Annotated in this window: 48 protein-coding genes (2 of these 48 running past the window's edge); 18 read left to right on the top strand and 30 right to left on the bottom strand. The window is 53.4% G+C overall.

What is annotated here, in order from left to right:
* The 7 genes from ACL02P_RS20460 to ACL02P_RS20430 form a co-directional block, all read right to left on the bottom strand.
* Positions 1-1,091, bottom strand: partial view of an MGH1-like glycoside hydrolase domain-containing protein gene (locus ACL02P_RS20460; RefSeq protein ID WP_412837992.1) — the 5' portion only. The gene continues 625 nt to the left of window position 1, outside the view; only the first 1,091 of its 1,716 coding nucleotides appear in the window; the start codon lies at positions 1,089-1,091; the stop codon falls past the left edge of the window.
* Between the two features lie 14 nt (positions 1,092-1,105).
* Positions 1,106-1,996 carry a glycoside hydrolase family 43 protein gene (locus ACL02P_RS20455; protein WP_412837991.1) on the bottom strand — a complete coding sequence of 297 codons (891 nt, stop codon included), beginning with the start codon at positions 1,994-1,996 and terminating at the stop codon, positions 1,106-1,108.
* Between the two features lie 46 nt (positions 1,997-2,042).
* Positions 2,043-2,882 (bottom strand): carbohydrate ABC transporter permease, encoded by an 840-nt coding sequence (locus ACL02P_RS20450; protein WP_036644429.1) that lies wholly within the window; start codon positions 2,880-2,882, stop codon positions 2,043-2,045.
* 5 nt (positions 2,883-2,887) lie between these two features.
* Positions 2,888-3,838, bottom strand: a complete 951-nt coding sequence (locus ACL02P_RS20445; RefSeq protein WP_412837990.1) for a carbohydrate ABC transporter permease — start codon at positions 3,836-3,838, stop codon at positions 2,888-2,890.
* Between the two features lie 83 nt (positions 3,839-3,921).
* Positions 3,922-5,277: an ABC transporter substrate-binding protein gene (locus tag ACL02P_RS20440; RefSeq protein ID WP_412837989.1), complete on the bottom strand. Its 1,356-nt coding sequence runs from the start codon at positions 5,275-5,277 to the stop codon at positions 3,922-3,924.
* Between the two features lie 103 nt (positions 5,278-5,380).
* Positions 5,381-6,967 carry a response regulator transcription factor gene (locus ACL02P_RS20435; protein ID WP_412837988.1) on the bottom strand — a complete coding sequence of 529 codons (1,587 nt, stop codon included), beginning with the start codon at positions 6,965-6,967 and terminating at the stop codon, positions 5,381-5,383.
* Complete coding sequence (locus ACL02P_RS20430; RefSeq protein WP_339301241.1) at positions 6,960-8,759, bottom strand: sensor histidine kinase; 1,800 nt, start codon at positions 8,757-8,759, stop codon at positions 6,960-6,962. Before ACL02P_RS20430 ends, ACL02P_RS20435 begins: the two co-directional genes overlap by 8 nt.
* A gap of 315 nt (positions 8,760-9,074) precedes the next feature.
* Between ACL02P_RS20430 and ACL02P_RS20425 the strand changes: the two genes are divergently transcribed.
* Positions 9,075-9,299 (top strand): PspC domain-containing protein, encoded by a 225-nt coding sequence (locus ACL02P_RS20425; protein ID WP_412837987.1) that lies wholly within the window; start codon positions 9,075-9,077, stop codon positions 9,297-9,299.
* A 46-nt stretch (positions 9,300-9,345) separates the two neighbouring features.
* Complete coding sequence (locus ACL02P_RS20420) at positions 9,346-10,020, top strand: PspA/IM30 family protein (RefSeq protein ID WP_009223954.1); 675 nt, start codon at positions 9,346-9,348, stop codon at positions 10,018-10,020.
* Positions 10,021-10,124: 104 nt separating this feature from the next.
* Here ACL02P_RS20420 and ACL02P_RS20415 read toward each other — a convergent pair whose 3' ends face one another.
* The 10 genes from ACL02P_RS20415 to ACL02P_RS20370 all read right to left on the bottom strand — a co-directional run bounded on the left by ACL02P_RS20415 (position 10,125) and on the right by ACL02P_RS20370 (position 19,010).
* Positions 10,125-11,063, bottom strand: coding sequence for an SPFH domain-containing protein (locus tag ACL02P_RS20415; protein WP_260070485.1), 939 nt, complete (start codon positions 11,061-11,063; stop codon positions 10,125-10,127).
* Entirely contained in the window at positions 11,063-11,497 is a 435-nt protein-coding gene (locus tag ACL02P_RS20410) for an NfeD family protein (RefSeq protein WP_028539829.1), read from the bottom strand. The genes ACL02P_RS20415 and ACL02P_RS20410 overlap by 1 nt, the downstream gene beginning before the upstream one ends.
* Positions 11,498-11,646: 149 nt before the next feature.
* Positions 11,647-12,351 carry a hypothetical protein gene (locus tag ACL02P_RS20405; RefSeq protein WP_260070487.1) on the bottom strand — a complete coding sequence of 235 codons (705 nt, stop codon included), beginning with the start codon at positions 12,349-12,351 and terminating at the stop codon, positions 11,647-11,649.
* Positions 12,348-12,893: a hypothetical protein gene (locus ACL02P_RS20400; RefSeq protein ID WP_009223950.1), complete on the bottom strand. Its 546-nt coding sequence runs from the start codon at positions 12,891-12,893 to the stop codon at positions 12,348-12,350. The genes ACL02P_RS20405 and ACL02P_RS20400 overlap by 4 nt, the downstream gene beginning before the upstream one ends.
* The gene (gene pilM / locus ACL02P_RS20395; protein WP_412837986.1) at positions 12,890-13,849 is read right to left on the bottom strand and encodes a type IV pilus biogenesis protein PilM; all 960 of its coding nucleotides are present in this window, start codon (positions 13,847-13,849) and stop codon (positions 12,890-12,892) included. The genes ACL02P_RS20400 and pilM overlap by 4 nt, the downstream gene beginning before the upstream one ends.
* Positions 13,816-14,493 carry a prepilin peptidase gene (locus ACL02P_RS20390; RefSeq protein ID WP_051417100.1) on the bottom strand — a complete coding sequence of 226 codons (678 nt, stop codon included), beginning with the start codon at positions 14,491-14,493 and terminating at the stop codon, positions 13,816-13,818. The genes pilM and ACL02P_RS20390 overlap by 34 nt, the downstream gene beginning before the upstream one ends.
* A 17-nt stretch (positions 14,494-14,510) precedes the next feature.
* A complete protein-coding gene (locus tag ACL02P_RS20385; protein WP_009223947.1) occupies positions 14,511-14,960 on the bottom strand; it encodes a prepilin-type N-terminal cleavage/methylation domain-containing protein in 450 nt (149 codons plus the stop codon).
* A 51-nt stretch (positions 14,961-15,011) separates the two neighbouring features.
* Positions 15,012-16,220, bottom strand: a complete 1,209-nt coding sequence (locus ACL02P_RS20380) for a type II secretion system F family protein (RefSeq protein WP_036644415.1) — start codon at positions 16,218-16,220, stop codon at positions 15,012-15,014.
* A 52-nt stretch (positions 16,221-16,272) separates the two neighbouring features.
* A complete protein-coding gene (locus tag ACL02P_RS20375; RefSeq protein WP_412837985.1) occupies positions 16,273-17,334 on the bottom strand; it encodes a type IV pilus twitching motility protein PilT in 1,062 nt (353 codons plus the stop codon).
* Positions 17,331-19,010, bottom strand: coding sequence for a GspE/PulE family protein (locus tag ACL02P_RS20370; RefSeq protein WP_028539824.1), 1,680 nt, complete (start codon positions 19,008-19,010; stop codon positions 17,331-17,333). The genes ACL02P_RS20375 and ACL02P_RS20370 overlap by 4 nt, the downstream gene beginning before the upstream one ends.
* Before the next feature lie 247 nt (positions 19,011-19,257).
* On the opposite strand from ACL02P_RS20370, the gene ACL02P_RS20365 reads away from it, so the two are divergent.
* Genes ACL02P_RS20365 through ACL02P_RS20355 form a run of 3 tightly spaced genes read left to right on the top strand, consistent with a single transcriptional unit; the run spans position 19,258 to position 21,502 of the window.
* Positions 19,258-19,740, top strand: coding sequence for a type II secretion system protein (locus tag ACL02P_RS20365; RefSeq protein WP_028539823.1), 483 nt, complete (start codon positions 19,258-19,260; stop codon positions 19,738-19,740).
* Positions 19,737-20,222, top strand: coding sequence for a prepilin-type N-terminal cleavage/methylation domain-containing protein (locus ACL02P_RS20360; RefSeq protein WP_028539822.1), 486 nt, complete (start codon positions 19,737-19,739; stop codon positions 20,220-20,222). The genes ACL02P_RS20365 and ACL02P_RS20360 overlap by 4 nt, the downstream gene beginning before the upstream one ends.
* Before the next feature lie 11 nt (positions 20,223-20,233).
* Complete coding sequence (locus ACL02P_RS20355; protein ID WP_339301231.1) at positions 20,234-21,502, top strand: hypothetical protein; 1,269 nt, start codon at positions 20,234-20,236, stop codon at positions 21,500-21,502.
* A gap of 240 nt (positions 21,503-21,742) precedes the next feature.
* Here ACL02P_RS20355 and ACL02P_RS20350 read toward each other — a convergent pair whose 3' ends face one another.
* A complete protein-coding gene (locus ACL02P_RS20350; protein WP_009223940.1) occupies positions 21,743-23,134 on the bottom strand; it encodes an L-cystine transporter in 1,392 nt (463 codons plus the stop codon).
* Between the two features lie 480 nt (positions 23,135-23,614).
* Here ACL02P_RS20350 and ACL02P_RS20345 point away from each other — a divergent pair, with 480 nt between their 5' ends.
* Positions 23,615-25,369: an alpha-amylase family glycosyl hydrolase gene (locus ACL02P_RS20345; protein WP_412837984.1), complete on the top strand. Its 1,755-nt coding sequence runs from the start codon at positions 23,615-23,617 to the stop codon at positions 25,367-25,369.
* Between the two features lie 254 nt (positions 25,370-25,623).
* On the opposite strand, the gene ACL02P_RS20340 is transcribed toward ACL02P_RS20345, so the two are convergent.
* The 5 genes from ACL02P_RS20340 to ACL02P_RS20320 all read right to left on the bottom strand — a co-directional run bounded on the left by ACL02P_RS20340 (position 25,624) and on the right by ACL02P_RS20320 (position 31,354).
* Positions 25,624-27,267 (bottom strand): methyl-accepting chemotaxis protein, encoded by a 1,644-nt coding sequence (locus tag ACL02P_RS20340; RefSeq protein ID WP_412837983.1) that lies wholly within the window; start codon positions 27,265-27,267, stop codon positions 25,624-25,626.
* A gap of 29 nt (positions 27,268-27,296) precedes the next feature.
* The gene (locus ACL02P_RS20335) at positions 27,297-27,698 is read right to left on the bottom strand and encodes a hypothetical protein (protein ID WP_412837982.1); all 402 of its coding nucleotides are present in this window, start codon (positions 27,696-27,698) and stop codon (positions 27,297-27,299) included.
* Positions 27,699-27,787: 89 nt separating this feature from the next.
* Positions 27,788-28,633, bottom strand: a complete 846-nt coding sequence (locus tag ACL02P_RS20330; protein ID WP_333557712.1) for a sugar ABC transporter permease — start codon at positions 28,631-28,633, stop codon at positions 27,788-27,790.
* A complete protein-coding gene (locus tag ACL02P_RS20325; protein ID WP_412837981.1) occupies positions 28,630-29,934 on the bottom strand; it encodes a carbohydrate ABC transporter permease in 1,305 nt (434 codons plus the stop codon). Before ACL02P_RS20325 ends, ACL02P_RS20330 begins: the two co-directional genes overlap by 4 nt.
* 97 nt (positions 29,935-30,031) lie before the next feature.
* Complete coding sequence (locus ACL02P_RS20320) at positions 30,032-31,354, bottom strand: maltose ABC transporter substrate-binding protein (RefSeq protein WP_412837980.1); 1,323 nt, start codon at positions 31,352-31,354, stop codon at positions 30,032-30,034.
* A 600-nt stretch (positions 31,355-31,954) separates the two neighbouring features.
* Between ACL02P_RS20320 and ACL02P_RS20315 the strand changes: the two genes are divergently transcribed.
* The 12 genes from ACL02P_RS20315 to ACL02P_RS20260 all read left to right on the top strand — a co-directional run bounded on the left by ACL02P_RS20315 (position 31,955) and on the right by ACL02P_RS20260 (position 45,525).
* Positions 31,955-33,700, top strand: coding sequence for an alpha-glycosidase (locus ACL02P_RS20315; protein WP_412837979.1), 1,746 nt, complete (start codon positions 31,955-31,957; stop codon positions 33,698-33,700).
* Positions 33,701-33,944: 244 nt separating this feature from the next.
* On the top strand, positions 33,945-34,880 hold the full coding sequence (locus tag ACL02P_RS20310) for an isoaspartyl peptidase/L-asparaginase family protein (RefSeq protein WP_316011352.1): 936 nt from the start codon (positions 33,945-33,947) through the stop codon (positions 34,878-34,880).
* Positions 34,881-34,905: 25 nt separating this feature from the next.
* On the top strand, positions 34,906-35,553 hold the full coding sequence (locus ACL02P_RS20305) for a GntR family transcriptional regulator (protein WP_412837978.1): 648 nt from the start codon (positions 34,906-34,908) through the stop codon (positions 35,551-35,553).
* 32 nt (positions 35,554-35,585) lie between these two features.
* Positions 35,586-36,356 carry an ABC transporter ATP-binding protein gene (locus tag ACL02P_RS20300; RefSeq protein WP_316011350.1) on the top strand — a complete coding sequence of 257 codons (771 nt, stop codon included), beginning with the start codon at positions 35,586-35,588 and terminating at the stop codon, positions 36,354-36,356.
* Positions 36,349-37,053, top strand: coding sequence for an ABC transporter ATP-binding protein (locus ACL02P_RS20295; protein ID WP_316011349.1), 705 nt, complete (start codon positions 36,349-36,351; stop codon positions 37,051-37,053). The genes ACL02P_RS20300 and ACL02P_RS20295 overlap by 8 nt, the downstream gene beginning before the upstream one ends.
* A 4-nt stretch (positions 37,054-37,057) precedes the next feature.
* The gene (locus tag ACL02P_RS20290; protein WP_316011348.1) at positions 37,058-37,960 is read left to right on the top strand and encodes a branched-chain amino acid ABC transporter permease; all 903 of its coding nucleotides are present in this window, start codon (positions 37,058-37,060) and stop codon (positions 37,958-37,960) included.
* 2 nt (positions 37,961-37,962) lie between these two features.
* Positions 37,963-38,991, top strand: a complete 1,029-nt coding sequence (locus ACL02P_RS20285; protein ID WP_316011347.1) for a branched-chain amino acid ABC transporter permease — start codon at positions 37,963-37,965, stop codon at positions 38,989-38,991.
* 104 nt (positions 38,992-39,095) lie between these two features.
* Positions 39,096-40,310, top strand: a complete 1,215-nt coding sequence (locus tag ACL02P_RS20280) for an ABC transporter substrate-binding protein (RefSeq protein ID WP_316011346.1) — start codon at positions 39,096-39,098, stop codon at positions 40,308-40,310.
* 22 nt (positions 40,311-40,332) lie between these two features.
* The gene (locus ACL02P_RS20275) at positions 40,333-41,082 is read left to right on the top strand and encodes a creatininase family protein (protein WP_412837977.1); all 750 of its coding nucleotides are present in this window, start codon (positions 40,333-40,335) and stop codon (positions 41,080-41,082) included.
* A gap of 242 nt (positions 41,083-41,324) precedes the next feature.
* Positions 41,325-42,362: a LacI family DNA-binding transcriptional regulator gene (locus ACL02P_RS20270; RefSeq protein ID WP_016313725.1), complete on the top strand. Its 1,038-nt coding sequence runs from the start codon at positions 41,325-41,327 to the stop codon at positions 42,360-42,362.
* Positions 42,363-42,479: 117 nt separating this feature from the next.
* A complete protein-coding gene (pgmB, locus tag ACL02P_RS20265) occupies positions 42,480-43,145 on the top strand; it encodes a beta-phosphoglucomutase (protein WP_412837976.1) in 666 nt (221 codons plus the stop codon).
* 73 nt (positions 43,146-43,218) lie between these two features.
* Positions 43,219-45,525, top strand: coding sequence for a glycoside hydrolase family 65 protein (locus ACL02P_RS20260; RefSeq protein WP_412837975.1), 2,307 nt, complete (start codon positions 43,219-43,221; stop codon positions 45,523-45,525).
* A gap of 388 nt (positions 45,526-45,913) precedes the next feature.
* Here the strand turns inward: ACL02P_RS20260 and pulA are convergent, their stop codons facing one another.
* From pulA to ACL02P_RS20225, 7 genes are all read right to left on the bottom strand, one after another.
* Entirely contained in the window at positions 45,914-47,941 is a 2,028-nt protein-coding gene (gene pulA / locus ACL02P_RS20255; RefSeq protein ID WP_412837974.1) for a type I pullulanase, read from the bottom strand.
* A 454-nt stretch (positions 47,942-48,395) separates the two neighbouring features.
* A complete protein-coding gene (locus ACL02P_RS20250) occupies positions 48,396-49,220 on the bottom strand; it encodes a carbohydrate ABC transporter permease (RefSeq protein WP_009223929.1) in 825 nt (274 codons plus the stop codon).
* 12 nt (positions 49,221-49,232) lie between these two features.
* Entirely contained in the window at positions 49,233-50,102 is an 870-nt protein-coding gene (locus tag ACL02P_RS20245; RefSeq protein ID WP_323078845.1) for a sugar ABC transporter permease, read from the bottom strand.
* A gap of 64 nt (positions 50,103-50,166) precedes the next feature.
* Positions 50,167-51,450, bottom strand: a complete 1,284-nt coding sequence (locus tag ACL02P_RS20240) for an extracellular solute-binding protein (RefSeq protein ID WP_412837973.1) — start codon at positions 51,448-51,450, stop codon at positions 50,167-50,169.
* Between the two features lie 12 nt (positions 51,451-51,462).
* The gene (locus ACL02P_RS20235; protein ID WP_260070506.1) at positions 51,463-53,190 is read right to left on the bottom strand and encodes a glycoside hydrolase family 13 protein; all 1,728 of its coding nucleotides are present in this window, start codon (positions 53,188-53,190) and stop codon (positions 51,463-51,465) included.
* Positions 53,191-53,224: 34 nt separating this feature from the next.
* Complete coding sequence (locus ACL02P_RS20230; RefSeq protein WP_260070507.1) at positions 53,225-54,217, bottom strand: LacI family DNA-binding transcriptional regulator; 993 nt, start codon at positions 54,215-54,217, stop codon at positions 53,225-53,227.
* 155 nt (positions 54,218-54,372) lie between these two features.
* On the bottom strand, positions 54,373-57,671 hold the 3' portion of the coding sequence (locus ACL02P_RS20225) for an OmpL47-type beta-barrel domain-containing protein (protein ID WP_412837972.1). Its footprint extends 169 nt past the window's final position; 3,299 of the gene's 3,468 nt are visible here — the last part of the coding sequence; its start codon lies beyond the right edge, outside the window; its stop codon occupies positions 54,373-54,375.

Below are 57,671 nucleotides of genomic sequence, written 5' to 3'. Positions count from 1 at the left end.
AAGCTAAGGAAGTTTGTCGTCCCCGCCCAGGTGTTGTAGGCCGACGACGGATCAAACCGCGGGTCGTCCATGGCAATCGAAGTGAAGGGATACTTGGCAAAAAACTTCCGCGTATTCAGCAAATATCGTCGCAGCGACGAAGCGAAAAATACCCCGTCCCCCACCTCGCAAGCCAATACGCGCAGCAGCACGTCAGACTGGATGCGGACGAACTGTCCGCTCGCGTCCACGTCGTAGAAGAACCCGTCTTCCGCATCATAGCAATGCTTCATCAGGCTGGACAGGCTCGCCTCCGCTTTAGCTGCCCACTCCGGTCCTGCTGCCGCCCCCAGCTCCGCGGCGATGGCCGCCAAATAACGCCGCTGACAGTAGACGTTAGCCGTCAGATCCGGCGCCAAAAACGGCAGCACCGGCGAGTCCGGATCGTACCGGCGCGGGTCGCCCAGATGCGACGTATCCGGCACATGCCAGAAGCGCGGAGATAGATCATGCCCCGTATCGAACGTGCAAAACGCCTCCACGCAGCCCGTCCCCCGCGTATCACGGAACGCGGCCAGCCAGGCGTCGTGCCGCTCCATGGCGCGGTACATCTTGTCCAGGAACTCCCGGTCCGCCCGGCCGTTCAGGCGGTAGTGGTTCCATACCGAGCGGGCCAGCGGCGTGACCATCTGGATTTGCCGGTATGCCGGTCCCGTGCCGGTCACCTTGTAGGGCATGAGGCCATCGGAGCGTTGGTAATCGGCAAACAAGGTGAAGGTCGCCTGCGCCACCGACGGCACAAAGCGGCTGAGCAGCTCGGTATTGATCGTCCCGGTGCTCTCCAGCCAAGTGCCGAGGTACACGCCGCCTTCATGCAGCACCGGCACGCCGCTCACCGACGGCACGATGCAATCGAGCAGCTTGCGCACGCCGGCGTAATAGACCCGCTCCAGCGGGCTCCCTTCGTTCGCCGCGAATTTGACGCCCGAAGCGGCAAACTCCTCCAGCACGGCTTGATCCGTGCTCTTACGCAAACCCTCTCCGCCTACAGCTGACACAACCTCCATCTTGCGCAACCGCTCCAACACGCCCATCTCTCCCATTTCCCCCATCTGTCCCACCTCACCTATCTCTGCTCTTCTTTCGGATGCGCGTATAATCGCCCGTCCTGCTCCGTCACCGGGATGAAGATCGGACGTTCATTGGGGCTGTCGTTTGGCGTATGAATCGCCAGTCGCAGCTCGCCCGCGAACGTGCGGAACACCATCCCGTGGCCGCCGTCCCGTTTATACAACGGCTCTGCGTCCTGCACCCACGGGCCGGTAATGTCTCCACCAGCTTGGCGAGCGCAGCCGATCGTGTAGCCGCCGTCGCTAAAGCTGGACCAGAGCAGCAGCAGCTCGCCGTTATCAGCGCGGTACAGGAAGGGGCCGTCTGTGACGTAATTGGCCCCGCCGCGAATCCCTTCGGCCCATGGTGCCTCCGAAGCCCGGAACAATAGCACAGGCTCAGACACCGCCCGGTCCAGCTCGCGGCTTAGACGCACCGCGCAAATCTTCCCGTCCTGCACCTGTACCCATTCATGGCAGAACACCATCCAGGGCTCGCCCTGCGGGTCGACGTAAAATGTCCCGTCCAAGCACTCCCAATCGCGCGGCGTCAACGGCCCGTCCCCAAGCGGCTGGAACGGGCCCAGCGGGCTGTCCGCCACCAGCGTTTGCGTGCCCCGGCATCGGCCGTCTGCCTTGAAGGTGGCGAACATGTAGTAGCGCCCCTGCCACTCATGCACCTCCGGCGCCCAGTAGTTGAAGTCCGACCAGAAATCCGGCTCCGGGCGGAACGCCGGGTAAGGACCTTCCCATGCCGCCAAATCCGTGCTCACGTAAACGTCAAACCCGCGCGGTTTGCCCTTCCAGCACGTCTCTCCGATCGTGCCGTACATATAATATTTGCCTTCCGCCGGCATCGGCAGGAGGAACGGATCCCGAATATGGATGTCCGATAACGCCAAGGTCATAACCAATCCCTCCTAGAAGTCGTGTACAGTTCACCGTCCTGTCAGCTTACTTCAGCCCCGTCGTCGAGATTCCTTCGACGATATAACGCTGGAAGATCAGGAAGATCACGATGACCGGCGCAACCGCCACCGTCGACATCGCCATCAACGAGCCCCAGTTCGACGTGCTGGTGGAGTCAATTAACGAGCGCAAACCGATCATTACCGTAAACAGCTTAGGACTGTTCAGGTAAATCATTTGCCCAAAGAAGTCGTCCCACGTCCAGTAGAACGTAAAGATCGACGTTGTAATCACCGCCGGTACGCACAGCGGCATAATGATCCGCAAGTATATCTGCCAAGGTCCACAGCCGTCGATCCGGGCGCTTTCGTCCAATTCCATCGGTAACCCGCGAATAAACTGCACCATCAGCAGCACGAAAAACGCATCCAATGCAAAAAACTTCGGCACAACGAGCGGAAGAAACGTATTCACCCATCCAAACGTGTGGAACAGAATATATTGCGGAATGAGCGTCACTTGAAACGGCAGCATCAGCGTCATCAGCATCATGCTGAACCAGAATTTCTGACCCGCAAAATTCAAACGCGCAAAGGCAAAGGCCGCCAGCGAGCAGGAGATTACGTTGCCAATCACCGCCAGCGCCGCAATAATAAAGGAATTGATCAGGAAATGCCCAAATGAATACCCCTGAATCCCCCGCCAGCCGTTAACGTAATTGGAGAACGTGAAGGAATCCGGCCACAATCCCATGTCCGAGAAGATTTCCGCGTTTGGCTTGAACGAGCTGCTGATCATCCACAACACCGGATAAATCATGATCGTCCCGATCACGATCACCACCACGTGTCTCCACAGTTTGCTTAAGCTTAGCCTCAACACCATCTCTCTCAGCCCCTTTCGTCCTTGCCGTCGCCGTAATAAACCCAATACTTGGAGGAAGCGAACACGATCGCCGTAAAAATACCGATAATCACCAGCATCACCCAAGCCATAGCCGAGGCGTAACCCATATTAAAGTAAGAGAACCCCTTCAAATACAGGTACAGCGAGTAGAACATCGTCGAGTCGATCGGACCGCCATGACCGTCCCCGATAATGTACCCGGAGGTAAACACCTGGAACGAGCTGATCATGTTCATCACCAGGTTAAACAGGATAACCGGCGACAACAGCGGCAGCGTAATCCGCAGAAACTGACGCGTCCGGCTGATGCCGTCCACCGCCGCAGCCTCGTAGATTTCCCCCGGGATCTGCTTCAGTCCCGCCAGGAAAATCACCATCGACGAGCCAAATTGCCAAACCGACAGCGCGACGATGGAATAAATAATGTAGCTCGGATTGGCCACCCAATCGTGGGCATCAATATGAAAAATCCCGAGGAACCGGTTAAACAACCCGTCACCGGAGAAGATTTTTTTCCAAACCACCGCAATCGCCACGCTCCCCCCTAACAACGAAGGGATGTAATAGACGGTCCGATATAGGCCAAGCAGCCGTAACCCTTTATTCAAAATAATCGCGACCGCCAGTGCGAACACCAACCGCAGAGGAACGGAGAGGAACACGTATTGAAATGTCAGCTTCAACGAATGCGTAAACGTGGCATCTCCCGTAAACATCTCCGTAAAATTCTGAAGCCCAATCCAAGCGGGCGCTTTCAACATGTTATAGTTCGTAAAGGACAAATACAGCGAAGCCAGAATCGGCCCAATCGCCATGCAAAAAAATCCAATCAACCAGGGCAGCAGAAACAAATAACCCGTCAAGTTCCGTTTCAGGGATCGACGTCGTTTTGGCTTTACCATCGTTTGGGTTGCCACACCTGTCACCGAATCCATAAGTAAACACCTCCGTAACCATCATTCCTTGGGTTCAGAAAAAGGGGAACCCAACGGATCCCCTCTTTCGTGTGACAGGCCGGTTAATTTGTCGTTGCACTTAAGTTTGCCTGTAAGATTTTTTGTCCCTGTGCATAAAAATCTTCTGCTGCCTTCGCGATGTCCATCCGTCCGAATGCCACGTTCTGGCTGGCTTTCAGCAGCTCTTGCTTAAACTCGTTGGAGCCCGGAACGTTGTACAACAGGTCGACATCATCCACCGCCACGATATCCAGGTAATCGTACACCACTTTATCCGTTTCGGAAGCCTCCGCCTTCAGTACGGCCCGCATCTCCGAGGAGACTGGTACGCCGCGGTTGTTGCCAAGGATTTTGGCTGCGTCCGGATCGTTCACCCAGAAGTCCATCAGCATCGCTACTTCCTTCGGATGCTTGGTATTGGCATAACCCACGATGTTTTGGCTTGATTGGACGGAGATCATGCTGCCGTTTGGTCCCATCGGAACCGGGATGAGCGTCAGCTTATCCTGGGACATTTTTTGGAAATCAGCAAACTGGTTCGTCGGAATAAACTGCATCGCCACTTGGCCTTTCGTCACCAGGGACATGCTTGTATCGTCCGGATCGGCCGAAATTTGCAGCTCCGGCGTAACGATGCTGCCGGCTTTGCGCATGCCTTCCCAGAGCGTGAACCACTCGGCGACGTCCGCCGCCTCGAAGCCCAGCTTCTTCTCCGGCTCATTGTAGATCATCTTGTCCCGCTGAGTCAGGTATACCCCAAACTGGTCCATCTCGCCGGAATAATCGTAAGAGCCGTAAATGTCTTTGCCGGTAGCCGCAATCTGTTCATTGATCTTGACAAAATCATCCCAAGTCCATTCCTTCGTCGGCAGAGGCAGTCCAGCTTTCTCAAACAGCGCCGTATTCGCGAGAATCGCTGTCGAGTTCGCCCCAATCGAGATCCCCCGCAGCTTACCATCAAACGTATTCACGTTGATGAGCTGCGGCGAAATTTTGCTGGTATCGACTTCATTGCCGACGTACGGAGTGATATCCAGCAGTACATCCCGGGTGGCATATTCCAAGATATTGCTCCCTAACGTAAACAGGTCCGGGGCCGTCCCCGATGCCAGCTGCGTATTCAGCTTATCGAAATATCCGTCAAAAGGAGAGAACTCTGGGATCACCTTGACGTTCGGGTGTTTCTCCTCGAACTTCTTCAGCATGGCCGTGGTAATGTCAGCCCGGGTTTGGTCCCCCCACCACATGACGCGAAGCTCAACTTGCTCCTCGCTGGCGGCGCCTCCTGCCTCCGACGGCTGGTTCGTATTCCCCGTAGTTACACTCCCGGCATTGTTGTTACCGGAGCCGCACGCCGAGACCAAGATGGCCGTAACAAGAAGCAAACTGGCCAACAACATCGCCTTCGTCTTCTTCATCTCTTCCTTCCCCCTTCATGAGAATGGTCTTGCTGATTAAATGGTAGCGCATACAAAAAAGGAGAAGAATCCAATTTCTTTGGGCGTTGGACTTTTACTTTTTTTAGATGTTCTTATCCTTCTGCCGGTACTCGGACGGACTGATGCCAAATACCTTCTTGAATTTCGTGCTGAAGTAGCTGGCATTGGAGAAGCCCGTCAGCTCCGCGATATCGCTTAAGGACAGCGGGGTTTCGTCAAGCAGCTGCACCGCTTTGTTCATGCGTACATCGGTCAGGTATTGGAGAAAGGATTTGCCGGTTTTTGTTTTAAACAGATCGGACAAATAGGACAGGTTATAGTGGTACTGCTCGGCGATTTGCGACAGGTTCAGATCGTTCATGTAATTCAGCTCGATCATTTCCTTCATCGCTTCCACGATGGAGGGCTCCTCCCTCGTGCTGTCCCCCTTCTTCAGCGAAAACAGCGGCTCCGCCAGCCCATACAGGAACCCGCAGGCTTTGGATACGGTGCCGAGCCCCCATACTCGCTCCGGATCCAACCAGATCTCGTCCTTCTCCCGCAGCGCAAGCCCCATGGCATCCGCTGCCGCTTCGATGGCCAAGCAGCATTGGAAAATCAGCTTGATAAACTGCGGGTGCGAGAACGCCAGCGCGGCGGCGAGCTCCTCCTCCACCAGCTTCTCAAACGCTGCCTTGCGGCCGTCGGCCAAATGCCGCTGCAGCAGCTTCAGCTTGTCCTGGGCCGCCAGCTGTGCCGGATCCGCCGGGCCCCGCGTAGGCTCCGCTCCGGCTTGCTGCGTGTATCGGCTCATATACCAGGCCAGCACGGAGGAAAGGTACCCCTCCCGCCATGCCTCCAGACCTTGCACGGGTTCGCCGGCCATCACCAGCGCCTTCTGTTTCAAATAGCTGCGGACAATATCAGCCACTTGGCTGGAGAAGCTTTGCACAGCGGCCGTGTCGCCCGGCACGATGGCAAACAGCAAGTCAGGATGCTTCGCTTCCCGAAAGACCGGGATACCGGGAGCAGAACCGGTTGTACCCGCCAGCTCGCGGCAAAGCAGCTCAAACGGCAGACGCAGGCCGGATTCCTCCGGCGCTTCTTCCGGTGCCGGCGGTAACCCGATCGCCACAAAACGCACCGGTTGCTCCGCCAGTTCATTTAAGCCAAACAACCGAACCCGTTCCGGCCACAGGTGGCTGCTGCCTGGATAAGCTCGGATCACGCTCTGAATAAATTGCTCCTTCATTTCCTCCAGGTAGCGGGACAGCTTCCATTCCGCCAGCTTCCGCTCCGCCTGCGCCGAGCGCTCCCGGTCCAGCTCAGAAGCGACCCTGCCCAAGGCTCCGGCCAGTTCGCTCCGCGTCACCGGCTTGAGCAGCAAGTCACTGGCGCGATTTTTGATCGCCGCATGGGCGTACTGAAAATCGTCATATCCCGTCAGCACGATCAGACGAATATCCGGATATTGCCGGGAACAGCTTTCGAGCAGCTCCACCCCGTCCATGATCGGCATGCGCATATCGGTAATGATAATGTCGCAGTCCCCGGTCTGAAGCCACTCCAGCGCCTCCTGACCATTCCCCGCTTCCCCGGCGATCTGGAGGCCCAGCTGCTGCCAATCGATTTTTAGCCTTAGTCCTTGACGAATCTCCCGTTCATCATCAACCAGCAGCACGTTATACATCCGCATTTCCCTCCCCTATCGGCAAACTCAGTGTGATCGTCGTCCCTTCCCCGGGCGCCGATTGAATCGAAAACGCAAAGCCAGCTCCATAATAAAGCGCACACCGGGCCAAAATATTCCGCAAGCCGATCTGTCTCCCGCCGGTGCTTAATACCTGCTCCAGTTGGGAATGCTGGTACTCCTCGTTCAGCTGCCGCACCAAGTCCGGCTCCATGCCAACTCCGTTGTCGGCCACCTGCAAGAGCAGCCGTTGATCCTCCTCCCAAATCCGGATGCGCACAACGGCAACGTCGTTTTTGACCTGACTGTATTTCACGGCATTTTCCACAAGCGGCTGCAAAATAAACTTCACGATATACACCGGACGGTCCGGCACCGCGTTCTCCAGCGTCAAATCCAGCTGTTCCGCAAACCGATGGTGCAGAATCGCAGCGAAAGATTCGGTATACGTCACTTCGTCACGCAACGGGATCAGATCGCTTTTGGCATTCAGCGAGAAGCGCAGCATTTTGCCTAGCGATTCGATAACGTCAACTGCATCATCCGTTCGCCTCTGGATCACCAGACTGCTGAGTAACTCCAACGTGTTAAACAAAAAATGCGGATTAATCTGCATCAGCAGCGCCCGATATTCCGCCTGTTGCCGGCGCAGCTTCAATTCAAACTCGCTTTTCAAATGGGCGCGCAGCCGTACAATCATGTTACGGAACGTGGCCGTCACGAACCCGACCTCATGGTTCACCTGCTGCCGCTCAGGAATACGCTGCTCCGCCTGGGCGAACTCCCCGCGCTGGACAAGCCGCATCGCTGCCACCAAGCCGCCCAGCGGTTTGGTAATGCTGTAGGAAATCCAGACGGCCGCAAGGACAGCGAACACCAACAGTGTCCCGGTCGCCACCAAAATCCCTGATTTCAGATTGATCAGGTTGGCCAGCAGTTCATTTTCCGAGACCGCCCCAACGAGCATCCAATCGTTAAATTGCAGTTTTTTGTAGACATAGATCATGTCCTCGCCCTGAGGTTTGGCATAAAATACGCCTTCCCGCGGCCCCCGCTCCCGGATCTCCCCCAGCTTGTTCAGGACCGGTTCGCTGAAATCTGACAACGGCTGGCCTAACAGCGGTTCACCTTCGCCGCTAAGCAAAAAAATCGTACCATGGGTTCCGAGATGCACCTGGCTGAGCGGGTCCTTGAAGTATTCAGCGCGAACGTTCACCTTCATGATGGCGGTAGCTTGGGAAACGCTGAACGTCCCGATCGGGATCAGGAAGCTGATGACCTCATGCTCCTTCAAACGTACCGGTTCAAACGGATCCACCGCCGCCGGGGCCCAATGCTGCTCAGACTCGTAAAAATTTCGATACCAGTCCGTCTCCAAAAACGACGGGTCCTGCAAGATCCGGTTGTCCAGACCGACATACAGCCCGTCTTTGCGATAAATCGAGGCGGTGGCGATGATGGAATAGTTGTTCACCGTCCGCGTCAAAAATTTGCTGAGCTGGATATTTTTCAGCATCTTCTGCCCTTCGGACTGCGTGGGATCGGAGACGAATTCGCTCCAGTCGTTCGTGATGTCACTGTTATAGATCACTGAGGAGAAATCGTAGATTTGGCCAATCGTGGAGTTGATGAGTGCGGTGTAGGCCGTCATTTTTTCCAATGCCGCCGTTTCGCTGTCAGAGCGCAAGATCGCGCTGGACTTGTTATAGCTGATCAGGAACATGACGCAGAAGGAAATGACCAATAAGACGACAAATACGGCAATCAGCCGATTGCGTAGCGAAAAAAACATCGGCGCCCCTCCCTTATGCACAACACTATAACGAAAACGTCCATTTCCCGCAATAAGCGCTTACATAGGCGTGACGTCAAGCTTTTTTTCATTTCACTTGCCAGAATCCCTCCCGCGCCCAAGCCCCTGCCCCGACTTCCAGACGAGGAACCGGCCCGACCAAGGTCCAGTTCACAAACCGTCCCCAGCCCGTTATGCCCTGCCGCCATTCCCGGTAGAATGAAGACATGAACAACGGATAACACATTCGTTCAATCGAGACTCAGTCCCCATGATCCTATTGACTTAAAAATAAATGAAAGCGAGTGGTTGACCATGAAAAAACTGTATCGTTCGGCAACGGATAAGCAACTGAGCGGCCTGTGCGGCGGGCTCGCCCAATGGCTTGGGGTTGACTCCACGGTCGTGCGGCTGATCGCCGTCGTGGCGGTATTCTTCAGCTTTGGCACCGTCGTAGCCCTGTACCTGATCGCAAGCCTCATCGTTCCCAAGGAACCGATCGGCAGCTACAGCTACGATGATCCGTTTTCCCCGTTTTGATCTGTGAAAGTTCCCAAACTCTATTAACCCTAAAGGAGAGATTCCAATGAGCAGCGTATTTGATCGTATCGCCAATCTGGCCAAGGCTTCCATTCATGAAGTGTTAAACAAACTGGAGGATCCGGTCCTGATGACCGGCCAATACTTACGCAACCTGGAGGACGACATCGCCGCCGCTGAGAAACTGTTGAAGGAGCAGCAAATGACCGCGACCGTTCAGGAGCGAAAAAGCGCAGATATCGCGCATCTGGCCAAGCAAAGTGAAATTCGGGCTTTGACCGCTCTGGAGCAAGGCGATGAAGTGACGGCGCGCCATGCGGCTGCGGAGAAAATCCGTTACGAGGAGCAAGCGCAGCTGTACGCCAAAGAAGCGCAGGAGGCCCGTGACCGCGTCGCTGAGCTGGAGATTCGCATCGCGGAAGGCAAAGCGGAGTTTGCCCGCTTGAAGGAGAAACGTAACGAGCTGGCAGCCCGTGCCCGCAAGGTACAAGTCAAAGCCGAGACCGAACGGCCGAACTTTAGCCGCGGCATCGAAAGCGGCGCAGCCGCGCGGGGCTTCGAGCGCATGGAGGAGAAGATCCTGAGCTGGGAAGCTCAGCAAGAAGTCTCCGCCAGCTACGGGAGAACGGCCGGTGTCGCGGATGCAGGCACAACCCAGTCCGCCGCCGTCAACGAAGAGCTGGAACGTCTGAAGGCGCAATTGTCGAACCGGCATTCCTGAGCCGTTCATATATAGAGGAACCGCCCGAGAGAGCGCCGATCGAGTTAAGCATGAAAAAGAGCCCGGCAAGAACAATCTCTTGCCGGACTTCTTCATTTGAAAGCTTATGATTTGCCGTCCTTGCCAGCTTTGAACACTTCGCCGATCGCGCCGAGGCTTCCCAGCGTTTCGATCGCATTCGATGGGAGAAATACCTTGTTGGCCGGTCCCTTGGCCACTTCCTTCAACGCTTCGAAGGACTGGTACGCCAGGACGGCTTCGGTTAAAGCAGCGTCGCGCAGCATTTCGATCCGCGTCTTTTCGGCGGCGGCAATCGACTCGATCGCTTTTGCTTGACCCAGCGCCTCCAGCTCCTGGGCTTGGCGGAAGCCTTCGGCTTCGCGAATACGCGCTTCCTTGTCGCCTTCCGCTTTCAGGATCTTACTTTGCTTGTCACCTTCCGCACGCAAGATCATATCCTGCTTGGCGGCTTCGGCCTCAAGCACGATGGCCCGTTTGTTCCGCTCGGCCTTCATTTGTTTGTCCATCGCTTCTTGGATATCCACCGGCGGCCGGATGTCGAGGACTTCTACCCGTTCGATCCGCACGCCCCACTTCTCGGTCGCTTCATCAAGCGCCGTCCGGATATCGGTTGAAATCTTCTCCCGACCGGACAACGTTTCGTCCAGTTCCATTTTACCGATGATCTGACGCAGCGTAGCTGTTGTAATGTTACGCACCCCGTACACAAAATCAGAAATGCCGTACGTTGCTTGTTCCGGATTTACAACCTGATAGAAAATAATCGTGTCGATCTGCACCTGTACGTTATCTTTGGTGATGACGGTTTGCGGCGGCACATTCGTCTGTTGAATCCGCAAATCGTGATACGTCCGCACCTGGTCGATGATCGGGATCAGGACGTTCAGACCCGGCGTCAGCAAACGGTTAAATTTACCGAGCCGTTCAACGACACCCACTCGTTGCTGCGGTACGATTTTGACTGTCAGTGAGACAAATACGACAACAACGACAACAATGACCGCAATAATTGCCCATTGCATTAAGTAATTTCCTCCCATCTTTCTACTTCGATAATTGTACTGCTTCGCGCCAGCACCCGAACCTTCTCATCCCTGCCGATCGGGACGGAGGCCTTCGCGCTCCACGAATCTCCCCCAACCTTCACGATGCCGTATTGACCGGGTTCAATCGATTCCACAACGACGCCTTGCTTCCCTACCAGTTCGGTACCGATATCCTTAAACCCTTTTGCTGTGCGAAATTTTCTGGAAAGCGGCTTCGTAAACACCGTCAGGACTACGGCGACCAGACAGCCCAAAGCGACCTGCCAGAAGTAAGCTTCGGGGGCCACCAAAGCTACAACTACCGCAACCAGCGAACCGATGCAGAGCCATAGCAGGTAAAAAGTCATCGTCATCATCTCAAGTACCAATAAGATTCCGGCGACGATGAGCCAAATCGCCCACATTTCCATCCCCCTGTTGCACCACCTTTCAGCATTATAGTTATTTATACGGGAAACATACCAAAAAGTATCAAGGAATCGCTGGAAATAGAAAAAAAAGCACCCCAGCACACCGCCGGAATGCTTAATTCAAACGTAAAGAGTTCTGATTTCCTGAGTTACCGGTACAATGCCAACAGCCGGAACGCCGCCGTTTTGCTCTCCACCTCTTCTTCTCTTCCATATTCAAAGGAGTCGACGATATAGAGCCGGTCGGCTTTCTGCAGAGCCGCGGCGAAGTTTTTGACTTCCGCCAAGCTCCCCCGGAGCTGAAGCTGCAGCGACATCACGGTGAACCCCGCCGTACTGAGTTCCGCTTCATTTAACAATCCGGAAGCCCCCAATGCAGAAGGAACGCCGTCTGTCGACGATGAACCTGCGGGCAGACTGTTCAAAATGGACACACTTCCGTCCAGAGACAAGGAATTGTCTACGGCCGCAGCATCAGCGGAAACCGCAAAGGACCCGCCGCTTTCCGGCCCTTCGAAGACAACCTCCCGAATCTGTACGCCGGAGGACTTGGCCGCTCGTTCCAGGTCTAGCAAAATCCCTTCCCGGTCGGGCTCCTCCGGTACCGCTGCCTCCCGCTTGGCCGTATCGGCCAAAGCGTCCGATGCTGCTGTATCTGCCCGTTTGGCCTCAACAATCGCCTGTGTTTTTTGCAGAAATAATTGTTTGGCTTCGTGGTCGGACGCCAGGTTCGCCGATTTCTCCATCTCCGGCCGGTATCCGAAGAAATAAAACGATCCCGCCGCTAGCAGCACTAGCGCAGCAACCAGCATCCAGCGGGCTCCGGCCGATCCGGAGCGATGTTCCGTATTCATTCGCCGTCACCTGCCTGTTCCGCCGTTCCCGTTCCCGGCTTCAGCTCAAATGTGCCGATATACCCCCGCCCCGGCAGCTCTTTCACCGATTGAATCAGCTCGCCGCTTAGTTCCGGCTGTTTACGCAGCGCGGTGGAATAGGCACTAGCTTCACTTAAGCTGGCGAATCGGCACGTCCAAGTGAGTACGGTCTCGTGAAAGCGTACCGTTTCCAACGTGCCCCCAGCGGGAAGCGGGGCTTCCAGGCTGGTGATGAGCGCCTTCACATCCGGCCGCTGTCCGCTTAGCTTCTCGATCAACTCGATGCCCGCTGCTCCGATTCCCGCAGTCCCCAAGCTTTGCAGTTCGCTTTGCAGCTCCGCCTGCTGCCGTTCCGTTTCGGCGATTCTCGTAGTTAATTCAGCAGCCGTCTCGTGAACGCCCCAAAAGGCATACCCAAAGTAAGCGCAAAGCCCAAGCCCGGCGAGCAGCAACAAGAGCGGGAGAAGGACTCCAGAGGAAGCCGGACGCGGCTTGGGAGGGAGCAAATTGATATCGATCATCGGCCTTCCGCTCCCTTCATGGCGAGGCCAAGGGCAATCGCATAGCTGCCTTGGTCGGCGATTTCCTGTCCAGCAAAATACGGGGACAAGTCCACTTCGGACACGCTCACCTGATCAAAAGCCGCCGACAGCTGGCGCACGATCTCCGGCTTGTCCGGCGCGGCGCCGGCAATCACGATGCCTTGCACGCGTTCATGCCCTTCATGTAGCGTATACTCATAGAAATTCATGATCCGGGTCACCGAGGAGACGATCTCCCCATACCGCCACGTATTCAGCTTGTCCCCGGACATCGGCTCCAAGGGAAACGTGCGCACGAAATCAGGCAACCCCTGGTGGTAGGTATAGACCTCCGCTTCTTTGGCTTTGAAATTAATCGCCATCACATTGCCGGATTCCCCTAGCAGGCGCTGCTGCCGAAGGATGCGCGACAGCGCAATGGCCGCCAAATCGACCGCTTCCAGACGAAGTCCAGCTTGTTCCAGTGAAGACACCATCTCTTGAATGATCGGACGCGGCACGGCGGCCACAAACGTGAGCAGCGCCTCCCCCTCCTCGCGCTCCTCGATCCAATGGTAGTCAATCACCGGATCCTCAAACGGCAGGCGAATGCTGCCTTCGATCTCCAGTTCGGTCACGCGGCGTTGCTGCCTTTTGCTCACCTTCGGGACCTGGAGCAAGCGGATAAACGATTGGGAGGTGGGCGCCGCTAGACGAACTTTCTTCCCGGCTAGTCCCCGGCGGTTCGCCCAGCGCTTCACCATCTCGGTGAAGCCGGACACGTCGGGAACCCCGTCCTCGTTCAGTTCGGCATCCACCGGCAGCAAGCCGCCCCGTTCTACGATGCCACGTTTGGCGTCAAATTTGACGAAACGGATTCCATCCTCATCGATCGTAATCCCAATGTGGGCCGACCGCCGGTTTAGTAAAAAGGAATGACGTTTTGCAGATACCAATGGATGATCTCCTTTCCATACATGTAAACCACCAGGGTGCCGATTGCCAAAAAGGGACCAAACGCCAGCGTCTGGCCGCGTCTTCTGCGGCCCCACGCCAGCTGCAGCAGTCCGGCGGCCGCGCCGGCTGCGCTGGCCAGAAACAAGGCCAGGAGCACGCCGGGAAAGCCGACGACCCAGCCAAAGACGGTCAGCAGCTTCACGTCGCCCATCCCCATCCCTTTCCCGGAGGTGAGGAGGGCGATCAGCAGCAGCAGACCGCCGCCGCCAAGCGCGCCCAGCGCTTGGCTCCACAACGGCACGCCGCCCGCCAGCGGGGCGGCGACGAGCAGCACGGCGCCGAAGCCTAGGACGGCGCCGTTGGGGATAATATGCGCGGTCAGGTCAGTGACCGCGCACAGCACGGCCAGCGCGCTCAGCAGCAGGCCGAGCGCCCATGCGCCCGATGCACCGAATTGCAGGTGCATCAGCGCGAACAGCGCCGCCGTCCCAAGGGCGGCGGCCGCTTCGCCCGCTGCCGGGCCTGCGGCTTGGCTGCTGCTTGCGCGCAGCAGCCCGCGCTTCGCCACCAGCCGGCGCCCGTACCACGCCAGGACCGGCCCCAGGGCCAGCCCACCGGCAACATTCAGCGCCGTCAGGATCATATTCGCGTCCATCCGCTTCAGTCTGTAGAAGAAGCAAGCTTCTTACCTGCTTTTAATTCAGAGGTTTTAAAACTGACGCTATCACTGCCGATGATCAACGTGACTACAGCATTCTCCGTATTCCAATTGTCCAGATTTACGGAAGTATTGTCGCCTAATGCCGCCCCGGTTTTGGGATCTGTAATTCCGCTCTGGATGTATTTTTCACTAACCAAGTCGGACAGCTTATGCGTCCCTGTAACTTCCCCGTTGTTTTTCGTAATCGATCTCAATCTCGCCGCTTCATACAGCTGGTTTGCCGTTGCTGTTCTGGCATTCTCCTTCGTATCGTTCAACAACCCGGAAATCAAAGGCACCGCGATTGCAGCGATCACCCCGATAATGACGATAACGGCCAGCAACTCGACGAGCGTAATCCCCTTCTCTTCCTTGCGCAATCGTTGAATCCGTTGGATAAGTGCTGTCATAATAATTAACCTCCTAAAATAATTTGCTTCACTTCGTGAGCTCAACCCAATTCAGCTGATACTTTGATAAATACTAAGCATCGGGATCATTACCGAAGCAATGATAAAGCCAACCACGCCAGCCAGCAGCAAAATCATCGCCGGCTCGATCAGCTGCTTCAGCTTGTCCACCGTGTTCTCAACGTCCCGTTCATAAAAATCGGCCACCTTGCCCAGCATCGCATCGATCGAACCGGTCTCCTCGCCAACCCGAATCATCTGGGTGACCAGCGGCGGAAACACCCACGACTGGCGCAGCGGCTCTGACAGCGGCCGTCCTTGGCGCAGCGATGCCTGGCATTCCTGCAGCGTCGCTCCGATCACCCTGTTGCCGACGGCCTTCTCTACGATCGCCAAGGCTTGAAGCACCGGCACCGCGCTGGCAAACAACGAAGACAACGTCCGCGTCATCTGGGCGATCGCGCTTTTCCGATTGAGCATCCCGAACACGGGGACTTTGAGCTTGATATAATCCCAAGCATACGCCCCTCGCTCCCACTTCAAGAGCAGGTAGACCACAGCAACCGCCGCCAAAGCGGCCAGCAGCCATACGATCCAATGCTGTTCCACACTGCGGCTGAGGGTAAGCGTAAACCTCGTAATCGCGGGCAAATCACCGCCTAATTCAGCGAACATCGCTTGAAAGCGGGGAATCATAAATTTCAACAGGAAGATAATCACAAACACGGCCATCACGCTGACGATCAGCGGATAGGTCATCGCGGACTTCACTTTCTCCCGCGTGACATGCGCTTTTTCAAAATACACCGCAAGCCGCTCCAGCGTCTCTTCCATGCTGCCTGCCTCTTCCCCTGCGCGAACCATATGTACAAAGATCGACGGAAAAATCCGCGGGTACGCCGCGACCGCCCCGGAGAGCGTATTGCCCTTACGGAGCTCGGCGGTTACTTCAGCCAGCGTCTTCTTCAGCGGTTTGCTTTCCGATTGCTCCGCTAAGATCGCGGTCGCCTCCACGATCGAGATTCCCGCCTTAATCATCGTGGCAAACTGCCGGCAAAACACGACGAACTGCTCGTTCTTCACCGGGCTGCCCAGGTAAAACTCTTTATTCCACACCGTCTCGCGCTGCTCACGCAGACCCGTTACTACGATTTGCTGCCTCTTGAGTTCGGCAAGCGCGGTTGGCCGATCCGGGGCTTGCAGAGCCCCTTTGCATCGCTTCCCCACCACATCCTTGCCCTGATATACGTACTGGGGCATCTTCCATCTGTCCTTCCGCTTCACACATCTGCTGTTTACTTAACCTCGTGAATTAATGAGGGCTTTCCGCTAGGTATGGCCGGGCTGCAGCCTCATCAATGGCCCCTTGCCGCAGCAGCTCACGCAGACTCATCTCCAGCGTGTGCATCCCAAGCTGGGAGCTTGTCTGCATCACGCTTCGAATTTGGTGCACCTTCTCCGTCCGGATCAGGTTGCCGACCGCCGGCGGATTGAGCAGCAATTCCGTCGCGCACACCCGCCCTTTCCCGCTGCGGGACGGAAGCAGCCGCTGCGATAGGATTGCCAGCAACACCGAAGCCAGCTGAATCCGGATCTGCCCCTGCTGGGCCGGTGGAAAAGCATCAATGATCCGATCGATCGTTTGCGGAGCGTCCGCCGTATGTAAGGTGGCAAAGACGAGATGACCGGTTTCGGCCGCCGTGATGGCCGTCCGAATCGTCTCCGGATCGCGCATCTCGCCAACCAAGATGATATCCGGATCTTGACGAAGCGCAGCCCGCAGTCCGTTATCAAAAGACAACGTATCCAGCCCCACCTCCCGCTGATTAATGATCGACTTGTCGTGGCGGTGCAAGTATTCGATCGGATCCTCCAGCGTTACGATATGCTTGCGCTGGGTATGATTAATATGGTCAATCAACGAAGCCAACGTCGTTGATTTGCCGCTTCCCGTCGGGCCGGTAACCAGAAACAACCCTTGCGGCTTCTGCGCCAGCTTCAACAGCACCGGCGGCAAATTTAACGTTTCGAAGGGCGGGATCGAAGGCGAAATGACCCTGGCCGCGATGCTGATCGAGCCCCGCTGCCGGAAGGCATTGATGCGAAACCGGGAGAGGCCCGGCACGCCGTAAGAGAAATCCAGCTCCCCGAACTCCGTGAATTTCTTATACTGCGCCGGGCTCATCAGCTCTTGCACGATCTGCTCCAGCATGGACGGCGAGAGCAGCTCTCCGTCCAGGGCGCGAAGCGCTCCATCGATGCGCAGCACCGGAGGCGAATTCACCGTCACGTGCAAATCGGAGGCGCCGGCATCAAACGCCTGCTTCAACAGTCCGTTAAACGTCCCGTCCGTCACGATCGGTCCTTGATTCATCGCTCTCCCTCTTCCACTTCACGGATGATTTCCTGCAAGGTGGTTTGTCCCTCCAGCGCTTTCTGGATCCCGTCGGCAAACAACGGCGTCATCCCTTGCTCCTTCGCCATCCGGCGCAGCTCATGAATTGAGCGGCCTTCCACAATCGCCGTGCGCAGGTCGTCGCTGATCAGCAGCGCTTCATGCACCGCCATCCGGCCACGGTAGCCGGTTTTGCCGCAGGTGCCGCAGCCGTTGCCGCGGTACAGCTTGTCCGTTTGAATGCCGAGACGCTCCAGATAAATCATTTCCTGCCGATCTGGCGTATAGGCCGTTTTGCAGTCCGGGCAGATGCAGCGCACCAGCCTCTGGGCCACGATCCCGATCAGCGACGAGGCGATCAAGTACGGCTCGATCCCCATGTCACGCAGCCGGACGACCGTACTCACCGCATCATTGGTATGTAAAGTCGAAAATACGAGATGCCCGGTTAAAGAAGCACGAATTGCAATCTCCGCCGTTTCCAGATCGCGGATTTCCCCCACCATGATAATGTTGGGATCCTGACGCAGGATGGAGCGCAACCCCCTGGCAAACGTCAATCCGGCAGCCGGATGAACCTGCATTTGGTTCACGCCGTCCAGCGTGTACTCCACCGGATCTTCGACCGTAATGATATTCGTTTCTTCCCGGTTCAAGTGCTGCAGGGCCGAATACAAGGTCGTCGTCTTCCCGCTCCCCGTTGGCCCGGTCAGCAGAACCATGCCGTGCTGCTTCTCAATCATGCGCCGGAACAGGCTTAACGTCTGCTCCGTCATGCCCAGCTTGTCCAAGCCCTTCACGCCTTCGGCAAGGTCGAGCAGCCGCATGACGATTTTTTCTCCATGGACGGTTGGCAGCGACGACAAACGGATATCGATCGTTTGGCCATCCACCAGCATTTTGATCCGGCCATCCTGCGGTAACCGCCGTTCAGCGATGTTCAGGTTGCCGAGAATCTTCAGCCTGGCGATGATGACGCCTTGCATCGACTTCGGAATCGTCCGCTCATTGCGCAGCTGTCCATCAATCCGATAACGGATCGCCAGTTGGGTCTCCATCGGATCGACGTGAATGTCGCTGGCGCCAAGGCGCACCGCCTGCTCAATCATTTGCTGCACCAGCCGGACGACAGGCGAATCCTCACCCTGAATCACCGCATCTTCAACTTCAATTTGAGCGGTGCCGGCCCCAAGATCCTTGATCATTTCATTCATGGAGTCCTGCAGGCCATACAACCGGGCAATGCCCCGCTGCAGCTCGCCCCGCGAAATAATCGCCGGTTCGATCGTAAAGCCGGTGCTCATTCTGAGGTCGTCGATGATAAACAGATCCAAAGGATCGGCCATTGCAACCATGAGTTTACGTCCGTCTACGCGGATCGGAAGCACTTGATACCGTCTGGCCATTTGCTCCGGAATGACCTGGCTTAATTTCGTATCAATTTGAAACCTGGATAGTGTGACATGAGGAATACCCAGCTGAAATTCCAACACCTCGATGAGCTGGTGCTCCGTCAAGACGCCTTGTGCTAACAACACGTCACCAAGCTTTTTTCTGGTGCGCTGCTGTTCCTCCAAAGCGGCTTGCAGCTGCTGCTCCGTGATGATTCCGGATTCCAGCAGAAGTTCACCCAACCTTTTCTTGATCGTGTACATGGTTCACCTCATCCCTGTTGGAGTTTTCATGCGATTTAATTAATAGTTCTATTGTCCTATTTAGAGTAAACAAAAATAGTTCCAGAAAAATAAATCGTAGTAATTTAATACCGATTATATACCTTTCACTAAAACGATGCTATCATTTTTGTAGTAAAATATACCTAGATTACATAGGTCGACAGAACTCTCTATCGATTAACAACACTCTGCATATGTATCCCGTTTTGAAAGCGAGGGGACGGTCATGGAACCTGCCTATAGACAAAAAAAATCACCTCTTCTCCGGGCATTTGCGCGGGAAGACGGTCTGACCTTACTTGAGGTAGCCCTGGCGTTAGTGATTCTCTCCGTCGTCTGCTTAGCTTTGTTATCTTATTTCTCGAACAGTGCATCGCAGAGCAGACTTACGAATCAGCGTTTATCCGCAACCCATCTGGCGAACGCCCGACTGCACGAGGTGCAAGCGATGGGGTTTTCGCAGCTGCAGACTTGGGCCAGCCGATCCCCGGGAACGCTGCCGAATATCACTCGCGGAATCTATTTGCTAGAAACCGAGGTGAGCAGCCATCATTCGGACTATCCTTCCCATCCTGACATTCTGTACATCACCGTAACAGCCTATTGGCAGCCTGACCCATCCCAGGGCGCAGGCGAATATAGACACAAAGTCTCGATAACCGGGGCTGTGAAGAAAAACTACGCAATCGCCGGAGGGGGCTCGTCATGAAGCATCGATTGCGGCTGATTCACCGGGAAGACGGAATTACGCTGGTGGAGCTGCTGGCCGCCTTGGCTTTATCCGGATTGCTGGTCGTCCTGGTGTCTACCGTGCTGACCACATCGCTGTTCGCTTTTGGACGGGTTAACCATGAAACCCAGCTTCGGAACGAAGCGATCACGCTCAGTTCAGCCCTTCAGACCAAGCTGAGAAATGCCGTGTCCATTTCGGGCTCGGGCACCTTTACGCAATTTCAAGCGGAAGTGGTCACCGATGCGCTGACGGAAACGACCCAGACGCTCCGCTTTCAGCTTGTCGGGGGACAGCTTCTCCTCAACGGCGAACGTTTCAGCGACGAGAGGTTGGATTTAACCGGCACCACTTTTTCCAAAGGCCCTAACGATCTGTGGGTGAACCTTCAAGTGGCGCTAAAGAATGAGCCCGAGGTCGAGCCAATCTATCTGTTCGTTTCCATCAAACTGATTTCGTGAGGTGCGTGTGGATGACAAAACGAGGACTAGCCACAATCCGCCAAGAGCAAGGTTATGCTTTAATCTCTGTGCTGCTCTTAGTTGCCATGCTGCTCGTGATCGGCACGCTGGTCGTGCAGTCGGTAACGAATTCTCAAGGGATGGTGAACGTCTCCGAAGATATCGTCTCCGCCCAAGCCGACGGCGAAACGAAGCTGCTGATCAAGCTTTCCGATTTGCGGGCGGCCGTGATGGCGCTGAGCGATAGGGACAAAGTGACGTTGGAAGACGTGCAAGCCGCTGCCGCCCCCTATGTAGAGGCTGAGACAGTCACCTTGGACACCGAAAACCAGCGGTACGTTGCCGTTGTCAGAGCCGATGGGGTATCGGACAAAATCACGCAAACCTTCCGGCGAAAGGTGGAGATTACGCTCGCCTTCACTCCTACCGACCCTTCTCCGGGAACCGGAACGGGCGAGTACGCCGTAGTTAGCTTTGGGTCCACGGCTTTGAACGGAACGACGATCAACGGGAATGTCTATTCGGCTGGAGCAGTAGCCAACAACCAGTCCCACATTAACGGTGTCCTTGTATCCCCTACCTTGCCGGGATCGAGTCTAACTCCGCCAAAAAGATTAGATATCACCTCCATCGTGAATCAGCTCGATCAGGACCTGAAGACGACGAAATCGGCCCTTTTTGCAACCCCGGCGACACAACTGGACTTCGAGGTTCGAACTAGCACCCAGTTCACGAAATCAACCGTATTAAATGCGATCAAATTGATGCCCAACGTTGCTTTAAAGGTGGACGGCGACCTCTGGGTAAAAGGCGGGGTTACGATGGAAGCCAATTCGTCTATCGTGGCCAGCGGGATCATTTACATTAGCGGGGATTTGTTGATCAACAACGGAAACAATATGAAATTGCAAGGCAGCTTAATTAAAGTGAACGGAACCACCAACTTTAACAGCGAACCTACGGTGAACATCACCGGCGATTTTTATGGAAGCTCCTTGAATACCAGCGGTACGCTGTTCGCCCAAAACATCTATCTCACAGGAGCCTCCAACATCAATAATTTAAACGGCAGCAATCAATTTGCCTTATTCGCTGCGGGTTCGGTCAATGTGAACAACGGGACTGCCCCCTCGGCCTTAACAGGCCACATCTATACGAACGGTGCGCTTCATATTAACGGGAACAACAAAGTAACCATCAACGGTGCAGCTTCTTCCCCCGCAACTCCCGAGAAACCGTCGGAGATCAAGTTCGAGGAAAAATATTTTGTTATTAACTGAGGGGGACTCACAGGGCCAACGCTATCTCATGACCCTCGTGACCTTCGTGCCCCCCTCTGGCTCCTCTTTCCATGATTATCCCTTTCGTTCAGAAATGGAAGGATTGAGTGAGGTGATCCCCGCCCCCCCCTGATGCAACGGGATAATCATGAGAAGCGTGCGGCTGACATAGGTACCCTACACAGAAAAACCGCCGGGCATACGCCCAGCGGTTTTCGTTTGCATTTCCCATGCGATGTATTAAGCAGTCACAGCGTCCAAGTCCACGTCGCGTTTGAACGCCTCGGTGTCGTTCTCGCCCAGAATCTTGCCGGTGATTACGCCAGCGGTGATCGAATCGTTGACGTTCAGCGCCGTCCGGCCCATATCGATCAGCGGCTCGACGGAGATCAAGAGACCCGCCAAAGCAACCGGCAGGTTCATTGTCGACAGAACGATCAGCGAAGCGAACGTAGCCCCGCCGCCAACGCCGGCAACCCCAAACGAACTGATCGTTACAACCAGGATCAAGGTCAGGATAAAGTCCCAGCTCATCGGGTTGATCCCAACGGTCGGAGCGATCATAACAGCCAGCATTGCTGGGTAAATCCCGGCGCAGCCGTTTTGTCCGATCGTTGCACCAAACGAAGCCGACAAGTTGGCGATTCCTTCTGGAACGCCCAGACGTTTCGTTTGCGTCTCCACGTTCAACGGAATCGTTGCCGCACTCGAACGCGAGGTAAACGCAAATACCAGCGTCGGGAACACTTTACGTACATACTGAATTGGATTGTAGCCAAAGGCGGCCAACAGAATCAGGTGAATGATGAACATCACGATCAGCGCCACATACGAAGCTCCCACGAACTTGATCAGCTTCAAAATCTCTTCGGCGTTGGTCGTAGCAGCGACGTTCGTGATCAACGCCAAAATCCCATAAGGCGTCAAGCGCAGAACCAACGTAACGATCCGCATCACAACGGTGTAAACCGCTTCGACCATTTTGCGGAACGTATCCGCCTGCTCAGGTTTTTTCTTATCGAGTCCAAGTACCGCTACCCCGATAAATGCCGAGAAAATCACGACCGCCAAAGTCGAGGTGCTCCGCGCACCGGTCATATCCGCAAACGGATTGGTAGGAATGAAGTCGAGCACCTGCTGCGGAATTGTCTTATCTTCCACTGTGCCCAGCCGGTCTTCAAGTGCCGCCCCGCGCGCCTGCTCCCGTTCGCCTGCCTCGATTTCAATTGCCTTCAGATCGAAGCTCAAGCTGGTCACGATGCTGACGCTGGCCGCGATCGCCGTCGTAATCAGCAATACCGCGATGATCAGACCGCTCATTTTACCTAAGTTTTGTTTCCCCTTCAAATTCATGATTGCCGAAATAATCGAAACCATGATCAGCGGAATAACAACCATCTGCAGTAGCCCGACGTAACCACGCCCAGCCAGGTTAAACCAGTCGGTTGATTTCGCGATAACCTCAGAGCCGGCGCCGTAGGACACCTGCAGGATCACTCCAAACACGAGCCCAAGCCCCAGTCCGGTAAACACCCGCTTGGTAAAGGATATGTGCTTCTTCTGCATCCAAATCAGAATGCCGATCAGCACGAGCATAACGGCTACATTAATGATAATACGCAAGGTATCCATAACCTGATCTCCCCCTGAATATGTTCCTTAAATTCGTGTTCGCACCTTGATAGGCAAACGCCGAGTTGCGAATTACAAATCGTATGATAACACATATACAAGTATTTTGATAGGATTAACTTTCACACAGCTTGTCACTAAATTACAAAGGTTGTCCCTGCTCCACACAGTAAGACTTTGCCTCATCCCCACATCTCAAATTCTAACGTTTGCATACTGATATATTGCATAATTGGGATAAATTAGATTCATTTTTACGGATACCAATCTAAATTTTCATGGTTTTGTTCAATAACAATTATGAGAACAGGCGATTATCTAATTAATATGGAGATAACTAATGATTTCGTCTTAATAATTATGTAATTTACTTATATTAACTGAAATTTCCTTAAATTCTCCTTGTGCAAACGTTTTATTTTTCTTGTTCCTCAGGTATGATGGTGAAATAAAAGTACTTTTGCGAAAGGAAGATGTTCGATGCAAACCCCAAGTCTTCTTCAGCGAACGAAGCTGCGGCGAAATGGAAGCGCTGTCCCGTTGCTTCCCCCGCACCTGCTTCGGATCCTGATCCTGCTCTTGGTGCTGCTGCCAATGCTGCTTGCCGGCTGTACCGATACACCGGGCAGTAAGAGCACCGTCTCGGAACCAAAAGGGAATTCCAACGATACAGCAGCCACAAGCCCGCCCCCCCCTGAAGGCGGGAAAGCCGCTGCACCTAATGCGGTGGACTCCCAACCCTCTACGGTTTTTTATGAAATTTTTGTCCGTTCCTTTGCCGACTCGGACGGCGACGGCATTGGGGATTTCAAGGGGCTGATCAGCAAGCTCGACTACTTAAATGATGGGAACCCGGATACGGATACCGACCTGGGGATTGGCGGCATCTGGCTGATGCCGATTAATCCTTCGCCAAGCTATCACGGTTATGACGTCACCAACTACAGGGACATCAATCCGGATTACGGGACGATGGACGACTTCCGCACGTTTTTGAATGAGGCCCATAAGCGCGGGATAAAGGTCATTATGGATCTGGTCGTCAATCATACCAGCAAAGAGCATCCGTGGTTCACCCAATCAGCTGCCGATCCAAACAGCCCGTACCGGGATTGGTACGTTTGGGCCGAGGATCAAGGCCGTGCTGTGTCCGGCACCAGTGCCGCCGGAAGCGGCAACCCTTGGCATAGCCTGAACGGCGGCCATTACCTCGGAATCTTCTGGGACGGGATGCCGGATCTCAACCTCGATAACCCGGAAGTACGGAAAGAAATGATCGAGATCGGACAATTCTGGCTGGAGCAAGGCGTGGATGGGTTCCGCCTGGATGCAGCGAAGCATATCTACGAGGATTTGCTGACCGACAAGAGCCAAGAAACCACGAACAAAAATGTGGCTTGGTGGCAGGAGTTCCGCAGTGGGCTCAACGAAGTCAAGCCGGACGCCTATCTCGTTGGCGAGATCTGGGATCCTTCCGCAGCGCTGATCTCCTCCTATCTGGACAAAGCCTTGGATTCCGGGTTTAACTTTGGCCTGGCCGAAACGATCCTCAGCAGCGTCAAGAACGAAAAGGACGCGAACATCCCTTTTACGCTGGAGCGTACGTATAAGCTGTACAGCGAAAAATCCGGCGGCAACTTCGTCGACGCTACGTTCTTGACCAACCATGACCAGAACCGAGTCATGACCCAGCTGGAGGGAGATGTGCCGCACGCGAAGATGGCCGCGAGCCTGCTGCTCACGCTTCCCGGCAATCCGTACATCTATTACGGCGAGGAAATTGGCATGTTTGGGGCGAAGCCTGACGAGCTGATTCGCGAGCCGATGCGTTGGACGCCGGACGACAGCGAAGGCCAAACGACCTGGGAGCCCGCCAAAAACAATGCCGGCATCAAGGGCCTCAGCGTAAGCGAGCAAACCGGCGACTCCGCCTCCCTGCTGTCGCATTATCGCCAGTTGATCCGGATGCGCAACGATATTCCGGCGCTAAGGGACGGAGCAATCCAGGAATATACAACGGATCAGCCGGGAATCACCGCGTTTGTTCGCTTGACAGAAGACCAGGCGGTGCTCGTCGCTCACAACTTAACCGGTCAAGAGCTCACGGTCTCCTTGGATCCGAATCAAGCAGACGGCAAGAGCTTCACCAAGCTGTTGGCGGAAACAGGCGAAGGCGCCAGCCTCAGCGGCAATACGCTGACGCTGCCTGCGTATTCAACAGCGGTATTAGAATAGTAAAAGGCCCTGCCAGCTAACAAACAGCTGCAGGGCCTTTTTAAATGTAACGGACTGTATGGACGTTATTTGCTCATTTTTCGCATATTTCAAAAACTAATGGACTCCAGTGACGTTATTCGGGCTAAAACTAGCGTTTGGAGCTATCCAAGCAGCAAATAGCGGCTCCTGGGTCCGTTAGTTTTCGAGAAACCCGCTATTCAGCGGATTAACGGCATTTGAGTCCGCTAGCGACACGAAAACACGACAGACAATTAATGACTCGCCGCGCCTTCACCCTGGAACGCGCTGAGCGAACGCTGCAGTTGCCCCGCCAGTTCCTCCAGACGAGCCGACAGTTCAACCAACTCGGCGCTGACCCGATGCTGCTCTTGAGACATGGAGGCGACCTCCTCGGTAGAAGCGCTGGTCTGCTGCACCACCGAGCTGACCGTGTCCACAAAATCCTGCAGGGTCGCTTGCGATTGCAGCAGCTCCTGAACGGAGGCGGACGAGCTTCGGATCTCCGTCACGAACTGCTCCATCTCCCCTTTGACGTTCTGGAAGATGCCTGCGGCTTCTTTGACGGCTTCGGTTTGTGCCGCAAACAGCGGCGCAATTCCCGTCAATACCTCCACCGTTTGTCCTATTGCCTCCTGGATTTCCTCGGTGATCGCCGATACGGTTTGGATCGATTCCCCCGAAGCGGCAGCCAGCTCGCGGATCTCCCCGGCAATGACCATAAAGCCTTTGCCGGCTGCCCCGGCACGGGACGCTTCAATCGAAGCATTTAACGACAAAATGTTCGTTTGCTTGGTCATCTCCACCATCGGGGCAAGGATCGAGCGGATCGACTGAGTGCTTCGGCTGAGCTTCGCCGAATTCTCCTCCAACAGCGCTGTCATCTGCGACACGGCTTCCGTCTTCTCCACCAGCTCCTCCATATGCGCTTCCCCATTGCGGCTGACCTCGATGACACGACCGGCGGATTCGTCCATCGCCGCGTTCAGACGAGCCACTCGGCTCATTTGATCACCGATCTGCTCCGCAGTCTCGGTGCCCTTGTCCGCCTCCACGGCCAAGCTTTCAGCTCCGGCGGCGATTTCTCCGGTCGCCTGCGCAATCTCGGCGGCAGTCTGCGACGTATCGCGCGACGCCCTCGTTAAATTCTCCGCCGTAGCCAGCAGCTCCACGGCGGATTCATTGGTCCGTTCCACGAGCCGTGAAATTTGCTCGAGCATCCGGTTAAAGCTGTGCCCCAGCCTGCCGATTTCGTCATTTCCTTTAAAATGCGTCCGCACTTGCAAATTGCCGCGTTCGCCTTCCTCCATTAATCGGCACAGCTTCTCCAAGGGCCGGCCGACCATGCGCACCAGGAAATAGCCGATCAGAGCCGCAACGACCACGGCGCCCAGAAGCACGAACAACATGACGACAAGCAGCCGATCCGTCGCACTCAAAAAGTCGTTCTCCGGAGCATATCCAACAATCCGCCAGTTGACTGTTTGCAGCGGTCGGAACACGACCAGTTGCTGAATTCCTTGCTCATCTGCTGCTTGGAACGAGCTTTCTCCCGATTCCGCCTGTCGGGCCTCCACCTTGATGACGGATTCCGTCTCCAGAAGTGCAGGATCGTTCGCATGGACAATCCGATTATCGGCGGTAAGCACCCGCACCTGCCCGGTCTTCCCGATCTGAAGGTTGCCTAAAATATCCCCCAATGCCTGCGCCTTAATCTCAAACAGCAGGATATATTCCGCCTCCGGGTGATTGATATTCCTTAGCAAGCGGGCCATCGTGATCGTCGGCTCGGTATAAGCGTTAAAGAAGCCCTTCTGTAACGCCGGGAACCACACGGGCTCGCCGGTTGCTTCCAATACCTCCCTCACCCGGATTTCCACCGCCTCATCCGTACGCACCGAACTGACCCCTGAAGATTTGTACGACTTCACGTCTTCCAAGTCCTTAGAAACAAGACGCACTCCTGAAGACGTTCATCGGCACTCTTCAACGCGTCAAGCTTCTTGCGGATCCGGTCCTCGGCTTGCGTCTTCACAACGGTTCCGATTCCCGGCTGGTTCACCGTCTCCAGATCGCTCCGCAGCGTCTGATCAACAGCCAATTGCCGCGACGTAGCCTCATATTGTTCGAACAGGAAGTCGAGCTTGTCCGCTGCCTGCTCCACCGCCTGAGTGGAGGCGGAAGCCACTTGCTCCCGGATGATCTCCCTGGACGCTCGGTAAGAGCTGAACCCCAGCACCACCGACAACACCACGACTGCCGCAAATACGATCACAAACATCTTTAGGCCCACGGAATTCCAGTGCCGCCCACCGCGAAGCTTATTCATTTCCGCATCCCCTTTTGTTTTATGTATAAAAAGGGTATAGCCCCGCTTTGACTGAGGCTATACCCAGGTGTTGATCAACTCTAGCTGCATTATCCTTTGCTGGCGCCCGAAGTTAAGCCGTCAACAAGCAGCCGCTGCAGGAACATAAACAGGATCGTGATCGGAAGCGCGATCAGAACCGCCCCTGCGGCAAACAGCGTAAAGTTGCTGTTCTGATTGCTGCTGACCATATCCCACATCCCGACGGCCAGCGTCCAGTTTTCCTTCGTTCGCAGGACGAGCCGGGCAAAGATGAAGTCAACCCAGGGACCGACAAATTGGGTTAGCGCCATATACGTCAGCATCGGCTTGGACAACGGCAGAATGATGCGCCGGAAGATCAGGAAGTTGCTCGCTCCATCGATCCGTGCCGCTTCATCCAGCGATCGCGGAATCGTATCGAGGAAGCCTTTGGCGATAAACGTGCCGCCCAGCGGGGCCCCCGCCGCATATACGATGATCAGAGCCAAATGCGTATCCAGCAGCTGCATCTCCCGCAGCAGCAGATAGATGGCGATCATACTCATGAATCCCGGGAACATCCCCAGCACGAGCAGACCGGAAAGCGCCGTTTTGCGTCCGCGGAACCGGAACCGGGAGAGCGCATAGCTCGTAAGCAGCGTCAGCAGCACGCCCAGAATCATGGAGCAGACCGCAATTTTTAACGTATTCAGGTACCAGGTGCCAAATAGATAGGTTTTAGATGTAAATAGTTCCTGATAATGATCAAACGTAAATTTTTCCGGAATCAACGTCTTGCTGTACAGCGATTTACCCGGCCGCAACGAACCGAAGACGACCCAAAGCACAGGGTAGACGGCGGCAATACACAGCAGGATCAGCACGATGTAGCTGGCGCCCAGACGAATCGCATTTCGTATTTTCCGTCTGCTCATTGGATCATATCCTCCTCTTTAAACGACTTGGTTCTGCGGTAGTTGTAAATCGAGAACGAAGCGATAATGATGAAAATGATGATCCCGATCGCAGAGGCCATGTTGTATTTGTTTTGGTTCAACGTCAGCTTGTACAGCCACGTCACCAGGAGGTCGGTTGCCCCGGCATATTGATAATCGCCTTTGACCGGATCGCCGCCCGTCAGCAGGAAGATCGCGTTAAAGTTGTTGATGTTCCCGGCAAATTGGGTAATCAGCGTAGGCGCCGTCGTAAACAGGATCATTGGCAGCGTAACGATCTTAAATTTCTGGAACCCGGTTGCTCCATCCACTTCCGCTGCCTCGTACAAATCCTTGGGAATCGTCGTCAGCACGCCCAGAATCAGCAGCATGGAGACCGGAATCCCAACCCACATGTTCACGACGATAACCGTCACTTTCGCCCAGAACGGGTCGGTTAACCACGGCAGCCCGCCCAGACCGAAATAACTAAGATATTGGTTGATTGGACCAAACTGACCGTTAAACATATTTCTCATGACAAGCAGCGAAATCAGCTGCGGAATTGCGTAAGGAAGAATTAAAATTGTTCTCCATAGCCCTTTAAAGCGAATGCCCTTCTGATTAATCAGCAACGCGACAAGCATACCGCCAAAATAAGTTGTTACCGTGGACAAAATCGCCCAGATAATCGTCCAGGTCAATACGCCGTAAAAGGTATGGCTCCAGGTTTTGAGCGCCACCAGATTTTTAAAGGTTTCGAAGCCAACCCAATCGACCAGCATCGCCGGCGGGATGTGCTTCGGCGCCGAATAGTTGGTGAACGCCAGCAGAATCATGAACAGAATCGGCATTACGGTAAAAAACAGGATCCCGAGAGCGGGAATGCTCAAAAATGCAACAGCAAACTTGTAATCCAGTACATAACGTACCGTTTGCTTAAAGTTATTTGGTTTCTTGCCTTTGTCCCGTTCCAGCCCAATGTTGCGGGCATCGCGAACGTTCATAATATATACGATGACAAAAACCGCCACAAACAGCAGCGTAATCAAGCTTTGGATCATGATGAAGATCGAGTGATCCCAGTTGCCGTTCATATTGGCTCCGGTTCTTGGCGTTTCGCCAAGCGTAACGATTCCCCAGAGCGCAAACCCTAAGTTCCGGATCAAATAGATCACGCTAAATGCTTCAAAAAGGACGAACAACAACCCTTTGATATATTGTCGATTGTAGAGTTGTCCCAGGCCCATGCACAGTATCGACAAAAGCGTCGCCCGATCCCGATGTTGGTGTCGGTCCATTTCCCTTCCTTCTCCTCTCCCTTGGGAAATTAAGGATGACCCGCCGCTATCAGCGGCGGGCTCAACCTTCCCTCACTGGGTGACAGTTCGTTCTGCCTTACTCCGTTGCCCCTTGGTTCAAATCCCGAATTTGTGTCACGGCATTTTCCATCGCGGCTTTTGGATCTGCATTGTTGTTCCAGATTTCCGGAAGCGCAGCGTTAACAGGAGCCCAAGCATTAGCCATTTCCGGAATGGAAGGCATCGGCTGGGAGTTCTTCGCTTGCTCAGCAAAGACGGAAACGAAAGGATCGTTTTTGATTTGATCGGTTTCCAGCGCTTCCAGGTTCGTCGGTACGGCGCCGACTTTTTCATTCAGCAGCAACTGAGCATCTTTCGTGGAAGCGAAATGAGCGAACAGTTTAGCTGCATTCGGGTATTTCGTAAAGGAGTTTACGACCCAAATTTTAATACCGGAGAAGGTGATCGCTGTTTTGCCGTTGATGGAAGGATATAGAGCAAGACCCAGGTTGTCGCCGAGAGCGGCTTTGTATCCTGCCAATTCCCAAGGACCGTTGATGTCCATTGCCACGTCGCCTTCGTTAAACAAGCTGCGTTTGATGTCCGGGTTGATGTCGCCGCTGTTGATCGGCAGAGCTTCTTTCAAGCTTTGGAACACTTTCAAGCTTTCGATTGCGCCATCGTTAGCCAAACCGATGTCGTCTGGGTTGGTGCCGTTATCGCCGAACAAGTAACCGCCGGTGCTCGCGATAAACGGATAGTTGAAGTACATGTTGCCGACTTCCCACATGATGCCGTATTTGTTTTTGGATTTGTCGGTAAACGTTTTGCTGAATTCCAGAACGTCTTTGAAGTCTTTCGGCGGCTCTGGAACAAGCGATTTATTGTAATACAAAGCCACCGTTTCGGCAGCTCTAGGATAACCGTACAGTACACCGTCATAAGTTGCACCTTGAACGGCAGCTTCCGTATTGTTCTTCGTTGTTTCTTCAGCGAAGACATCGTTCGGCAGGATCAAGCCGGAAGTTGCTGCATTCCCCAGGTGGTCATGAGGGACGATCAGCACGTCAGCTGCCAGACCGGACGGTCCGTCTTGCGTCAATTTCCCGATTTGGTCGGTTGGCGATACTTCTTCAATTTTTACAGGCACGCCGTATTTTTCGGTGAATTGCTTCGCGATTTCTTCAGTGAACACTTTCTCTTCTTTACTATCCCAAATGAGCAGCTCAGCGCCCTCTTCCGGAACGATCGCATCCGCGGAAGCGTTCTCTCCGGCACCGGTATTCCCCGTATTTTCAGTCTGATTCGCCGGAGCATTTGCACTTCCGTTGTTGCCGCCGTTGTTGCCCGCTCCGCAAGCCGTGATCGAAACAACCAAGGACAGCGCCGCGATCAAGGTCAATGCCTTTTTGAACTTCATGACTATAACCCCTCCTAATAATTATAAAGACGTGATGCGCAAACGTTTTCAGAAAATACTTAAAACTACTTTTCCTCCACGACTTCTTCCTGGGATAGTTTAGTATTTCCCGCCCGAAAGCGCTTTATCCATGAACTCATGATACATCATACCTATGAAGTTGTAAAAACGTTTGCACAGAGAAAAAACGGGGGTTAATCATCCTCTTCCTCTGTTTTTCTTACGTTTTCTCTAATATTCGCACTTTTTATATATTCCCAACTTTGTTGTGCGCCAAGTGAACATTGCATATTTGCGCAAAATTTTCACGATTTATCAGCACAATCTCCTATTTCATCATTAGGTTATCATCTATCGTCTGCTTTCCCCTGAACATTACTTTCTCCCGTCTTGTGCAATGGTTTGAACAGTGTTATAATCCGGATCAATGAGAGCAATACTAGCTTTGCCGTTCGGTTACACAATTTGAAGGCACTGTTATCGAAAGGTACATCCTCGGCCCGTTTCTCCGGCTTGGATGTGCTTTTTTTGCTTCCAAAGCAAGTGGATACGGGGGCCTGGCGGACAAAGCTGTCCACAATCCACTAGGAGGGATTCATCATGTTACTTGAAGCGGTCTATCATCGCCCTAAGCTGAACTGGACTTATGCTTACGACCACAAAACGCTTCATCTGCGCTTGCGCGCCAAGAAGAACGATCTCACTGAGGTCTATGCCTTTGTGGGGGACAAATACATGTGGGATCAAAGTAAAGAACTGATTCCGATGACCCTGATGATCAGCGACGAGATGTTCGACTATTGGGAATGTACCTACCAACCGCCGCTGCGCCGAACGAGATACGGCTTTCTGCTGAAGTCCGGCGACGAGCAGATCTGGATGACGGAAAGCGAGTTTACGAAAGAGCGTCCATCTGGCCCTGAGCGGCTGTTCGAATTCCCGTTCATCAATCCGGTTGACGTCTTTACGCCGCCGGCATGGGTGAAGGATGCCATCTTCTATCAAATCTTCCCTGAACGCTTCGCCAACGGCGACCCAAGCAACGATCCGAAGGGCGTATTGCCTTGGGGCGGCAAACCGGAGCGCGATAACTTCTTTGGCGGGGATTTGCAAGGCGTCATTGATCACCTCGATCATTTAAGCGAGCTTGGCATTACGGGTATCTATTTTACCCCGTTGTTCGAAGCGACAACCAACCATAAATACGATACGGCCGACTATATGAAGATCGATCCGCATTTCGGCGATATCGCTACGGTCAAGAAGCTGGTTCAAGCCTGCCATGAGCGCGGAATCAAGGTGCTGTTCGACGCGGTATTTAACCACTCCGGCAAAACCTTCGCTCCTTTCGTTGACGTGATGGAGAAAGGTGAAAAATCACGCTACAAAGATTGGTTCCATGTGCGCGAGTATCCGCTGCAAGTGAAGGACGGCGTGCCAAGTTACGATACATTTGCTTTCGAGCCGCTGATGCCTAAGCTGAATACGGAGAATCCGGAAGTTAAAGAATACTTGTTGAAAGTTGCGGAGTTCTGGATTAAGGAAGTGGGCATCGACGGCTGGCGGCTGGACGTCGCCAATGAAGTGGATCATGCCTTCTGGCGTGATTTCCGTAAAGTGGTGAAAGCGGCCAACCCGGACGCCTATATCTTGGGCGAAATCTGGCATGAGTCCTCCGCCTGGCTGCAAGGGGACCAATTTGATGCTGTGATGAACTATCCGTTTACCGAAGCCGTGCTGGACTTTGTCGTACGCGGCACATTGGATGCCGAGGGCTTCGCCAATGCGATTGGTAAGCAGCTGTCCCGTTATCCGCTCCAAGCAAGTGAAGTGGCATTTAATCTGCTGGACAGCCATGACACGCCGCGCTTGCTCACACTATGCGATGGCAACAAAGCCAAAATGAAGCTGGCCGCCCTGTTCCAATTTACGTACAGCGGAACGCCTTGCATTTACTATGGCGACGAAGTTGGTCTCGACGGCGGACCGGATCCGGATTGCCGCAAATGTATGGAATGGGATCCGAAGCACCAAGATCATGACTTGTTCGCGTTTTATCAGAAGCTGATCAAGGTTCGCAAGCAGCTGGCTCCACTGCGGACCGGCAGCCTGAAATTCCTGCTCGCCGAGAAAGGCGGCTCGAAGCTTGCTTATGAACGCGTACAGAACGGGGAGAAAGTACTTGTCCTGCTGAACAACTACGATGCCGGACAGACCTTTGCGATCCCTGCGGATGGGAACACGTGGCGCGATGCCTTCAGCGGTCAAACCTACAACACCACAGACGGTAAGCTTGCCGTTAAGCTCCCAGCATACGGTTATGCCGTGTTGACTATGAATAACTAACTGAAACAAAACTCATATTTACGCTCCACACGGAAAGTGCAGGGTCCCCCCTGCACTTTCTTTTTTTCTGAGGGGACATCAACGTAAAATACCTTACATCACTTTATCTAAATTTGCACTTACGTAACATTAGTTTACATTTTTCGACACATTCTATTGTTTCTCTTGAATTAACATGCTATATTTGGAATAAATATTTGCGATATATCGCTGAAACATCTTAAATTACGGGGGGTTGCTTACATTGAGTGTTATATTAGTTCACGGTAGTGTTGAAACGAAAACAGATCCCCCTTATATCCAGGGCCTTGAAACGGCTGCCTTAGTCGCTCAACAGGAAATTTCCTGCGGCCGAGACCGGTTGTCTGCCGTCGAGAAGGCTGTTAACGAGTTGGAGAATAACCCGCTATACAATGCAGGTCTCGGCTCCGTCCTGAATCGAGATGGATATGTTGAGGTCGACGGCGCCATTATGGACGGCGTAACCGGAAAATTCGGGGCTGTGGCGGCCATGCGAGAAGTCAGACATGCTGTATCCGTAGCACGTAAAGTACTTGAAGAAAGCCGACATGTTGTATTGGCTGGTTCGGGAGCAACTCTGTTCGCCAGGGAACAAGGCTTCCCTGCAGACAATTGCATCACCGATGTGCAACTGGCTTCCTGGGAGACCGCGATCAACCTCAAGCGCAGCGGTAAGGAAGTGGAGTTTAGCGCCTTTACCGGATTGATTAAAGAGTCGGATACCGTCGGATGCGTCCTTCTAGATGATCAAGGCGGTCTTGCCGCCGCATCTTCAACTGGCGGATCGTTCCTGAAATTCCCTGGACGTGTCGGCGATACCCCCTACATCGGAGGAGGGATATATGCCTCAAGCCATTGTGCGGTCGTATGTACCGGACGCGGCGAGGCATTTATTTCTACCTTAACTGCGAAATTTGTCGAAGAAGAGATTAAATCAGGCCTTCATCCGCAGGAGGCTGCAACGAAGGCCATTCAACGACTCTATCAGCTTACAGGAGAATACGGCGGCATTCTTGTCGTCGACCGCCTCGGACGCGCAGCAGCGGTGCATAACTGTGACAGTTTCCCCGTCGCCATGATTCGAAACGGGTGTATCGAGCAGGTTCCTTTAGTACAGCTATCGAGTTCAAGACCCGATACACCGCAGCCTCAGACTTGAATTCAAATGCCAAGGAGAGATGTCCGTGAGCAAAGTGGAGAAAGCTTCGCTGACCGACCAGGTATATCGGCAGTTAAAAGACATGATTGTCTATGGGGAGTTGCAAGCGGGGGAACCGATTCATGCAGGAGACTTGGCCGAGCGTTTTCAAACCAGCAAAACACCGATTCGGGATGCGGTTAACATCCTGAAGCACGAAGGGTTGGTCGAGATCATCCCCTACAAAGGATGCCTCGTCAGTCAGGTCAACTTAAAAGATCTGGATGAGTTGATTGGACTGAGGCTAATCCTGGAAGGCAGCGCGGCGGAACTAGCTGCTTCCTTCGCTACGCGTCAGGCGATCGACAAGCTGGAGCGTCTCGTCGGTACGAACTTTACTCCTTCGTCTGGGATCAGCGAGGTCGATTATATGCGGCTGAACTTCGACTTTCACGTCGCCGTGGCTGAAGCTAGCAACAACCGTCGACTCACCAAATTGATCATTAACAATTTAGATAACATGCAGCGTGTACTTTACTTGGATATGAAGATCGGCAGCACAAGCACAATGAACGATGAACATCGTGAAATCGTCGAGATGATTAAAAACAAAAATCCGCAAGCAGCAAGAAGGCAAATGGTTGAACACATCCTGGGTACGCGAAACCGCATTTTCTCGACCCAGCACTCTTAAAAGCTTCTAATTCAATATTGGAGGTGTGCGTCATGATATTGGAAGCGAACGGACTGACGAAAAGATACAAAGGGTTAACCGCCGTCGATGCTTATAGTCTCCAGATTAAACCGGGACAGATTCACGGCTTGATCGGCCCGAATGGAGCTGGAAAAACAACCGTATTTAACATGTTGACCTCTCTTGTCAAACCAACGGAGGGAACAGTCTATTTTCAAGGTAAAGAGATTTCCGGCAAAAGGCCCGATGAAATCGCCGCCCTTGGCTTGGCACGAACGTTTCAAAACATCCGTCTGTTCAAAGGGCTGACGGTCTTGGAGAACGTGATGGTGGCAGCTCAAATCCATAAAAAGTCGGGGCTCATATCGACCTTGTTTCGGTTTCCCGGCTTTGCTCGGGAAGAACAAAGCATTCGCTCAGAGGCGGAAAACCTACTAGCCTCGGTCGGACTTGAAAACGTACGGGACGTCAAGGCAGGAAGCCTGCCATACGGATCCCAGCGTAAACTGGAGATCGCCCGCGCTCTAGCGTTGCGCCCCTCCCTGCTGCTATTAGACGAGCCGGCCGCCGGTATGAACCACAGCGAGTCGGCGGAGTTGACATTGCTCATTCGGGAAATCCGTGATCGTTATGATTTGAGCATTTTGTTGATCGAACACGATATCCCGTTTGTCATGAATCTATGTGATCGTCTCCAGGTCTTGAGTTACGGCAAACTCATCGCCGAAGGGGATCCTGAGACCGTTCGCTCCCACCCCGAAGTAATTGAAGCCTATTTAGGGAGGTCGGCCGAACATGCTTAAAGTTAAGGGGATTAATGTTTATTATGATCAAATTCACGCGTTAAAGGACGTCTCACTAGAAGTACGGCAAGGCGAACTTGTTGCCCTGCTCGGAGCCAACGGAGCCGGCAAAACGACGACACTGCGGACCTTGTCGGGATTGCTAAAGCCTAAATCGGGCAGCATCGAGTACATGGGCAAGGAGATCACCTCCGTACCCGCCCACAAAATTGTGTCCATGGGGATGGCTCATTCCCCTGAGGGTCGTCAGGTTTTTGCCCAACTTACCGTGCTGGAGAACTTACGAATGGGCGCTTATACGCGTCCTAAATCGGACGACATCTCTACAGATATCGAATGGATTTACAGCTTATTCCCGGTACTTAAACAGCGAGAGAAGCTGCCAGCGGGAGCGCTTAGCGGCGGAGAGCAGCAAATGTTGGCCATGGGTCGGGCGCTCATGAGCAAGCCTAGCCTGTTATTGCTCGACGAGCCCTCACTGGGACTGGCCCCGATCATGGTGGAGAAGATTTTTGAAGTCATTCAATTAATGAAAAAAAGCGATATTACCGTACTGCTCGTTGAACAAAACGCTTATGAATCACTGCTGATCGCCGACCGAGCTTATGTACTCGAGACCGGCAGCATCAAGCTTGAAGGGCCTGCCGAAGAGCTGTTGCACAATTCGGATATCCAAAAGGCTTATCTGGGGGGTTGAACCGATGGTCTATTCTGCGGATTACATTATACAACAATTGGTTAACGGCCTGGGGTTGGGCAGCGTCTACGCTTTGATCGCCATCGGCTATACGCTGGTCTACGGGATCCTCCGGCTGATCAATTTCGCTCATGGCGACTTGCTGATGATCGGCTCGTATGCGGCAATGGCCTTCACGTTGAACCTGCTTCTTCCCTTCCCGGTGGCGATCCTCCTCTCCATTGCGGTGACAGTGATGATCGGCCTGGTCGTAGAGCGTGCGGCCTATCGGCCGCTGCGAAGCAAGCCGGAGGAAACGACACTGGTCACTTCCTTCGCCGTTTCTATCCTGATTCAAAATCTCGCAACGATGATTTTGTCTCCTCAACCGCGGTCATTTCAAGTTCCATCTTACCTATCCAATATGGTAGAAGTGGGCAATATCGACTTCTCTGTGATGAACATCGCCATCATCGGTCTATCCGCCTTGCTGCTCATCGCCCTTACCTTGTTTATCAAAAAAACAAAGCTGGGCATTGCCATGCGTGCCACCGCAGAGAATATGAACGCTTCGGTACTGATGGGCGTCAACATTAACTCAATCGTCCGTACTGCCTTTATTATCGGAGCTGGACTTGCAGCCGTCGCCGGAGTGATGAACGCAGGCCGCTATGGTCGAATCGAGCCCATGATGGGATTTGTGCCTGGACTTAAAGCCTTTGTTGCAGCCGTTATCGGCGGTATTGGCAGTCTGCCGGGTGCAGCGATTGGCGGTCTGATTCTCGGTTTTGGAGAAATTCTGTTTGTCGGCTTTTTACCGCCGGAGCTGTCGGCTTATAAGGATGCTTTCGTCTTCCTGGCCCTGATCGTCGTATTGCTGATCAAGCCGACCGGAATTTTCGGCAAAGCCGAGGATAGGAGGGTATAACGATGAACAAACCACTCGAATTGAAGCCAAGCCAGACGCGTTCTCGCCTGTCCGGGATGAGAAGCAAGCCTGCGCTCGCAATTTATGCCGGAGTCTTGATCCTTTTGCTCATCGTCGCCAACTTTACGTTAAATGATTACTACTTACGTTTGGTTAATTTGGTTGGGATTAATATCATTCTGGTCGTCAGCCTTAACTTAACGAACGGGTACACAGGCATTTTCTCACTGGGACATGCCGGGTTTATGGCCGTAGGCGCTTATACGACAGCGCTTCTAACCTATCCGCTGGCACGCAAGCCGCTCCTGTTCCCGCAAATGCCAGCGTGGCTGCAGCAAATTGAGTTGCCTTTCGTCGTCGCCATGCTCATCGGTGGAGTTTTAGCTGTCATTTGCTCATTTCTGATCGGATTCTCCGTATTGAAGTTGCGCGGGCACTACTTGGCCGTATCCACCATGGGTTTCATGGTCATTATCAATGTACTGGCCTCTAACTTAACCGACTTTACCCGAGGAAAGAGCGGTATATCCGGTCTCCCCAAAGTCTCGAATATATGGTGGGTTTACGCCATTGTCGCAATCACGATTTACTTCGTTTGGCGTCTGCTGCATTCCTCTTACGGTCGCGCGATGTTAGCCATCCGGGAAGATGACCTCGCCGCCGAAGCCATGGGCGTTAAAGTGGTGCGGCATAAAATGTTCGCTTTTGCCTCAGGCGCGTTCTTCGCCGCCATCGGCGGCAGTCTATACGGACATTTAATTACAAGCATCAACCCGAGCATGTTCTCCTACTCCATGACCTTCAACCTGGTGCTCATGCTCGTCATCGGCGGCTCGGGGACGATTTCCGGCGCGGTTCTTGGTTCCATTCTAGTGACACTCATCCCCGAGCTTCTACTGAACAAACTGGAACGGGGAGTTGAGCTATTCGGAGTCCAGCTCCCGCAGATGTATGGGATCAGTCAGGTGCTCATGTCCGCAGCACTTATCATCACAATAATCCTCAGACCGAAAGGTCTTTTAGGAAAATAAACAGTCATTTCATGCGGGGGTGAGTGGCATGCAGAGCTGATGAAGAAGAACTAAGTGCGATGTCGGCTAGGTTCACTTAAAAAAAGATGGGAGAAAGATGGCTTATGAAAAAAATGATCGCATTTTTAACGATTATCATGCTAGTTTTATCCGCTTGCAGCAACGGGGGGAGTAATACTTCCTCCAAGGAAAACAACGCGGCGTCCGCGAATGGGGAGAGCAATTCGGTTCGCAGCGGAGGCGAGATCAAAATCGGCGCCTTGTATAATGTGACCGGTGGACAAGCTTCCCTGGACGGACCATCGCTGGCCGGGTTCCAACTGGCAGCCGAAGAGATTAACGCGAACGGAGGCATTAATGGCAAGCAGGTCAAGGTCGTCTCGATCGATGCCAAAACGGAAACCATCTCCGCGACCAACGGCATGCAAGAATTGATCGATGTGGAGAAGGTACCCGTCGTTGCCGGATTTAGCGATACGACTTATGTCCTTGCTGCCGGACCGGTAGCCCAGGAAGCCGGAGTTCCTTTCATTACCTCCGGGGCCACCTCCCCGCTGATTCCTGAACAGGTCGGTGACTTTATGTATATGGCGGCTTTTGGCGATGACGCACAATCCTATGCCATCTCCGATTTTTCCATGGACGAACTGGGGGCGAAAACAGCATGGGTTCTGACGGATACGTCCTCCGACTTTACCGTTAACGTTTCCGCATTTTTTAAAGATCGCTTTACATCCAAGGGCGGCGAGATCTTACTCGAAGACAAATACGACGGAGCTGCCGACACTGACTTCTCCGCTCAAATTACCCGTCTGAAAAGTTTGCCTGAGTTGCCGGACGTCCTGATGGTATCTGCCCTTCCTGACAAAGCCGGAATCGTGGTGAAGCAAATTCGTGATATGGGAATCGAAACTCCAATCCTCAGTGCCGACGGCTTCGATACTCCGGCATTGATCGAAATGGGCGGCACGCCGCAAACGAACAACGTGTTCTTCGCCACCCACGTTGCTCTGGAAAACAGCGATGAAAAAGTGCAAAATTTCGTGAAGGCTTATACCGACAAAACCGGAAACGCCCCAGAGAACGCTTTTGCCGCACTCGGATACGATACGATGTACCTGATCGCTGATGCGATTACACGAGCAGGCAGCGAAGACCCTAAAGCGATTCGCGATGCTTTGAACGCAACCTCGGGATTTAAAACTGTCACAGGTGAAATCAGCTATGGCTCCGGACGTGTACCTGACAAGAGCGTCACGATCATTGAAGTTAAAGATGGTAAATTTGAGTTCCGCAAAAATATTACTCCAGAAAAATAAATAAGAAAGAGGTGTATGTGCAATGGCATTGATCGGAACAAAAATGACTGGTAACCAGTATAAGAACAGTAGAATCGACAAAGTCATCTTTGGGGTAGGAGCCTTTGAAAATCATGGTAATCATATGCCATTCGGAACGGATGCCCTGATCTCCAACATTCTCAGCGAGAAGCTTGCTGAACGCGTCGAAGGCCTGATGGTGCTGCCGCCGATTAACTACGGACTCAGTGAGCACTACAACAAATTTCCGTTTACCGTCAGCCTGACCCCGGAAACAATCACCAACGTCATTAAAGACATCCTTAACGAAATCGTCCGAAATGGCATCACCAAGATCATCATCATGAACGGCCATGACGGCAATATCGCACCGATTGAGTTGGCTGCCCGCGCAGTCAAAGTGCAACATCCCCATGTAACGATCGCCAGTCTTAATGATTGGTGGGTAGCGGCTGGGAAAATGGTGCCGGAAGGGACGTTTGACGTATGGAATGGGCTCGGTCATGCCGGCGAAGGTGAAACCTCGATGGGGCTGGCCTTATTCGAAGAATGGATCGAGATGGAGCACGCCAAGGGCGTTGTTCCGGAACTGCCGGAATTCGTCGAGATCAAATGGCGCTTCGAAGAGCTTACGAATACCGGTGCCTCCGGAGATCCAAGCGTCGCGACCAAAGAAAAAGGTAAGCTGCTGGAAGAAGCCGTTCTGAATGTTCTGGAAAACTTCATTCGCGAAATGGACAAAAAAGATTGGAAGTATGGTTTGAATCAATAATAGTCCCGCATCAATCAGCTGTCCCGAGGCTAGCTTAGCCGAAGGGGCAGCTTCTTTTTTGCACCTCTCCTTAACCTATTCCGTGCGCAAACGTTTGTTTGAATTAAAGGTGATTTTCCGCTAAGAAATGGACGAAATTCCGACTCTATAACGCCTCTGGCACGGTTTTATCTATTTACTTTCGGCAATCTATAGATTAATATTACAGTGTAAAGCAAACGGTTCCACAGAGGAGGTTGTTTATGGCCGTCACCATTAAGGATGTTGCCAAAAAGGCCGGCGTATCGCCCTCTACCGTGTCCCGGGTGCTGTCCAATCATCCTAGAATCAGCGAGGAGACCTCGCGTAAAGTAAAGCTCATTATGGACCAGCTTGGCTATCACCCTAACATTATGGCCAAGAGTTTGGTCTCCAAAACGACAAATAGCATTTGTATCCTGCTGCCAAAGTCCGCCGAGGAGTTGTTCTCTAACTTCTTCTTCATGGAACTGATCCGCGGCATTGTCACCCAAGCCAGCCGCTTGGGCTACGACGTGCTGATCAGCTCCGGAGCCAATGAGAAAGAGGAAGTCGAAAGTGTATCCAGACTGCTGAACGGCCGCCGGGTGGATGGGGTCATCTTGCTGTATTCCCGGCAGAACGATCCGGTGATCGAGTTCCTCCATCAAGGGGGTCATCCGTTTGTACTCATTGGGCGCAGCGAAGAATATCCTGATATTCTGACGGTGGATAACGATAATATCCAGGCGTCGTACGACGCCACGAAGCATTTGATCGCGTTAGGCCACGAACGGATCGGGTTCGTCAGCGGACCACCGGAGCTCGTCGTTTCCAAGGACCGATTGAAGGGCTATCAGGATGCGCTTCGAGATGCAGGCTTGGAGAGTCGGCCCGAATGGATTGTCGAAGGTGAGTTTTTGCAGGACAGCGGCTATCGGGCTATGTCGTTCTTCATGAATCTACCGGACCGTCCGACGGCCTTGGTCATGATCGATGACGTCGTAGCGTTTGGCGTGCTTCGCGGCCTGCACGAATTGAAGTACAAGGTACCTGAAGACTTATGCCTGGTCAGCTTCAACAACATCCCGTTGTCCGAGCTCTCAACCCCACCGCTGAGCAGCATGGATATCGGCATTTACAATCTGGGTTACACGGCCTCGCAAGTGCTGATTCAAGCGGTGCAGAACAACAACGACAAGGCCTATCCGAAAAGGCAGATCATTCCGCATCGGCTGATGGTTCGCGAGTCGTCGATGTATTCGGTACCCAAGAAGCTTTGAGGCAACAGGCTGCATTAAACATTGGTTACGAAAAAATAAACGGAAGCACATGCTTCCTTTATTTTTCACGCTTTGTTCAAACGTTTGCACCAATATTCAACATAGAGGAGGTTCATTATGAATCCCATTCAAGCTTGTTTATTTGATCTCGACGGCGTGCTCGTGGATACCGCGAAATACCACTATCTCGCCTGGAAACGGCTGGCCGCCGAGCTCGGCTTCGAATTTACCGAACAGGACAATGAGAAGCTGAAAGGCGTCAGCCGCATGGCCTCGCTCGACATCTTGCTTAGCGTGGGCGGCCTTCAACTGGAAGACAACGTCAAGCAGGAGCTGGCTGAACGCAAAAATAACTGGTATGTCGAGTACATCTCCCAAATGGACGCGTCGGAAATTCTGCCGGGAGCGCTAGAGTTCTTGCAGCAGTGCCGGGAAAACGGATTGAAGACCGCGCTAGGATCAGCGAGCAAGAACGCCCCGATCATTTTGCGGAATACCGGGCTTACCCCGTACTTTGACGCGATCATCGACGGCACTCGCACCTCCAGCGCCAAGCCCGATCCGGAAGTTTTCCTGCTTGGCGCTGCGGAGCTGGGCGTTGCCCCCGAAGCGTGCGTCGTGTTCGAGGATGCGGAGGCCGGCATCGAAGCGGCCCGTCGTGCGGGGATGCGCTGCGTTGGCATCGGTTCGCCCGATACGCTGGGGCAAGCGGATCGGGTTGTCTCCTCGCTGGGCGATGTTTCGATCACCCTGCTGCAGCAAATCGCCGCGAGCGCGGAATAAGCCCCAAGTGTGAATACCTCTCGTTCTTTTTTTACAGACTAATCTATTTGAAATGACTAAAGGAGCGGTTAATGTGAAACAGTATTTGAAAGTGGATCCCTGGTCCATTCTGGAAGAATCGTTTGATCCGGCGAATCATGAAATTTCGGAAAGTATCTTCAGCATCGGCAACGGTTATATGGGCCAACGTGCGAATTTCGAGGAGCAATACAGCGGCTCTTCTCTGCAAGGCAGCTACATGGCCGGCGTGTATTATCCGGACAAAACCCGGGTGGGCTGGTGGAAGAACGGTTATCCCGAATATTTTGCCAAAGTGCTGAACAGCACTAACTGGATTGGCATTAACGTATTTGTAGACGGCGTCGCGCTGGATTTGGCCGAATGTCAGGTGAAGGATTTCGTTCGAGAGTTGAACATGAAGGAAGGTTACCTCTACCGCCGCTTTACCGCCGTGATGAAGGACGGCAAGGAACTGGCTGTGGAAGCACTGCGATTCGTCAGCATCGTACGTCATGAGATCGGCGCCATCCGTTACGCGGTAACGCCGCTCAACTTCAACGGGGAACTGCGCTTCGCGCCTTATCTCGACGGCGACGTCATGAATAAGGATTCCAACTATGATGAGAAATTCTGGCTTGAGGTGGAAAAATCCGCCGGTACCGACGTCTCCTACTTAACCGTAAAGACGAAAAAGCTCGACTTCCACGTCACCTCGGTGATGGCATTTGATGTGGAGCAAGGCGGGAAAAGCCTGGAGCTCACCCCTGCGTTCCACGAGCAAGAGAAGTTTGTCTCCGCCGAAGTCGCAGTACCCGCCGTTTCCGGTGAGACGGTAACGTTGTACAAATATGTTGCGAATGTGACCTCCCGCGATCATGGGCTTGGCGAGTTGGTGAAAGTGGGCACGGCCGCCCTGCACTCCGCGAAAGAGGCCGGCTTCGATACGCTGAAGAAAGAGCAAGCAGAAGCTTGGGCGAAGAAATGGGAAATGAGCGACATCATCATCGAAGGTGACGTGGCGGCGCAGCAAGCGATTCGTTTTAATATTTTTCAATTAAACCAAACCTACAGCGGCGAGGACGACCGACTGAACATCGGGCCTAAAGGCTTCACCGGGGAAAAATACGGCGGCAGCACCTACTGGGATACGGAAGCCTATTGCTTGCCATTCTACCTCAGCACGGCGGAGTCGGATATCGCTCGCAATTTGCTGATTTACCGCTATAAGCATCTGGAGAAAGCGAAGGAGAACGCCCGCAAGCTTGGTTTCACAAAAGGCGCGCTCTACCCGATGGTAACGATGAACGGCGAGGAATGCCACAACGAATGGGAAATCACATTTGAGGAGCTCCATCGGAACGGGGCGATCGCATATGCGATTTATAACTACGTTAACTATACAGGAGATAAAGCCTATCTGGGCGAATACGGCCTGGAAGTCCTCGTTGAAATCTCCCGCTTCTGGGAAGAACGCGTGAACTTCTCGCAAGTGAAGGGTAAATACGTGATGCTTGGCGTCACCGGCCCGAACGAATACGAGAACAACGTCAACAACAACTGGTACACGAACCGGATCGCTGCCTGGACGCTCGAATACACGCTGGAAGTGCTGGAAGAGCTCAAAGCCCAAGATGCTGCGCACTATGCGGCGCTTGTGGAGAAGCTGGGGCTTCAAGAAGCGGAAACGAAGCAATGGCAGCACATCATCGACAATATGTATTATCCGTACGATGAGGAGCGCGGCGTGTTCCTGCAGCAGGACGGCTTCCTGGATAAAGAACTGATTCAAGTGAAGGATCTGGATCCGAAGCATCTGCCGCTGAACCAGAACTGGTCTTGGGACCGGATTTTGCGCTCGTGCTTCATTAAGCAAGCGGATGTGTTGCAAGGCTTGTATTTCTTGAGCGACCGGTACGACCTGGATACGAAAAAACGCAACTTCGACTTCTACGAGCCGATGACCGTTCACGAGTCCTCCCTCTCCCCTTGCGTGCATGCGATTCTTGCCTGCGAGCTGGGATACCAGGAGAAAGCCTACGAGATGTACCTGCGCACCGCGCGCCTGGACCTCGACAACTACAATAACGACACCGAAGACGGCTGCCATATCACCAGTATGGCCGGCACCTGGATGGCGATCGTGCAAGGCTTCGGCGGCTTGCGCGTTCACGAAGGCGAGCTGGTGCTGCATCCGTTCATCCCGTCGCACTGGACCTCGTTCTCGTTTAAGGTGATGTTCCGCGGCGCTCGGCTGAAAGTCAACGCCACTGCCGACAGCATCATCGTCACGAACGAATCCGATACGCCAGCAGCGATCCGCATCTACGACCAAAGCTACACGGTTGATGCGAACAGCCAAGTGCAAGCGAAGCGCCAGTAACCTGCGGCGCTGAGCTGAATTTATTGAACCAACCCCCATGGCTTTGCCGTGGGGGTTGGTTTTTGGGGGCGCCCGGCGTTGCGGGGGCCCCAGGGAATAATAACGGTAATAAGTTCCCTTATTTCCGGCGATTGAGCTTCATTTGAACAAATAGCGGTAAAAAATGGCCTTATTTCGGTCCGGCAGGAGCAAAAAGCCCCATTTGGGGGCTCCTGCGGGAGAATAAGGCCATCAAATACCGCTATTTTGTTCAAATGGGGCGGCTACGCGGAAATAAGGGTCAAAAATACCCTTATTTCCGCGTAGCCCGCTAGCGCCCGGCCGATCCTCACCCGGCCGCGGCGCTAAACCAAGGGCAACGGGGCTCGTGCCCCTCGCCCTTGCGCGATTACCGCGGGACGGCGAGGACGACGACGCCGACCCCGCGCACCTCCAGCCGCGCTCCGCCGGCTGGAGGCCCCCCTGCTGCAGCGGGCGACGCCGCTGCAGCTTCACCGCTCGCGCCTGCTTCCAGCGCGAGCACGTGCTCGCCCCCGAACCGGACCTCCCACGGTCCGAGGGCGGGCAGCTCCAGCGACAACGCGCCCGGGTTCGCGTTGTAGAGCACGTACAGGTGGCGGTCTGGATCGCCACCCGCGTGGTCGCGCAGCGTAAACGCCACGGCGTGCGGCGGCGCTGCCTCAAAGCGCAAATGCGCGCGGATCTCGTCCGCCGTCTTCAGGCGGAACGCGGGATGCGCCTTGCGCAAGGCGATCAGGCTGCGCATATAGGACACGTCGTCCTGATGCGCAGCGCAGCGCTCCCAATCGAGCCAGTTGACCTCGATCGGCGATTTATAACTGTTCTCCACGCCGCCCTTCGTGCGCATAAATTCTTGACCGGCGTGGAGGAACGGGATGCCCTGGCTCGTCAGCACGATCGCGGAGGCGAGCCGGTGCATCGCCCGGCGTTCGTCGTCCGAAACGCCCGGCGTGGACAGCTCGATTTTGTCCCATAACGTATGGTTATCATGGCACTCCACATAGTTCACCGATTGAACCGGTTCCACCGCAAACTGCCGGAGCTGGCCTCCGTCATAGTTAATTCCCCCGGCCACGCCGCGCTTCACCCCGTCCTCGAAGCCGTCGCCGGCGCTAATAAAGCCTTTGCGGTCAAAGATAAAAATATCCCCTTTTACCGAGTCCCTCAGCCCGTCGTTAAACATACCGATGCCCGGCAGCTTCCCGGCGTTGTCCTGGTTGGCCCGACGCTCCTTGGGAAGCACCGTCTCCATCATCCAGCCTTCGCCGATCGTCAGGATCGTCGGATCGATCTCGTCCAACCGCCGGCGGATTTCATTCATCGTTTCGATGTCGATCAGTCCCATCAAATCAAAGCGGAACCCGTCAATATGGTATTCCCGCACCCAGTGCAGGATCGACTCAATCATATATTTTCTCATCATCGGCCGTTCCGAAGCGCACTCATTGCCGCAAAATGCCCCGTCCGAGAACGTCCGATCCGACTTGTACCGCAAATAATAACCCGGCACGAGCTTGGTGAAATGAATCAGATACCCGTCATAAACGTGATTGTACACCACATCCATAATCACTCGAAGTCCGCGAGCGTGCAGCGTTTGGATGAGACGTTTCAGCTCAAGGATCCGTGCGGCTGGGTTATACGGGTCCGTCGAGTAAGAGCCTTCCGGCACATTATAATTCTGAGGATCGTACCCCCAGTTGTAATGGGGTTCATCCAGGCGGCTTTCATCCACGCTTTCCTGCGAGTAATCAAAGATCGGCAGCAGTTGCACATGCGTCACGCCAAGTCCGGCAATATGGTCGAGCCCCGTTGGAATGCCGTTCGGCCCGCGAGTACCTTCCTCGGTTAAGCCGAGGAACTTCCCCTTTTCGCGGATGCCGCTTCTCGGGTGAATCGACAGATCTCGAACATGCAGCTCATAAATCACCGCATCCGTCGGCGAAGCCAGCGGAGGCTTCTGATCGTTCTCCCATCCTTCCGGATTGGTGCTGCGCAGGTCGAGGATCGCCGCTTTTTTCCCGTTCACGCCCACCGCTTTCGCGTAAGGATCAACTGCCTCGTTCCACTGCTCCCCAACCTTCACACGATACGTGTAGAATAACCCCCCGCAATCTTCCGGTACCGTTAAGGTCCACGTTCCTTGCACATCCCGCTTCATGGGCAGCTCATTTACCGGCGTCCCGTCCTCGGTTTCGTACAGAATGACTTTGGCTTCGGAGGCGGTGGGGGCCCACAAGCGAAAACGAGTTTGTTCCGGGGTATACACCGCTCCTAAATCATCACCATCGTATACATACAGCTCGTCAAACTTCGCGTCAAATACCGAGATTCCCCCGGTGACCGCCACATCTCCGTAATCGATGGTGCCGTGGAATTCTTTTTGTACTGACAACGTCCTCACTCCAATCCCGTCAAATTCGGCAGCACGTCTTCCGTATAGGTCCGAGGAATTTCCCCAAGCTCTAGGTAAGGGTTAAGTCACTGTGCCCGGTGCAGACATTTCCCGTCAACAATGTTGTCCATGCGCCAAATCCCCGCACCTTCTATGCTCATTCATCATATGGTCGCTTTTCCCCGAAACGTTCCGCAAGCTGGTGGCAGGAACCTGTAATCATCTTCCCCATCAGGTGGTTTCAAATATTCATAGACAACGTGCGCCCTGTTGGTTCTCATTAGCCAATGCTTCTCTTTCCGTTCTCTGAAAAAAACATCTGCGTCCAATGTAGAACCTTTTTTGCGCCTAACGTAAACGTTTACTTTCCTGTATGTGCTGGATTATATCACCGGTGCTAAGACTTGGTCAATCGTTTGCACAAAAGGTGGAATTACACTTGCGGTCGCTTGGTTTACCCCTTTACCGCTCCGGCCGTAATGCCAGCGATAAAGTACCGCTGCAGCAGCAGAAACAGTAAGATAATCGGGACAACAGCGATCAGCGAACCTGCGAACACGATGCCCCATTGCGTCGTATATTGCCCTTGGAAATTGGCCAGGGCAATCGGTAACGTTCTTTTCAGTGGATCATTGATGATGGTTAGTGCCCAGGGGAACTCTTCCCACACGGTCAGCGCGTTAAAGATCGTGGCTGGAACAAATGCCGGCTTGGAGAGAGGCAAAATGATGGAAGCGAATAACGTCCAGGCGCCGCCCCCTTCCATCTCCACCGACTCATCAATGTCACGGGTTATGGAATCGAAAAAGCCTTTAAGCAAGAAAGTTGTAAACGGAATGGCACCTGCGGCGTAGACAACGATAAGCCCCCACCGTGAATCGAATAAACCCAACTGACGAATCAGGACAAACTGGGGAATCAGCAACGTCAAACTTGGGATGACCAAGCCTCCCATAATAATTGCAAAGCTTAGGCTTTTTCCCTTAAAGTCAAACCGCGAGTAGGCAAAGGCTAACATGGAAGACAGCAGAAAGATAAGCGCAAAGCTAGCCAAGGTCACCAGCAAGCTATTCAACAAATATAACGCGAAATTTTGACTTCCCCACGCTTCTCTAAAATTGGACCAGGTCATTTCCGAAGGCAAAAAGCGAGGCGGAAACTCAAATAACAGCGTCATGGGTTTGAGAGCGGTTAGCAGCATATACACTAAAGGGTAAATGGATATCAGTCCGCCCGCGACAAGCAGGGCGTAGATGCAAAATGTTTTCAGCGAGCGCATATGGTTCGCCCCCTATTCCTGTTTGTTCAGACGGAACTGCACAGCCGTTAATCCAGCAATGATCACCGCAAAGACATAGGATAACGCCGATGCGTAACCCAGATCATATTCGGAGAACGCCTTCTGATACATTCTCGTCAACATCACTTCGGTCTGATGCAACGGTCCGCCATTGGTAATGAGGTACACGGATGTAAACACATTAAACGCACCGATAATTAACATCATTTGGATAAAAAACGTCGTGTTTCGAATCGATGGCAGCGTGATATAACGGATCTGGTTCCACGCATTGCAGCCGTCTAAAGAAGCCGCTTCATATTGATCTTTGGGTACCCCTTGCAGCGCGGCCATGTAGATAACCATCGCCCAGCCAACCCCTTTCCAGATCCCAAGGGCTCCGATCACGATCAAGGCTTTTCCCGGTTCACTTAACCAACTGATCGTCCGGTCCGTCAGATGAAGGATATCCGTAATGGCATAATTCAAAAAGCCCTGATCGGCAAAAACGTATTTAAATATTAACGAGGCAACGACCCAAGACGTAATGACCGGCAAGAAGTAAAGCACCCGAAACGTCTTGGTACCGGGGCGATTCTGATAAAGTGCATAGGCGACCAGAAAACCCAAAATCATTTGGCCGGGTACAGAAATGATCCCGTAGATAAAAATATTTCGTATCGAAATCCAGAACACTTCATCCCCGAACACATGCTTATAGTTATCCCATCCCACAAATTCAAGATGATTTATGTTCGTGAGCCGAAAATCATAAAAGCTGTAGATCAAATTCCGGATCAACGGGTAGAGAATAAATAAGGCAAAAAATAAAAATCCGGGCAAAAAGAACAAGTATCCGGCTGCTCCGTTTTTTTTGCGCATGTCATGTTGACTCCTTCGTAAAAGGGAGCGCCTCCCGTACGGAAAACGCTCTCCTGATAATGGACTACTCCTTCAACAAAGCATCGATGGCACGGACTGCCGCATCCAGCTCCGTTTTTACATCCGCATCCGTCATGAAAATTTTACTCATCGCATCATTAATCACGCCGTCGATTTGCGGCCAAGCACTAACCGGCGGGCGAGCTTTAGCCGTCTTCAACTGTTCAAGAAACGGTGGATAATAATCGATCGCCTTGACATCGGCATTCTCCATTGAGGCGAGGTTAACCGGAATTTGTCCGATCTTGCCCATCTCGATCTGAGCCTCTTCCGACACCATGAACTTCACGAATTTCCAGGATTCCTCCTGCTTGTCTTTACTAAAGATCCCGATATCCTCTCCGCCCAACACCTGAATGGAGCCCGCCGATCCCGCCGGAAAAGAAGCCATTTCGACGTCGAAATCAGGGAATTGCGATTGGAACTGAGCCACCGCCCACGGGCCTTCCGCCATCATGGCATAGCTTCCGCTCGCATGACCTTCCGTAACCGCTACATCTCCCGGCTTAAATCCGGAAATTTGACCGGCGTTGTAGGCGTCTTTAAGTTTCGTCAAAATTTCTACCGAAGCTGGGCTATTCAAATAACCGTCAGCCGTTGTGAAGTCAGGCGAGAGTACATCCCCACCGTTGCTCCAAATCCACGGTAAGACGTTCCAGCCTTGAAGGGCCGGTTCACCGAATCCCCAGCTTTTTTCATACTTACTTTTGATTTTACCCAAAGCTTCAAAAAACTGTTCCGTGGTTTCAGGCGCTTGCTCTACACCGCTTTGCGACAGCATCTCCTTGTTCCAGAACAACACCTTGGTATTCGTATTGAGAGGAAGTCCGTAATAGTGATCGCCTACCTTCGCTGTAGACAGCGGGCCTTCCAGCAAGCTGCCGGCAACCTCGTCAAAATCTTCAAATGCGTCTAACTGTTGCAGCAACCCGCTTTTCTGGAACTCCGGCACCCAGATAATGTCCAACCGGGCTACGTCCGGCAAATCGCCAGCGCTGCCGCTGATCTGCAGCTTCTTATGCAGGTCTTCCCAAGTAAAGGCAACAGGGTTAACTTTAATCCCGGGATTCTCCTCCTCAAATTTCGGAATAAGCACCTCTTTTAACGTCTTCTCTTCCGGAGATGCAGTACTGTAGTGGTGCCAGAACGTTATAGTGACCTCCTTGCCCGGCTTCGCATCCGAGCTTGTCCCGTTCGCCGTCTCTTGCTTCCCCTTGGAACCGCAGCCCGCCAAAACCAGGGTCACGGCGAGTAAAATCGGCAATAGCCTGCTCCATTTATTTATCATAGATTGATCTCCTTAATTCTGTTTTTGGAAAAGAATCGTATCTCCGGGACCGATGAATTCAGGCAAGTTCCCGGTATCCTGCGAATGATCCATTGTATAAGCGCCAATCAAGTCAAACTGCTTCATCACGACGTCCAAAGCTTGCCGGTCCTGCGAAAAATTGATTAAAAGCACCGCTTCTTTGGTTTCGGTGTAGCGCCGAATGACGTAACACTCCGAGTCTTCCCGGTATCTAAGCTCCGTGTTGCCGTGCTGCAGTACCGGATCGGTTGTTTTACGCCGAATCCAGGTGCGGAACTCTCTTAACAACTGCGGTTCGGCCTCGACGAGCTGCCAAGGCATGCTCCCGCGGCAGCCTGGGTCATTCTCCCCGGTCATTCCCAGTTCGTCCCCGTAATAAACGGTAGGATTCCCCGGCAGGAAGAATTGAAGGGCCAGCAGTTGCTGTAGTTTGCTTTCATCCTTCCCGCAACGCGTCAAGATTCGTTCCGTGTCATGGCTTCCTAGCAGGTTAAACATTTGATTTAGTTCAGCCAAGGAATAACGATGGAGTAAACTCACAAGTCTGGAATGGAACTCCGCAAGCAGGATGGAACGATCCAGACAGTAATCGAACAGAATCGTTCGCAGCTCATAGTTCATCACGCTGTCCACGCCGCCAGACGCCATCAGGCGCTTGGCATCATCCCAGATTTCTGCAATAATGATAGCGTTAGGATTTAATTTCTTGACACAGGATTTCAGCTCCCGCAAAAAGCTGATTTCCACCTCATCTGCGACATCGATTCTCCAGCCGTCGATGCCCGTCTCCTTCTGCCAAAAGGAAACGATATCGTATACGTACTGCTGAACTTCGGGATTCGATGTCCGCAGCTTAGGCATCCATTGATAATAACCTACAGAATCGTAACCGTCTTCGCTTCGGTGAACCGGGTACCGGTTAATATAGAACCAATCTTTATATACCGAAGCTTCTCCTTTTTTCACGACGTCCTGAAAATATGGATGATAGAACCCGCAATGATTGATTACCAGGTCGAGAATCACCTTGATATCGCGTTCGTGGCATTTTTGGACAAGCTCTTGCAGATCTTGTACCGTCCCGAATTGCGGATCGATTTGAAAGTAATCCACGGTGTCATATTTGTGGTTCGACGTAGCCGCAAATATCGGATTTAAGTACAGCGCATTAATGCCAAGCCCGCTCAGGTAATCCAATTGCTTGATGATTCCTTGAAGATCACCTCCCATATAATTGTCCCGCGTTGGCACGCTCCCCCAAGGTTCCACAGATTCCGGATCATTCTCGGGATCACCGTTACAGAAACGTTCAGGGAAGATTTGATACCATACACGGTTCCCAATCCATTCCGGAGAGTTCACCATGTCGCGATCTCCCGCATAGGCATACGAATAGCTGCCTCTGGTTCCTTCCGTCTTACATAATCCCTCAGCACCCAGCCAGTAGGATTCCCCCTTTGCAGCAAACTCGAATTTATATTGAAGGTACCGAATGCGAGATTCCATACCCGTCAATATCGTGCGATAGTACTTAAATTCCCCCGATTCCGCCCATAACGTCATCGCTTGCTTCCGAATACCATACTCCGGCTTATATTTATTCCAATAGTTTAGCGTGACTTGATTCGCATCAGCAGGGAGCTTTAGGCGAACTTCCAATTCATTCAGAGAAATTAGGGTAGCATCTACTACCGGATCGTGATACAAATATTGGGTCATCAACTTATTACCTCATTATGTTTAGTTTGTTCGATCATTTACCGATTTGCGTTGGAATCGAGATAAACGGCGGTACCCCCGATTCTTTATTCATCCGCGAAAACAGCATTTGCGCCGCTTGCTTCCCCATCATTTCCAGATCGATTTCTACGAAATGCACCGGGTATTTCAAGTATTTGGACATCGGAAAGCTGTCAAATGTAGCTAAAGCCAGCTCGGCCAAGAGAGGATTACCGTTCTCCCAGTCCAAGATTTCGAAAAGCTGTTCATGCGTACAGCAGATCAGAGCATCGGGCCGTTGCGCTTCCGATCCAGAGCGAGGGGAATCGTAAAGCTTTTTCAAAAAATCGGCATGCTCGATCACTTGAGGTTCCAAGTGGTGTTGACGCATCGCTTCATGGTAGCCGTTCAGGCGATCACCCAGAAATTTGTCCCTCTTGGCGGCTGATCCGCCGGCATAAATCATGATGTTGCGACAGCCCAAATCGATTAGATGCTCGGTCAGAATCCGACCAGCCTGAACATTATCGATATCTACCCAAGGTGCGTCCGCTTGCTTCAGCGTATTTTCGCCGGATACGACAAACGGCATGTCATGTTTGGTTAGCAATTCATAATTCCGCTCATTAAGCAGCGTATTGGGGATAATGACACCGTCAACCCGGCGCTCAACCACCACCCGCTCGAATGTTGATCTGCCGTTCTTCCCATCATGATCGCTCATCATCAGAAACATGTGATCGTGATTGTATACGACCTCTTCAATCCCTTGAAGGACTTTGTAAAAATACGGGTTAGCATAGGCCTGTTTATTGGTGTAATCAAAACAAAAGCCGACCGTAAACGTCTTCTTCGTCGCCAATCCGCGCGCAATAGAGTTGGGGACATAGTTATACTGCTTCATGATGTCTTCGACTTTCTTCCGAGTTTTCTCGGAAATGTTCCGATTCCCGTTGATCACCCGGGATACGGTCGCCTTGTTAACACCCGCCAAAATCGCAATTTCTTGAATAGTTATCTTAGACACGATTGATCTCTCCTTAATCTGCAACCGGTTGCATAACTCATTATACAAAACGCTTTCATTCTTGGCAAGCCTGGTTTTTTTAACGAACGAAGGCAAAAAAGCCGCTCAGGCATCTACTCTATCCTGAGCGACTTTTCTATTCCAAGATCTACAAGCTAAGCCGCCACTCCCCCGATATACTCCAAATCCTCCAGCATCAGATTCGCGAAGCTCTGCTTCATGGTTAATCCGCTTTGGACGCTGATCGTGATCTTCAGCGCCTTGAGCCTGATATCGCGCTCCAATGGAGTTTTGGCCTTTTGCAGTGTGGCGATCTGGGCTTGCAAGCTGGTTGCCGCCCCATTGGTTAAGAAGCAGCCGCGGTCTTTGCCCAAATCCACCAGCTCATTTAAATGGGCGATGTCGATGGTTACTTGGAATGTAAATTCCACCGACGCGGTATGTCCCGCTGCATCCGTTGCTTGGACCGTCAGCTTGTGCGTACCAACCGATAAAGAGAAGGGAACGATTTCGGCTACGCCCGTGATGCTGCGTCCGTCAAGCCGGTAAGCCGTTGATTTCGGTCCGCTGACCGCGTCATTTACGGCGATGTTGAAAGGAACACTTGGGGCAACTTGGAGCACTTGGTAATCCCCTGTAAACGTCACTTCTGGTGCCAGACGATCTACATTAATATACAGGGTCTTCGGCGCTTCCTCGTTACCTGCCCGATCCACGGAGCGGTATTCGATCGTATACTTCCCGTCGTTTGACAGTGTAAAAGGCTCAGCATACTGAATCCACTCCCCGCCGTTCACCCGATACTCCGTCCGTTCCAAACCGCTGCCGCCTTGATCCTCTGCGTTGAACGTAACCGTAACTTCCGTCTGATTATAGACATCTGCGCCCTCCTTCCCTGCGACATCGCGTTCCGTCACCGGAGCCGTCAAATCCGCTTCGGTGGTGCTCGGCACGACATCAGCCAAGGCCAGCGGCTTCAACTGGTAGGTTCCTCGATAGACGGAGGCAACCCCGCTGATATCCACAGACGTACCTTCCGGGTACAGCGCCAAAAAGGCATCCATCGTCACTCCGGTGCGGCCGTCAAACCGCACCCGTGTCGTGCTGCCGTCTTCGCGGACGGCATTAAATTCAAGAGAACCCGCCGGAGTCGCAGCAACGACATCCTGCACCACTACGTTGGTCAAGGTGATCATCTGTCCTTGATTCGCCTCCGTCACCGCATCCTGAACCTGCGGCTGCGGCAGCGGAGCTGTCCCCAGCTTCTCGATCAGCACCGGATTCTCCAGCTCAACTTCCCCGTTGTACAACGTACGGGTTGCGCTGATACGGATAAGGTCACCGGCATGATAACCCGCTGCTGTTTGGAAGACGTAAATGCCTCCCGTTTCATCCTGCAAATAGAAGCCTTGACCGCCAAACACACCCGGTTCGGAAGTAATCACCCCCTGAACCGTGACGACCGTCCCTTCCGCCGCCTCACGTGCTGCGGCAATTGTGCCCAGCTCCGGCACCGGCGGATGATCGCCTGGCAACGGCTCGGCATCCACATTCGCGATCTCGACCTGCTTCGTGAGTTCATTCGCGCTGCCTTTTTTCAAACGTAAGTTAGCGCTTGAGGCCGTTACCCCCGGCTTCAGTTGCACGGTCAAATCCTTGGACGCATGCCCCAGGGCATCGCCCGTCAACGAAAACGCCGGGCTGTAATTGTAATCCGACCAGCTGCCGTCCGCATTCTTGAACCGGGCGATCTGTTCACCGCCGGCCAAGTAGATGCCTACCCGCAAATCGGACACCGTCTGTCCCGGCGTTAAGCCGTCTGCGGTCACGCGGATTTGGAATTCCTGCTGGCTTGGCAGCTGTGCTTGATGGACGAAGGCAAACGTTGGCTCCGTTTCCGGTGCTTGCGACGAGCCGTACGAACCCGGCTTAAACGTAGCCGGATCATACCATTTATATCCGGGGGCCGGCTGCGCCCACGGCTCTGGCTGCGGTTCGGTGGTGGCGGCCGGCTCCTCATCTGCGTCCAGCGCAGTTGGCGTATCCAGCACCAGTCCCGGCACCTGATCAAAAGAGGTGTAGCTCTCGTCATGCGCCAGCCATTTCACCGTTTGCACCAGGAACAAGCCGTCGTCCACTTCCTTGAAGCCGTCATAGGTCGTTTTCTTTTGGCCGTTTTCTTCCCGTACATACTTCGGGGTTGCGTCTTCAACCGGCGAAGAGTCACCGATAAAAGCGGCTTTACCGAGACCCAGCTTGGCGATCGCCGCATAAGGGCCTTCCGCCCGACCGCCGCCATTATAGACGCCTTCGTCAACGGCATTGCCCCATGCCGGAACGCCAGTCGGGACATAGACAAGCCCTTTGGCTTTGTTCGGATCGAGAATCGCTACGGTTGACCCGGCATGCATGGCGACAGCTTCCACTCCCGCCGTGATACCAAAAGATTGCGACGGGCTGACGATATCCGTTGCATTGACGTCGCCCAAGGCGTTATAGCGGAAGCGAACGCCAAAATTGTCAGCTAACCAGTCGGAGCTGCTCACCCCATGCATCGCTGGAGAATTGGCCTCTTCAGCCGTCATCCCTTTGGCTGGATTTTCGTATGCCCCGCGGCGATAGCCGTTAAATACCTCTGAGGCGTCCCAGCGGTTCTTGTTACGGTCAGCATTATAATGGTCGGAGATGAAAAATACGGCGCCGCCATTTTCCACGTACTGCTCCAAAGCCTCCTGCTCAGCTGCCTTAAACGGAATGTTCGCTTCAGGAATCACAAAGACGTCATAAGGCTCTAATGCCTCGTAGGTAATGGCCGTTTCCCCAAACGTATACGGCATCGGGCGTTCCAGCGACTCTACCGTAAAACCGACCGCCCGCAGCCCATCGGTAAAGTCGGAAAACCCGCCATCGATAACCCAATCCGCTGCGCCGGCGGTTTGGCCGTGGGCGTTGTCAAACAGCACCTTTTTGCCGGTGCCGTCCGGAAGCTGCGGGATGTCGCCCGGATCCGGATCTTGACCAGGGTCCTCACCGGGATCCTCGCCAGGCTCTTCTCCAGGATCTTCACCCGGATCTCCCGGCTGGTCCCATAATGAAATCGCGGTTACGCTTTTTAATCCAGCAAAATTGTTGTACGCCGCCAGCGACCCCGATACGATCACCGACTTCCCGATCAAATCCGGGTTGCTTTGAAGACCAAACTCCGCTCTGAAACTGGAAGGAATCTGTACGTCGATGAGCTTCGTTTTGTCCTGTTCCCCGGCCGTATCGGCAATCAGGAAGTTAAAATCGTTGCCGAAGGGCGCTTCAAAATCCGCAGTAAGCGATCCCGTCGCATGGCCCACAATGATGCCGTCCACTTCCACTGCTTCGCCGCTGTTCCCCTTGGCGATCGCTTCAGCGACGCTGAGCGGAGCGGCAGCGATCTGCAGCAAGGCCTCTCCGCTGTTCGATA

The organism is Paenibacillus sp. MB22_1 (genome assembly GCF_047200555.1).
In the GTDB taxonomy this organism is placed as follows: domain Bacteria; phylum Bacillota; class Bacilli; order Paenibacillales; family Paenibacillaceae; genus Fontibacillus; species Fontibacillus phoenicis.
Note: the sequence above shows the minus strand (reverse complement) of the source record. Positions and strands in the feature narration are given on the sequence as shown.

Coding starts and splice junctions, on each gene's coding strand:
- ACL02P_RS20440 (WP_412837989.1), bottom strand. CDS start 5,277: ATGAAGAAGACGAAGGCGATGTTGTTGGCCAGTTTGCTTCTTGTTACG.
- ACL02P_RS20430 (WP_339301241.1), bottom strand. CDS start 8,759: ATGTTTTTTTCGCTACGCAATCGGCTGATTGCCGTATTTGTCGTCTTA.
- ACL02P_RS20295 (WP_316011349.1), top strand. CDS start 36,349: ATGCTTAAAGTTAAGGGGATTAATGTTTATTATGATCAAATTCACGCG.
- ACL02P_RS20315 (WP_412837979.1), top strand. CDS start 31,955: ATGTTACTTGAAGCGGTCTATCATCGCCCTAAGCTGAACTGGACTTAT.
- ACL02P_RS20445 (WP_412837990.1), bottom strand. CDS start 3,838: ATGGATTCGGTGACAGGTGTGGCAACCCAAACGATGGTAAAGCCAAAA.
- ACL02P_RS20325 (WP_412837981.1), bottom strand. CDS start 29,934: ATGGACCGACACCAACATCGGGATCGGGCGACGCTTTTGTCGATACTG.
- ACL02P_RS20290 (WP_316011348.1), top strand. CDS start 37,058: ATGGTCTATTCTGCGGATTACATTATACAACAATTGGTTAACGGCCTG.
- ACL02P_RS20355 (WP_339301231.1), top strand. CDS start 20,234: ATGACAAAACGAGGACTAGCCACAATCCGCCAAGAGCAAGGTTATGCT.
- ACL02P_RS20235 (WP_260070506.1), bottom strand. CDS start 53,190: ATGACCCAATATTTGTATCACGATCCGGTAGTAGATGCTACCCTAATT.
- ACL02P_RS20420 (WP_009223954.1), top strand. CDS start 9,346: ATGAGCAGCGTATTTGATCGTATCGCCAATCTGGCCAAGGCTTCCATT.
- ACL02P_RS20240 (WP_412837973.1), bottom strand. CDS start 51,450: ATGATAAATAAATGGAGCAGGCTATTGCCGATTTTACTCGCCGTGACC.
- ACL02P_RS20335 (WP_412837982.1), bottom strand. CDS start 27,698: ATGAATAAGCTTCGCGGTGGGCGGCACTGGAATTCCGTGGGCCTAAAG.
- ACL02P_RS20425 (WP_412837987.1), top strand. CDS start 9,075: ATGAAAAAACTGTATCGTTCGGCAACGGATAAGCAACTGAGCGGCCTG.
- ACL02P_RS20245 (WP_323078845.1), bottom strand. CDS start 50,102: ATGCGCAAAAAAAACGGAGCAGCCGGATACTTGTTCTTTTTGCCCGGA.
- ACL02P_RS20300 (WP_316011350.1), top strand. CDS start 35,586: ATGATATTGGAAGCGAACGGACTGACGAAAAGATACAAAGGGTTAACC.
- ACL02P_RS20275 (WP_412837977.1), top strand. CDS start 40,333: ATGGCATTGATCGGAACAAAAATGACTGGTAACCAGTATAAGAACAGT.
- ACL02P_RS20400 (WP_009223950.1), bottom strand. CDS start 12,893: ATGATCGATATCAATTTGCTCCCTCCCAAGCCGCGTCCGGCTTCCTCT.
- pgmB (WP_412837976.1), top strand. CDS start 42,480: ATGAATCCCATTCAAGCTTGTTTATTTGATCTCGACGGCGTGCTCGTG.
- ACL02P_RS20385 (WP_009223947.1), bottom strand. CDS start 14,960: ATGACAGCACTTATCCAACGGATTCAACGATTGCGCAAGGAAGAGAAG.
- ACL02P_RS20350 (WP_009223940.1), bottom strand. CDS start 23,134: ATGGATACCTTGCGTATTATCATTAATGTAGCCGTTATGCTCGTGCTG.
- ACL02P_RS20365 (WP_028539823.1), top strand. CDS start 19,258: ATGGAACCTGCCTATAGACAAAAAAAATCACCTCTTCTCCGGGCATTT.
- ACL02P_RS20405 (WP_260070487.1), bottom strand. CDS start 12,351: ATGAATACGGAACATCGCTCCGGATCGGCCGGAGCCCGCTGGATGCTG.
- ACL02P_RS20330 (WP_333557712.1), bottom strand. CDS start 28,633: ATGAGCAGACGGAAAATACGAAATGCGATTCGTCTGGGCGCCAGCTAC.
- ACL02P_RS20285 (WP_316011347.1), top strand. CDS start 37,963: ATGAACAAACCACTCGAATTGAAGCCAAGCCAGACGCGTTCTCGCCTG.
- ACL02P_RS20250 (WP_009223929.1), bottom strand. CDS start 49,220: ATGCGCTCGCTGAAAACATTTTGCATCTACGCCCTGCTTGTCGCGGGC.
- ACL02P_RS20370 (WP_028539824.1), bottom strand. CDS start 19,010: ATGTACACGATCAAGAAAAGGTTGGGTGAACTTCTGCTGGAATCCGGA.
- ACL02P_RS20450 (WP_036644429.1), bottom strand. CDS start 2,882: ATGGTGTTGAGGCTAAGCTTAAGCAAACTGTGGAGACACGTGGTGGTG.
- ACL02P_RS20270 (WP_016313725.1), top strand. CDS start 41,325: ATGGCCGTCACCATTAAGGATGTTGCCAAAAAGGCCGGCGTATCGCCC.
- ACL02P_RS20410 (WP_028539829.1), bottom strand. CDS start 11,497: ATGGAAATGTGGGCGATTTGGCTCATCGTCGCCGGAATCTTATTGGTA.
- ACL02P_RS20375 (WP_412837985.1), bottom strand. CDS start 17,334: ATGAATCAAGGACCGATCGTGACGGACGGGACGTTTAACGGACTGTTG.
- ACL02P_RS20455 (WP_412837991.1), bottom strand. CDS start 1,996: ATGACCTTGGCGTTATCGGACATCCATATTCGGGATCCGTTCCTCCTG.
- ACL02P_RS20380 (WP_036644415.1), bottom strand. CDS start 16,220: ATGCCCCAGTACGTATATCAGGGCAAGGATGTGGTGGGGAAGCGATGC.
- ACL02P_RS20280 (WP_316011346.1), top strand. CDS start 39,096: ATGAAAAAAATGATCGCATTTTTAACGATTATCATGCTAGTTTTATCC.
- ACL02P_RS20320 (WP_412837980.1), bottom strand. CDS start 31,354: ATGAAGTTCAAAAAGGCATTGACCTTGATCGCGGCGCTGTCCTTGGTT.
- ACL02P_RS20435 (WP_412837988.1), bottom strand. CDS start 6,967: ATGTATAACGTGCTGCTGGTTGATGATGAACGGGAGATTCGTCAAGGA.
- ACL02P_RS20360 (WP_028539822.1), top strand. CDS start 19,737: ATGAAGCATCGATTGCGGCTGATTCACCGGGAAGACGGAATTACGCTG.
- ACL02P_RS20390 (WP_051417100.1), bottom strand. CDS start 14,493: ATGATCCTGACGGCGCTGAATGTTGCCGGTGGGCTGGCCCTGGGGCCG.
- ACL02P_RS20415 (WP_260070485.1), bottom strand. CDS start 11,063: ATGCAATGGGCAATTATTGCGGTCATTGTTGTCGTTGTTGTCGTATTT.
- ACL02P_RS20345 (WP_412837984.1), top strand. CDS start 23,615: ATGCAAACCCCAAGTCTTCTTCAGCGAACGAAGCTGCGGCGAAATGGA.